This window comes from Longimycelium tulufanense (genome assembly GCF_014645795.1).
Lineage (GTDB): Bacteria > Actinomycetota > Actinomycetes > Mycobacteriales > Pseudonocardiaceae > Longimycelium > Longimycelium tulufanense.
The window spans coordinates 1-57,671 of sequence record NZ_BMMK01000029.1; the positions used below are offsets into that span (position 1 = coordinate 1).

A 57,671-nucleotide genomic window follows, 5' to 3' on the forward strand; every position below is an offset into this window, starting at 1 on the left:
TCTGAGGCCGGGTGGCCACCACGAGCGCACCACGCCCACCGATCAACTCACTGAGAAAACCTCATTGGGTTGGGTTTCGTATGGCGACTCGTACCTGGGTACCAAGACCGCCGGGGTGATTCCCAGCACGCCAAGGGGCATGGTAGCCGTCGCGTAGTACTATCGGCCGGGGCTGGAACCGCTCCGCCCGGTAGGAAGCTCCATGGTGCGGGTCTTCGTCCGGACCCTTCCTAGGCTGCTCACCTGCTGTTTCTCACCCGCCCAGCCTTGTGGGGTGTAGCGCTGTTCCGTGCCTGTTCCGCAGGATCCAGTCCCGTGATCCTGTGACAAGTACTCGAGCACTGGAACCCCTTCTCACCTGAGCTTGCCCTGGACCTGTCCTGCTCCCCTCCCTCACCTCGTACGAAGCCAAATCCCAGGTCGGGGCGGCGCGGTGAAGGGTGGCGCTTGCGCCATCGCGCAGCGACGGTCATCGGTGGGGCTAGGGGTCCCCGCCGATGTTCGCCCTTCGCCGCGACGAACCGACCTCGGACAATCGGCTGCGAGGAGAGGCAATAACCGAGCCCTGTCCGACACCGGATCGAGTCGGGCACGGCTTATTCGGTGGCAAGCCTGTGGGCAGCTCAAGCCGTCAAGGCGCCGAGCTGTCCACAGGCGCGGCAGCGCTTCTCCCCCGGTGCCCAGCCCGGCCGGGCCGCGGGTTGCTCGCGTCCTTCCTCTGCGGCCCGATGCGGCGGGACGCCGGCCGGTCCTTCCCCGGGTCCCGCGGCGCCGAGCCGATGCCTTCGCCGGCGGCCCGGCGGCCGGAGGCCGGCTGGGGCCGCCGGCACAACTCTGCGGCCGGCGACTGCGGGGCCCGGGTCCCAGCGTGCCCGGCCGAGCGGCCCGCCGCAGGCGGGCCGCCTTGATGAGGAAAAGAAAGTTTGAACGCGCCTGCCGTACCGGGCCGGTCGGGGTGGCAGACTGGGGGTGAAGGGCTGGTGGTCGCTGTGACGTCAAGTGATGCGGGCTTCATGCCGCACGGGGAACTGAGGGGTCATGCGCTGGCCGAAGCGCTGGCCGCGAGCAAGGGTGCTCGGCCGATCGAGTCGGCGGAGGATCTGGCCGTGGAAGGCGTGTTTGAGTCGGATGCAGAGCTGGATGAGTTCCTGACCTGGGTGAGGAAGGAGCGGCGAGCGCACCTGGCCTGATCGATGGATCTCGTGGTCTTGGACACCGACGTCGCTTCGCTGGCGTTCAAACAGAAGCTGCCGCCGAACCTGCTGCGTCACCTGGTGGGTCGGACGCCGTGTCTGACCTTCGTCACCTTGGCGGAGCTCACCAAGTGGTCCACCCAGCGTTCCTGGGGGTCACGTCGCAAGGAACAGCTTGCTCGCTGGCTGCACGGCATGGCTGTTCTCCCTGGCACTGAGGACGTGGCCCGAGTGTGGGGTGAGATCTCCGCGTTCGCTGCGCGTCGCGGTCGTCCTCGCCCGCAGAATGATACGTGGATCGCTGCCTGTTGTCTGGTCTATGAGGTTCCGCTGGCTACGCTGAACCTGCAAGATTTCGCCGACTTCGTCGAACATGAAGGGCTAGCGATAATTAACGGCTAAGAGTAGCTTCAAGGCTGAAATACAACAACTGTCTTATCGTCGTGCATCTTCGCTCGAGGAAGCAAAATTCCCATTGGGTCTTCAACTGACTCCCAGCGATACAACTCCTCGAGCTGGTTAGCCAGCTCCTCGCTTGTCATTGCTGCGATACGGCTCCAAGGTATGCCTAGGTGGTCAATAACCCGCTGGGCGCCGTCTGTCGCTAGTACACACCACTTGACGTCGTTGATTGGCATCGTGTAACTAAGCGCTTTGTCGGCAGCAGAAGGATCGGCTTCCGCGATCCAGTAGCCACCTGGCGTATTTCGCGCAGAAATTTGTTTTTCTTGGAGTTCTTTCAAGAGCTGGCGGTGAACGCTGTCGTAGCCATAGCCAGCCCGAAGGCGGCTTCGATATGTTTCACGTTTATCGGAGGCAATAGATGCAAGGCGGTCGTCCGTGAGGCGGCGTTCCTTTCTGTCAGTTGTTCCGATAATGGCAGTGCTATCGCCGAGCACAAGGAGTTCAAGCTCGCTGGGAGACTGGCGGAGGAGAATGATAGTCGATGACGGAGAGTTGCCCGGGGTAAGATCAAGAAGCATGGAGCTTGACCTAATGGCTTGCTTTAGAGCAGAACGGAGAGGAATGGCCGGTTTGGCTAGCGCATCGGAAAGATCCGCTACCAGTGTGTCAACAAAACGCTCTGCATTGACTGCTGCGGGCGTGAAGCTGGACGCGCCGTCAAGGACGAAGGCGCAATTTTCGAAGACAGCCCAACGGTCTTGACCTGGTCCTCCTTTAGCAGGGAAACAGGCTGCGCGAAAAGAACTCATGACCACTTCCGTGCCGGTACCAATACCCGTGTTTCGATGGCTTCTTGTCCATCAAACGCGGAAGCACATCGCTGCCCTCCGTGATTCTGGTTCACGTCGAGATTGGCGTATTTTTGATGTCTGTTCCTCACCTACTCGATGACTAAACACGTGCCGCGCTTGCTACGCGGATCCAAGCTTGTATGCGGTCGGCATCGAGACCTAGTTTCTTGCCCAACAAGACGGCAATCTTATTGGCTTCATGGCGTTCATGGGCAGCGAGTTTGAGGGCGAGCGTGGCCACATCGTAGCTCACTTCACCACTCATACCGCGCGGGTCGATCAGCCACAACCGACCTTCCTCATCAGCGATGATGTTGCTGGGTGTGACGTCTCCATGGCACAGCCCGTCAATTCGTCCTGTTGAGAGCTGGTCGAGGATCTTAACGGCTTGGCGGCGTTGAGCTTCTGGTGCTTGCTGCTGACCGGGTGGGAGATCGGTGAGCATGTTGTCATTCAAGCGGTAGAACAACCACTCATGTATGGACGGCATGTTTGTGATGGGCGCAGGTTTTCCCCGCATAGCCTGAAGCGGAGCAAGAAAATCGTCCAAAGGAGCGTGAGAGGCGCTGACGCTACGTAGAGGGGTTCCTGGAAGGACCCTGTTCATAACGATCCATAGACTTGTGTCAGTGGTCACGATTTCATGAATACGTGGTGCAATGCCGAGCCTTGATAGTGCATCCGACACGCGAGCCTGCGCTGGTGCCGCGGGGTCCGGACTTGACCGCAGGATCAATGAGTGGCTGGGAGTGTCTGCAGCAACCACAAAGCTATACCGGGCGGGCAACACTTGTATGGGTCTCGCCTTGTAGCGTGAGCAGAGTTCCTGAAGTTCGCCAGTCACCCGAAGAGACCAAACGTAGCCAGCGGGTCCCCAGCGTCTATGCACTGCGTCAACTACGTTTGGCGGAACATCAGGTATTTCGGTCATTTTTCCTCATCAGACCGGGCAGGAGGTCGCTCATGTTGCTGATGATCGTGTCGGCTCCTGCTTCAGCGAGTGTTGGTCCTCGATCTTCACGCTTCGCGTAACCGATTGTGCGTACACCAGCCGCCTGCCCTGCATGGATGTCTGTGGCAGTGTCACCAACGAAGACACATGCGTTTGGCGCTGTATTAGTAGCCTTCGTTGCAGAGATCACACTGTCCGGGTTCGGTTTCATCCGATGCGGCTCGGCGTACGCTCGACCAATAACCCGCGAGACATGGTTATTTAGCTTATGCATAGCAAGGTACTTCATAATTGCTGCCGCCGAGTTGTTGCTAACTATCGCGACCTGACGGCCACTTTGATCTGCGAGTCGGATAACTTCATGTCCATACGGGGTTGGCGTAGCACTTAGCACTGCCGTTGCTTCCTCTGCACACAGGATATCTTCCACCAAGACAACGAGAGTTGGATGGTGCGACCCAACCCAGCGAAGCAAGAGCATCGGATCACTCGTGCCCATAACGGAGGGCGACACCGGAACCTCTTGAGACGCAAGGAAGTTACGTATCTTATCTGCAACAATGTTGGCCGGATGGCCAGCGAAGACACTGCACACAGGTCCGTCGAAGTCAAGAAGGAGCGCTTCAGCACTCTCGATCAGCTCGCTCACCTCCATTATCCCGAATACTCCCGTGCTACTGTGTTCCACAGCGAATCGAACCACATGCGCGCTTGTTGTACGTACTGCGGACCGGTCGAGGTGTCGTCACCGTCCCTAATGGAATAATGAAACAGAATTGCATCTTTACCCATAGGGTCGTATATCGCGACTGGTTCACCGTCAACCTTTACCGTGTGCTCAAGAACTGGATAGAAGCCAAAGAACACTTCTTCATCGTTGAGGATGTAGAGCTTGAAAAGTGGCGAAGCACTGTGAACGCGCACTTCTGCAGTGGCTGACTTGACCAAGCCAAGGTCTTCGAGTTCCTGTACTTCCTCAACGATCCCTTCCACTGCTCTCCGGGTGATCCGGTCAGAACGTTTCCGAACTGCTGGATCGTCGGCGGAAGTGTCTGCGCGACATGGGAGAGCCATGGGCACGGTCATGTCCGACAACATCAGGCGCACGCTGATGGCATCTGGCGTAAGTCGCCCGGCACGTATCTTGTCGAGAACCTCAGTTAGCGCGTTGCGGAGGGTTTCGCCTGAGAAACCGGCGAAGTCAATGGAGACGTGCGCTCGATCGAAAGCTGCTTCGACGTGAGGACGAAGTCCCACCGGCCGCTCTGTCTGGGCACGGACGTAGACGCCGCTCCCCTGCCTGCTGACGAGCAAGCGCTCGTCGTAGAGCGGTTCGAGCGCCCGCTTCACCGTCTCGCGGGCAACGCCGTACCGCTTGGCCAGCTCGGGCTGTGACGGAAGCTTGTCACTGGGTTGCAGCTTGCCAGTCTTGATCGCCGCACGGAGCTTGTTAGCGATCTGCTGAGACTGCGGACGGGGGTCGTCCGGGTCCAGCTCGAAGAGGCTGTTGTCGGTCGGTGCCACGTCCGCAGTCTACCGCACCTGACTAGCCATGCTGGGTCAATCTCAAACAGGGGCTTGACATGGCTAGCCAGGTTAGCCATGCTGGGTGCATCGAGGTCATGACTAGCCAAGCTGGTCATCCTCACAAGGTTTGGACAGACTGCAAGGGCATCTCGGAGGTAGGACATGCAGGACATCCCGGTGGTGTTGAACGGTTACAACCTGATGGTGGTTGAGGCTCCGGTGGTGAAGACGAAGGAGCTGGAGTCCGGTGAGCTGGTGTCGGTGACGAACCGGGATGGCGTGGAGCAGTACGTGGTGTCGCTGTTCGCGAAGCCGGTTCCTCGGCCTGGTGAGCGTGGCCGCAAGGGTGAGGAGATCAAGGTGAACCTGCCAGGGGATCCGGGCGAGGGGTTCGAGGAGGGTTCCTATGTGGAGTTGGTGAACCCGGTGTTGAACACGTACGAGATGCGGGGTGAGGGGAACCAGATCACGGCTGCGGGGATTTGGTGGAAGGCCGATGGTTTGAAGCCTGCGGCCCGTCGGAATGGTCTCGTGAGTGCGGCGTGAGCCGCTGAAAATGAGGTAGCCCTGCCCCAGGTTGGTGGGTGGCCCGTTCGAGTCGGGCCGGGGCGCGGGGAACCCACGGGAAGGCGTCGCCTTTCTCGTGGTCCAGGCCCTCGGCGGCGTTCCTAGCTGTTCTTTGAGAATTACAGAGTGGGTTGAGCCATGCCTGAAACCGGCGCTATTCGTGCGTCGGGAGATTCGGGGTGCCCCGGGCTTGCGTTTGTGGGTCCGGGGTGCTCCGTGGCTTCCGTAGGCGCGAAGGAGGTACGGTGACCGATATTCGAGACGTGATCGATGCTGTGACGTGTGCTTTTCGCCGCGATTTTTCTCCGGATCATCCTCGGACCGCAATAGAGAACGGTGTGGTTCGGGCGACGGCTGAGTTTGTTGGGCGGTTGAGCGCACTGGAATGGTTGGCGGAGAACGCGTCCCCGCATGTCCGTGTGCGGGAGTGTGGTTCGGATGCTGAGCTGAAGTGCTGCCCGGCATGTCTTGGGGAGGACGATACTCACGTGTGGGGTCGCGGGGTCTGTGACGCGGAAGATCGAGGTGTGACGGATTACGTGAGGTGGGAGAGGCGGGTGTGTAGTGGACTATCGGGATGAGTTGTTGCGTGCGGATGCGTATGTGTTGGGTTTTCTTCGTTCGAAGGTGAATTCTGCGTTGGAGCGGTGTCGTCAGGAGCCGTTGGGTGATGCTGACCGGGAGTTTGTTGCGAAACAATTGGCTGCGGCGGCGGAGGTGTTGGCGCTGCCGTTGGAGGAGCATCCGGCTTGGGTGAAGGCGCGTCGGGCCGCGGTGAAGGCGCTGCGGACACGGTCGGTGAGGTGAGGCTGCCGTGCCTGATGAGGTGGACTTATTTGGGAATCCGGTGGAGTCGGGGTCTGAGTCGCAGGCTGCGGAGCGGGCCGCCCGGAAGGCGATCAACAACATCGATGTGGTGTTGGAGGTGGTGAAGGCTGCGACGTCGGATCTTGGTTATGTGTTGGGTCCGCGGGGGCGTCAGGTGTTTCGGAAGGATGGCAGCGAGGAGATTCGTCGGGTGTCGTGGCAGGAGGGCAACGCGGTTCACCAGTTGCTGGATCAGGGCTGGTTGACGGTGGGCGGTCAGCACTCGTATCGGCTGCTTGGTGGCCGGGAGTTCGTGTGGGCACGGTCGATTTTGGTGCCGAAGGCGACGCGGCAACGGTTGCATCACTGGTTGTCGTTGCGGCGGCCGGAGTCCTGGTCGCAGGGTGCGCACCGGTCACAGTCGGGCACGGAAGGGAGGGCGTAGATGCAGGTTCAGGTGGTCAACGAGCACGCGCGGCAGCGGTATGGGGCGTTTGTGGGTGCGTTGGATGTGGCGACGGAGTCGCTGCAAGCCTCGGCGAAGGTGATCGCGCGGATGCGGGAGTCCAAGCAGCAGGTTCCGGGGAATTGGCGTGCGTGCACGCCGGATGAGTTACGGCAGATGTTGAACAAGGCGTTTCGTGAGTTGGAGAAGTTGAAGAGTCACGCCAAGTTGTATGAGGCGGAACTGGTGTCACGGGCATGGAGGGTGTAGCGGCATGTCTCATCAGGTGGATGTGCTGACCGAGGAGATTGACAAGGCGATGCGGCAGCTTCGGTTGGCGACGAAGGGGATTCCGGTGCGGCGGGAGAAGTTCAAGGGCTTGCATGAGAACTTTGCTCGCTCGGTGGCGGCGTTTCTGGTGGAGTTGTCCTACGCGCGGGGGAACCTCCGTCGCCGTTAGATCACGCTGTGCCACAACTGAATACGTGCGGGTGTGACGGTGGTGGCCGGCTCGTGGCAGGGATTCCCGTGGGGTCTCTGCCAGGGGGCCGGTCACCAGTCTTTCTGAGGCGACATCAAACCATTTTACGTGGAAGGGGTGTGAGTGTGGTGGGGAGCAAGGCACAGGCCACGAAACGGATTATGGGTGCGGAGTTTCGGACGGCGTTGTGGATGGTGCGGCATCCGGGTGCGGCGGTGGTGCCGGCGACGGTGTCGGCGGGTGTGGCCGAGCTGGGTCCGTGGATGACGGGCGGGATCGCCGGTGCGGTGGCGGCGGGCACGCTGGGCTGGTACCGGGCGCATCCGGAAACGTTTGATGCGTATGCGGCGCCGGCGTTGCGGTCGTGGCGGCGCCGCTGGCTGGGTCCCTACACCGGAGTGCGGTGGCGGGATCTGATGGATGCCTGCGATTTGGCGCGCGAGCATCGCCGTACCGGGCGGCGGCTGTATCCGCGGGTGCTGCGGGTGCGGGCGTTCTCCCCGTTCATCGATGTGGTGCGGGTGAAGTTGGCTCAGGGCCAGTCCCTGAAGTGGTTCACCACCCGGGCGGAGGAGTTGGCCTCGTCGTTGAAGGTGGAGCGGGTGGCGGTGGAACCGGTGCGGCCCGGTGTGGTCGCGTTGGTGGTGCAACGCCGTGAACCGTTCACCCAGGTCATTCCCGCACCGGAGATGCCGGAGGAGGTCGGGGATGTGGATCTGCGGGCGGTCTATCTGGGTGAGACCGAGTTCGGTGAGGACTGGAGGATGCCGCTGACCGGTGGGCATCGGCTCACCGCGGGCGCCACCGGGGCCGGTAAGAACTCCATCCCCTTCGCCACCGCGCGCTCCATCGCGCCGCTGATCCGGGATGGGCTGGTGCGGCCGTGGGTCTGTGACCCCAAGCTGTTGGAGTTCGGCTTGTTGAAGCCGCTGGTGGGCTACCGCTACGCGGATGACTCCGACTCCTGTCTGGAGCTGGTTCACGAGTTCGTGGCGGACATGCAGCGCACCCAGCAACGGATGCAGCGGGCGGGGCTCCGGGAGGTTCCGGTGTCGCCGGAGTGGCCGGTGAACTGGCTCATCCTCGATGAACTGGGGTTCCTGGTGGCCTACGACAGCAGCAACGCCCGGGCGATCACCGCCGAGTTGGCCAAGGTGGCCTCGATGGGCCGCAAGACCCATCACGTGCTGGATGCCTACGTGCAGGAACCCAGCAAGGACGTGGTAGAGATCCGGGATCTGTTCCCACGGCGGATCTGCCTGCGGGTCACCTCGGATACGCACCCGGACATGGTGCTGGGTGAGGGAATGCGGGCACGCGGCGCGATCGCCGACCAGATCCCCGACCTGCCCGACACTGCGGGGATCGGCTTCTACAAGCAGCCCCGCCGTGGCACGCCGGTCCGGGTGCGGGCCGCCTACACCCACGATGACGACATCACCGAACTGGTCAACTTCGTCCAGTCCGGCCAGAACCCGAACCGGCTACGGGCAGTGTCCTAAGAGGACCTCCGCAGATCGATGACGTGTGGACATTGGTAGTGACGCTGGCTGCCGCGCTTCTGTTGTCTCTGGTGGTCAAGGCAGCCCGGTGTCCTGATCACGGTGCTGCCGGTGTGAGTACCGGCAAGCGCTGTTCTTTGCTCATTTTCTTTCTCGGAGGTACTAGCAATGGTGTCGTGTGTGCGTCGTGCGGCCGGGTCGGTGCCGCCGCGGGGGTTGGATCGCTTGTTGCGTGGGGTGCGCGCACACCTGCGGGTGTGGCGGTTGCCGCGTCCGGATCGTCTGGTGATCTACACGGCCAGTCGCAGTGTGACCGCGGAGATCACGCAGGGGCGGCCACCGGACCGGTTAGCCGCGCTGCTGGCGTGGGCGTGGTCGTTGCAGGGTGTGACCGCGACGTGGGGACACGGCCCGGCCGAGACGGTCACGGTGCTGGTGTCGGGCCGCACGTGCTCCGGGATCGGGGTCCATGTCTCGGCAGCGGTCCGCCTGGCGGAGCTGGGCGACCAAGTGCGTCCCGGGCCGGGGGGTGCACGGCTGGCCTGCTGGGCGACTGGATCCGCGCGGCTGCCAGTGGGCGCGGCGGAGGCGGTCACCTGTGACGAGCTGGCCGCGGTGGTGGCGCACCTGCGGGCCGCTGAGCGGCGGGAGGTGCGGGCGGCATGAGTGTGCGGCCGGAGATCGCGTATCGCTACCTGATGTCGGTGTTGTTTGGTCCCTCGGGTCGTCCGCCGGAGTGGCGGCGGCACGCGGCGTGCCGGGGCATGGATCCGGCGTTGTTCGCCGATGAGAACCGGATCGCGGCGGCGAAGACGGTGTGCCGTTCCTGCCCGGTCCAGCAGCCGTGCCGGGCCGATCAGCTCGAGTGGGAAAGCCGCCTGGATGCTCGGCGCCGCTACGCGGTGGGTGTGGTGGGAGGGTTGGCCGCACATGAACGACGGCACCGCCCCAACGTGGAGCGGAAGGTGTCGTGATGCGCCCGATCCTGTTGATCCCGCTCACGTGGCGCAGCCTGCGCCGTGTGGCCGGTCTCATCGCCGGTGTCCTGGCGGCGCTGGCCGGAACGTATTGGCTGTTCGGGCTCGGGCTGGCACTGGCCGTGGCCGCACTGGTGGCGCTGGTGGTGAGTGTCGTGGTGTGGGTGTTCCGCGCCTAGCTCAGGGAAGGGAGGTGACACGATGGGACGGAGGAGCCGACAGCGGGAAGACAACGACGGGAGCGTCGCGGCCGAGGCGGGTGTGACTCCGCGGGTACGGCGGCTGCGCGGCCGGCTCGCCGAGTCACGCCAACTGAAGAGCTTGTTGGACGATCCCTATTTGCGGGTGGTCCAGATCGAGCGGCTTCGGGTGTCGGTGACCCGGGGCCTGTGGTTCTTCCTGGTGTTGGGCCTGGGCTACACCACCCCTGGGGTTCAGGAGTTCCTGGCCGGTGACCGCACTCCGGCTGACCCGGTGTGGTGGGGCGCCTGGCTGGCGGAACCGGCCTTCGCCGGCATTCTGATCCACCTGTTGCGTTGGGAAGCGGCGATGCTGTCCGCTGGGGTGGAGATCGACAGTCGCGCTGTACAACGCCTGAAGCGGCTGTTGTTGGCGGCGACCTCGTTCATGAACGTCTACCCCACGCTGCGACCGCAGGATCACGAGATCCGTATCGGATCGGTGGTGGCGCACTTGGTGGTTCCCGTCGTGGTCTACCTCCTGGCGGAGGTGATGCCGGTGGTCCAGCAACGCTGCTTCGAGGCCAAGCTGGCGGTGTCCCCCGTCGCGCCGTATTCCGGCTCGGGGAACCCTGCCGCTGATGTGACGGCATCGCCCAGCCCAGCACCCGCATCGGACACGGCCGTGGGGACTCGGCTGCGGCTTCCGGGCCACCTGCTTCAGGCCGTGCAGGCCAAGGCACGGGAGGTGGCCGACCAGGGCCGACCGCTGACCGCCGCCGACGTACAGGCCACGATCAAGGTCGGTGGTGACCTGGCCGCACGCATCGCGGCGGAGTTGAGCACCACCAACGGTCATCGTCTTCCGACCTAGATAACAGAGTCTCTTTCAGACAGTCCTGTGTGGGCGGGGCACGACACCTCGGGTGGTGTCCCGCCCACTGCTGTGTCCACGCCTTGCGACGACGGGAGAACACAGCGGGGCGCTGTCGTCCCCTTGTCCCCTGCTGCTGGGAGGTTGTCACTGCATGTTCTATTCCCATGTTGGCACCACGGTGGATGACCGCATTGCCGAACGGGTGCGGGCCGCGGACTTCACCACCTGGCGGCAGAAGGTTATTGCGGCCGGTGGCTGCGCCCATCCCATTCACCTGTCGGGCCAGTGGAGCGTCACCGACAACGCCACCGGCCAGACCCTTGCCCGCCGCTCCGGTCACATCCTGGTGCCGTGCGGCACCCGTCGGGCCGCGGTGTGCCGTCCGTGCGCTGACCGTTATGCCGCCGACGCCTTCCACCTGGTCCGGGCCGGCTTGGTGGGCGGTAAAGGGGTGCCGGAGACGGTCACGCACACGCCCCGCTACTTCGTCACCCTCACCGCCCCCTCGTTCGGCCCGGTCCACCAGGCGCGCACCAGCCGTAACGGTAAGTCGATCCCGTGCGGCTGCGGGGGCTACCACCACCCGCAGGACTCCCGCATCGGCACTCCCCTTGACCCGGAGAGCTACGACTACGGCGCGGCGGTGCTCTGGCAGGCGCATGCCACCCAGCTGTGGCACCGGTTTGTCGGCCGTCTCCGACGCACGCTTGCCCGGCTGCTGGGTATCCCGGAATCTCACTTTCCCCGCCACGCTCGCCTGTCGTATGCGAAAGTCGCCGAATACCAGCGACGCGGCATGGTCCACTTCCACGCCGTCATCCGGGTCGACGGCCCGACCGGTCCCACCGACCCGACGCCGGCCGGCATCAACACCGAATCCTTAGCCCAGGCGATCCGCCAGGCCGCAGACACCACCCGCGTCGACACCTGTCGCCCGGACGGAGTCGTACTCGGCCTCACCTGGGGACGCCAACTGGATCTGCGCCCGATCCGCGCGGAGGCGGCCGGCGACTTCGAGGACGGCGACGGCGAGATCAGTGAGGCACGCCTGGCAGGCTATGTGGCCAAGTACGCCACGAAATCCAGCGGCGCCACCGACCACGGCGACCGGCGCGTGCACTCCCAACGCCACATCGACCAGCTTCGGATCTCCGACCACCACCGCGCCATGATCCAAACCGCGTGGGATCTCGGCGGCCTGGCGATGTATGCCCGGCTGAACCTGCGCCGCTGGGCACACATGCTCGGCTTCGGCGGGCACTTCCTCACCAAATCCCGCGCCTACTCCACCACCTTCACCGACATCCGCCGCACCCAAGCCAACTACCGCACGGCCGAAGCGCTGGCTGAGCTGGGTGTCACCGAGGACCAGGTCACCGTGGTCAACCACTGGGACTTCACCGGCATCGGCTACCGCGACGACGCCGAACGCGAACTCGCCTCGGCAATCGCGGAACGACTCCAGCATCATTCGAAACCACGAGGGGATCATGATGGACAAGCCATGGGGCATTGAGGATTTGGCCAACTTTCTCGGCGTACCGAAGAACACTATTTACCAGTGGCGAAGCAAGGGATACGGGCCGCCAAGCCGCAAGGTTGGACGCTACGTGAAGTATCTTCCCGACGAAGTGAGAAGGTGGCTACACAGCCTGCCGAAGGAGGTGGGGTGATGCCACGTCCTCCGCTTCCGATTGGGACTCACGGGAAGATCAAGGTGAGTCCGAAGCCATCTGGCGGCTACGTGGCGCGGACCAAGTACCGCGACTACGACGGGGTGACCCGTCTCGTGGAGCGGTCCGGCAAGTCCGAGACTGCTGCCCGGAATAACCTGCTGGAAGCCCTCCGGGACCGGTCGGCATCGCAGGGTAACGCCGCCATCACCCCTGAGACCAAGTTCAGGGTGGCAGCTTCGATTTGGCTCGCGGAGATGCGTGAGGCGGCCGATGCGGGCGACTTGTCGCCCAATTCGATTGAGCTGTATGAGCGGCAGCTTCGCAATTACGCCTATCCGGCGTTGGGAGAGCTGCGCCTCTGCGAGGTGACCACTCCTCGGGTGGACGCTGTTCTGCGCGAGATCCGCAAGCGACGGGGGGCTTCTACCGCGAAGACTGTTCGGAGCGTCATCTCCGGGGTTATGCGCCTGGCTGCCCGTCACGGTGCGGTGAAGATCAACCCGACTCGTGAGGTCGGGAGGATCAAGGGTGATCCGAAGCGGCCTCCTCGGGCCTTGACGCCGGGGGAGCGTCGGCAGTGGATTGAGCAACTCGAAGCCGATGAGCGAGCGGTCCGCAAGGATCTTCCGGACTTGACTCGGTGGATGCTTGCGACCGGGGTACGGATCGGTGAAGCGCTCGCGGTGTCCTGGGATGAGATCGACCTGGATTCGGCCACTGTGGACATTGAGTGGAAGCTGATTCGGGTCAAGGGCAAGGGATTGCAGCGGGTTCCTCGACTGAAGTCGGACAGTGGGGAGCGAACCTTGCCGCTGCCGCCGTTCGCGGTGGCCATGCTCCGGCGGCGTCGTCAGACTCGGGGCGATGCCTACCCGATCTTTCCCGACGCTCACGGCGGTTGGCGCGATCCGAGCAACACTCGGCGGGATCTCCGCCATGCCCGCGGCACCGACGGCTTCGCCTGGGTGACCTCGCACGTGTTCCGCAAGACGTGCGCCACGATCCTTGACGAGGCCAAGTTCACGCCGCGGGAGATCGCGGATCAGCTCGGCCACGCTCGTCCATCGTTGACCCAGGACGTCTACCTCGGGCGCAAGATCGTCAACCGGGCGGTGGCTGACGCCTTGGAAGCACTCGGAGATACGTAGTCGCCGCTGTATCGGTTGGGTTTCGTATGGCAGTGATCTACAAAGCGAAACCCCCGGCCGCCTGACCAGGGGTAGTGGTGCGCCGCCAGGGACTCGAACCCCGAACCCGCTGATTAAGAGTCAGCTGCTCTGCCAGTTGAGCTAGCGGCGCTGGGCTGTCGCTCCTTGCCGGTCCCTTTCGCGGTCCCGCCCGGCGCGACGGGGAAAAGTTAGCACATGGCTCGTGGAGACAACGAATCGGCTGGTCGGGAGAGGTGTGGTGGGGTAGTCAGGTGACCTTGGTGGTGATCTCGGCGAGCCTGGCGAACCGTGCGGGTGCACGGTGGCCGCCCGGCGGAGTGGCGAACGTCATAGGGGTCGAAAGGGTGTGGAAAACCCGGCGTTGCGAGCACGCATTCTGTGGCTCAAGGGAAGGGTGTTGGCCGCGTGCCGAGCACCCGACCATGCTGCCGGACCTGTGATCGGCACACATGGTTCAGAGCAGCCGGCCACGGCATCGCTCGGTACGGCCGCGGGGGCGTTCCAGGGTTTGGACCTGGCTGCAAACAGAGAAAGGGCCCCAAGACGGGGCCCTTTCTCGAGTGGGGTGAGTGACGGGACTTGAACCCGCGACACCTGGGACCACAACCCAGTGCTCTACCGGCTGAGCTACACCCACCATGCGCTCCGCGGCCTGGCCGCAGCAGCCGGCATATCGTAGCGCGCCCGCCGGTCGGAGCAGAAATCAGGGGGTGGCCGTTGTCTCCCCGGTCGGGGCGCCGGACCCGGCGTCCGGCTCCTGCTGATCACGGTCGACCAGCTCGGCGGCGACGGCCTGGGCCTCCTCGGTGCTCGGCCCCGGCGGCGCGACGAACGCGGTGCGCCGGTAGTAGGCCAGCTCCCGGATCGACTCCCGGATGTCGGCCAGCGCGCGGTGCGCCAACCCCTTCTCCGGCTGCGCGAAGTAGATCCGCGGGAACCATCGCCGGCACAGTTCCTTGATCGACGACACGTCCACCATGCGGTAGTGCAGGTGGGCGTCCAGCGCGGGCATGTCCCGGGCGATGAACCCCCGGTCCGTCGCGATCGAGTTGCCCGCCAACGGCGCGGTGCGCGGCTCCGGGACGTAGCGCCGGATGTACTCCAGCACCAGCCGCTCGGCCTCGGCCAAGGTCACGGTGGACCGTCGCACCTCCTGGGTGAGCCCGGAGCGCTCGTGCATGTCCCGTACCACGTCCGGCATGGCGGCCAGCACCGCGTCGTCGGCGTGGACGACCACGTCCACCCCCTCGCCGAGCACGTTGAGGTCGGCATCGGTCACCAGCGCCGCGATCTCGATGAGGGCGTCCCGGCTCAGGTCGAGCCCGGTCATCTCGCAGTCGATCCACACCAGACGGTCGTTCACCTGGCGGAGCCTAGCCCGCCACCCCGGCGGCCTTCATGGCCGCGTTGCAGCGCGCTGTGAGGTTGCTCACGATGGGGGAGACCGGGGCCGGGGTGAGGGAGGGTCAGGTGGCCGAACAGCGGGACCAGGGCGCGACACAACAGATCGCCGCGGGCTACACCACCGAGGGTGCCGCGGTCGAGCTCGGCACGGTGGTGGTTGCCGACGAGGTCGATCCGGCGGCCCGGGTGCGGGTCCCGCTGTCGATGATGAACCGGCACGGGCTGGTCGCCGGCGCGACCGGCACCGGCAAGACCAAGACCCTCCAACTGCTGGCCGAGCAGCTCTCCGCCGCCGGGGTTCCGGTGCTGATGGCGGACATGAAGGGTGACCTCGCCGGCATGTGCCGGCCGGGCGAGGACGGCGACCGGATCCGCGCCCGGGCCCGCGACACCGGTGAGGACTGGCGGGCCGAGCCCTTCCCCGTGCAGTTCCTGTCCCTGGGCACCGACGGCGTGGGCGTTCCGGTCCGGGCCACGGTCACCAGCTTCGGCCCGGTCCTGCTGGCCAAGGTGCTGGGCCTGAACGAGACCCAGGAGTCCACCCTCGGCCTGATCTTCCACTGGGCCGACAGCCGCGGTCTGCCCCTGCTCGACCTCAAGGACCTGCGCTCGGTCATTCAGCACCTCACCAGCGAGGCCGGCAGGGCCGACCTGGTGGGACTGGGCGGGGTCTCCCCGGCCACCGCGGGTGTCATCCTGCGCTCCCTGGCCAACCTGGAGGCCCAGGGCGGCGAGACCTTCTTCGGCGAGCCCGAGCTGGACGTGGCCGACCTGATGCGGCAGGAGGACGGCCGGGGCGTGGTCAGCCTGGTCGAGATCGGCGCCCTGCGGTCCCGCCCGGCGTTGTTCTCCACCTTCCTGATGTGGCTGCTCGCCGAGCTCTTCCACGAGCTCCCCGAGGAAGGCGACGTCGACAGGCCCAAGCTGGTCTTCTTCTTCGACGAGGCGCACCTGCTGTTCGCCGACGCGTCCAAGGCGTTCCTCGCTCAGATCGAGCAGACCGTGAAGCTGATCCGGTCGAAGGGCGTCGGAGTCTTCTTCTGCACCCAACTTCCCACGGACGTACCGAACGCGGTGCTTTCGCAGCTGGGCGCGCGTGTGCAGCACGCCCTGCGCGCCTTCACCCCGGAGGACCAGAAAGCGTTGTCCCGCACGGTGAAAACCTACCCCACGACCCAGCACTACGACCTTGCCAAGGCACTGACATCCCTGGGTACCGGTGAAGCGATCGTCACTGTCCCGTCCGAGACGGGTGCACCCACCCCGGTTGCGTGGACCCGTCTTCGCGCCCCACACTCCCTGATGGACGCGATCGGCGACGACGCGATCCGGCAGGCCGCGCGGGAAAGCAGCGTTTTCGGCAAGTACGCCGAAACCGTGGATCGCGAGTCGGCGTACGAGATGCTGGCTGGCCGCGTGGCGTCGGAGAAGGAAGCACCAGCGGCCGAGCAGCCAGAGCGAACCGACACACAGCAGCCGGAGGAGGGTTTCTTCGAGAAGGTGCTCGACAACCCGGCGGTAAAGTCCTTTCTCCGATCCGCAGGAACCGTCCTCGGTAGGGAGATCACCCGTAGCGTCTTCGGCACCGCCCGCAAGCAGCGTCGCCGCCGCTGAGTCACCACGTCACGAGCAGCTCACGCACGCTGTAGAACGGTGTCTCGAAGTGGAACGGGATTTCTTCCAGCGGCAGCACCGTTTTGAGCGCGGGAAGGTGCTGGACGAGTGCGCGTAGCGCGACCTGCATCTCCACCCGCGCAAGATGCTGACCGATGCATTGGTGCGTGCCCCAGCCGAAGGTCAGATGACCGTGCGCGTTCCGGCACACGTCCAACCGGTCCGGATCGGCGAACCGGTCCGCGTCCCGGTTCGCCGAGGACAACGACACGACCACGCCTTCCCCTGCTCTGATGGTCCGCCCGCCGAACTCGACGTCCTCGGCCACCGCCCGCACCAGGCCGTGTTGGGTCAGCCCGAGGTACCGCAGAAGCTCATCCACGGCACCGTCGACCAGATCGGGCTGGGCGACCAACGCCTCCCACTGCTCGCGGTGTTCCAGCAATGCCAGCACCGACAACGTGATGGCGTTCGTCGTCGTCTCGTAACCGCCGACGAGAAGCAGCACGGCCATCCCGACCAGCTCGTCCTGCTCGAGTTCACCGGTGCGCACGTACCGATCCGCCAGCCGGCTCAGCAGGTCCTTGCCCGGAGCGCGCAGCTTTTCGCTGATCAGCCCGTCGAGGTAGTCCTCCAGCTCCGTCAGGGCGGCCTGCACCTGGTCGGCGGGCAGCGAGCGGTCGAGGTGGGCACGGCTACGGCTGGTGAAGAACTCGTGATCCTCGTAGGGCACCCCCAGCAGCACGCCGGTCACCTGGGTCGGGATCGGCATCGCGAACTCGGTCAGCAGGTCCGCCGGTTGGGGCGCGGTGCGCAGCCGGTCCAGGCTTCCGGCCACGATACGTTCGATCTCGGGCCGCAGACCCGCGATGCGGCCCGCCGCGAAGTCGTGGGCGAGCAGCCGGCGGTAGCGGGTGTGCAGCGGCGGATCGGTAACCAGGAAGCTCCCGGGCCGCGCCTGCTCGTCCCGCACGGGCCGGAGCTGGGGGTAGCCCGGGCGGCTCGGGTCGGAGCTGAAACGGGCCGGGTCGCTCAACGCGCGCCGTACGTCGGCGTAGCGGGTGACGAGCCAGACCCGCTGCCCGTGCCGCAGCCGGACCTCGCGCACCGGGCACTCGGCGCGGAACCGGGAGTACTCCGCCGGCGGGTCGAAGCCCGGCCGGCGTGCCATCGGGAAGCGGGGTAAGTCGTCCCGTTCCGGCATGGGGCCTCCCGGTGGTCGGCGGTCAACCCGGCTCCGGGGTCTCCAGGAACGGGGCCAGCAGGTCGGGGACGGCAGCATCGGCCAACGCGAGCCCGTCGCCAAGGTCGACGTCGAGCACCTCGTAGACGCCCTCACCGGCCGCCGTCACCGCTCCAATGGTGGCCAGGCCGGCGAGCCGCTGGAAGAACGACTGACGGATCCGCCAGCCAATGACACCCGTACGTTGCAATGCCACCGTGGTCCGCAGCAGCGATCCCCCGCGGCTGACGACGTAGCGGGACGTGAGTGCATGGCCGAGGTTGCGGTAGCGGTCCAGCCCCAGCCACGCGAAGAACGGGACCGCGACAACCGCCACCAACCACGGCCAGTGCGGCAACCACCCGATCCACGCCCCTGCGGCCAAGACCACGGCGACCACGAGGGAGGGGACGAGCGCGCGGATCAGGCGGCGTTGGCGCGCCGCCGCCGGGTGCCGGCGAAGGGACGTGGTCGTCGGTGGCGGATCGCAGCGCAAAACCTCGCCGGCCACCCGGTGTGCCTCCGACAGCGGCGCGGGCGGCAGGAGCAGCTCGCTGCCCTCGCCGGTCCCGAGACCGGTGCCAACGGCGCCGCAACGGGCGCCGCCCCCGGCCCGCAGCAGCAGTGGCTCGGACAGCGAGACACCGCGCAACCGCTGCTCCTCGATCGACACCGACCGGGTCGTCAGTAGCCCGCGACGTACCCGCAGGGTGCCGTCGTCCTCCCGGGTCAGCCGGAAGTGCCAGTACTGCACGACGTAGATCACGAAGGCGCCGCCGATGACCAACGCGAGCAACACGAGCACCACCGCGCCCACGACCACCGGGAGCGCGGTCTCGGCCGCCCACCGCACCGCCTCCTCCAGCGGGCCGAAGTGCCTCGGGTCGATGTCGAGCTGTTGGAGGAGCTGGAAGGCACCACCGGTCATGGCACCGACGGCGACGAGACCGGACAGGGTCAGTGGGGCGTACCGCAGCCATCTGTGGTCCAGTGCCGCCAGTGGCGGGTTCCCGCCGGCGGGCCGCTCCTCGTCCGGGGCCGTCTCCCGGGCGGGCGCCCGGCGCAGCAGGACCTGGCGCAGCCGTTCCGCCTCGGCGGCGGAGACGGCGTCGAGGGTCAGCTCGTCCTCCGATCCCGCGCCGTCGTTTCGGCCGGTCCCGACCTTGACGATGCTGAGCCCGAAGACGCGGTGGATGAGGTCGGAGGTGACGTCGACGGTGCGCAGCCGGTCCCGGGGAACCGACCGCTCCTTGCGGACCAACAGGCCGGAGTGCAGCTGAACATGGGTCTCGCTGATCCGATAACTGGTGGTGAGCCAGCGGAACAGCCCGGAGAGCACCAGGGCCGCGGCGACGGCCGCGGCGCCCCAGAGCTTCCACGGCGACAGGCCACCGACGAACATCACCAGGATGACGGGCAACAGCAGCCCGGCGGCCTCGGTGACCGGCTTGACGGCCATCATCCGGGCGTCCAGCCGGTGCCAGTCGGGTTCCGGCGGAGGTGGCGGCGCCGGCATCACGCCGTCGGCCGCGGTCACGTCGCGTCCCCCGGCGTCGCCATGGTCGTCCTGGTCAGCTCGTCCACCAGCTCCTGCGCGGTCCGCACGTCGAGCCCGGCGATCTTCACCGGCCCGGCCGCCGAGGCAGTGGTCACCGTGACCGTGGCAAGCCCGAGCAGCTGCTGCAACGCCCCACGCTCGGTGTCCACGGTCTGGATGCGCGACACCGGGGCGATCCGCCATTCCTGGTTGAACCACCCGCTACGCGCGAACACGGCCTCCCGCGTCGCCTCCCACCGGTGGACGCGGTACCGCCACTGCGGCATGACGGCGGTGTGCAACGCGCCGACCACGAGGGTGCCGATGACCGTGAGGGTGAGCCACGGCTTGGCCGACCCCCACACCAGCAGCGCCACGACCTGCGGGAGCAGCAGCACGAGCCAGCCGATCGCGGCGTCGATCGTCCACCAGGTGATGGCCCGCGGGCTGGCCCGGTGCCGCGGCGGCCGGAGTCTCGGTCCGGTGTCCCCCTTTGCCATGCCACCACTGTGCCAGCAACGCCCCGGCCGGCCCCGGCGCGACCGACTCTGTCGGATTCTGCCGCAAAAGGGGGGCAGGAGTGACAATAATGCGCACCAGTCCTGTCAACCCCTTCGCCGAAGGGCTGCCGTGGTACGCGAAGCAACTGACAAGTCGACACCTGGCCAGTCATCCACGATGACGCTGCGCGCCTCGGCGGACTTCGGGGAGAGACTGCGCGCGTTGCGACTGCGCCGGGGCCTGGCCCAGAAGGACCTGGCCGGCCCCGGGGTGTCCACCAGCTACGTCTCCCGCCTGGAGTCCGGGGAGCGCGCACCCTCGCCCCAGGTCGTCGAGCACCTGGCGGCCGCTCTCGGCGTCGCCCCCGCCGAGCTGGTGGGGCAGGCGCCGGCCGTGGAGCAACGCCAGGCGCTGCTGTGGTGCGAGGCCATCCTGGCCCACCGCGACGGCGAGGTCGGCCGCGCGGTCACCCTGCTCGACGAGCTCGGCCACGAGGTCGAGGAGCCGATGTTCAGCTGGAGCGTGCGCTGGACCAGGGCCGCCCTGCTGGCCCGGGGCGGCGACCCGGACCGGCTGATCGCGGTCACCGAGGAGCTGCTCGATTCCTGGTCACCCGGCGCGGCGGTGGACGCACTGGTCGAGGTGATGAGGGCCGCGGCGTTGCGCCAGCTCGGCCGCTCGGCCGAGGCGGTGCACGCGGTGCGCACCGCGGTCGCGCTCACCGACAACCCGCAGGACCGGCTGACCGGCGTGGCCCACCTGCGCTGCCTGGTGGCGCTGTCCAGCGAGCTGGCGCGGGCCGGCCGGCTGGCCGAGGCGGAGGAGGCCGTCGGCCAGCTGGGTGCCGCACTGGTCGACACCGAGCCGGACCGGGTCACGGTGGCGGGGTGGTGGGTCAAGGCGCAGGTGGAGGACCGGTTGGGCCGGCGTGCCGAGGCCGGCCGGTCGATCGCCACCGCGCAACACCTGCTGGACCACGTCGACGTCGACCCGCACTTCCGGCAGCGGGTGAGCCTGGCGGCGGTGGCGATCGGGCTGCGTGCGGAGGACCCGGATGCCGGGCAGCTCTCGGCGGTGCTGGACGGCATCGCGTCCTCGGTGGCCCCGCACTCGCAGGTGGCCGCCCAGGTTGAGGCGTTGCGTGGCGAGCTGGCCCTGTTGTCGGGCAACGGCCAGCACGCCTGGCGCGTGGCCGAGCGGGCACTGGCCATGGAGACGCTGGACAGCGAGGACGAGCTGCGTTGTCGGGTCTTGCTGGTGCGGGCCGCGGCCGAGATGGGCGACGCCGAGCGGTTACGGGAGGCGCGCTCGGGTCTGGCCGATCTCCTGGAGCGGCTGGGTTCGGTGAGCATCGACCCGGCGTTGTGGCGCAACGTCGCCCAACTCGCGTTGCGCACCGCCCTACGGGACCGTTGACGGACTTTCCGGCGCCCGCCGTGGGACACCACCCCTGTGCCACCACGGCCACAGAGATCCGCTGAGGCTGCTTTCCTGTTGGTGACCGAAAATCGGGCAACGAGTGCACTCGTGTCGGCCCGGCGACGGGCAACCGTCCGCGCATCATCTACTGAGGACAGTTCCCGGCTGGTGGGCGGCGAGCACCACGCCCGGCGCTGCTACAGGGCGTCTGACCGGTGGGCCCGGCTGTTCACCTGTGCTGCTCGTGGTGACGCGGTGCGCGAAGTCGCGGTGCCTTCGGATGAGACGAGCAACATCCCGGACCGGCGCGTCGCCAGCACCGGATGTCCATGCACGGCGGAACACGCACAGGGTGGCCCTACGCAGAAACGAACGCCCTCGCCGGAACCAACCGGCGAGGGCGTGTGGAAGCGAAGGCGACGGGCCGGGTTACGGGTCCGGCCATTCGATACCACGGTTGACCTGCTGCCCACTGTCGGGCCACTCGATACCACGGTTGAGCTGCGGACTGCTGTCCGGCCACTCGATACCACGGAGTTGCGGGCCGCTGTCGGGCCACTCGATACCGCGAAGCTGCTGCCCACTGTCGGGCCACTCGATACCACGGCTCAACGCGCTGGCGGCGTCCTCAGCCGGTCTCACCGCCGCGATGGCGGGTGCCGCGACGGAGAGGATGCCCAGCGCGAGCGCGGCGACCGCCAACAGGCGGGCGGCAGGGTGTCGGCGCATCTCGGGCTCCGTTTCGAATCGGGGGAGTTCGGGTGGGATGGGTGACGTTCCGGTGGCCCGGTGACCTTCTCCTGCGCTCGGGCGACGCCGCCCGATTGTGTCATGACAGGAAGTTGCCCCGTGCGTGACAGAAGAACCTCGGCACCGGGGTGGTCCGCCACCGGTCCGACGTCCTGCACTGTCCGCCCCCAAAGGTCACGAGCCGCCGTTACGCGCATGCAGAAGGTAGTTGAACCATGCGGTGCTGCCAAGCCATCGAGTGGGGTGTCATACCCGCTGGTGGAAACGCGATTACCGAACGCACGTACCGCCCTCCGGAACCCGCGACTTGACCAACGACGGAGAACCCGCCAGGTTGTCAACCTTTTGTCAATTCTTCGGCCGCTCCGGAGAGCCCCGCCCCGACCAGCCAGAAGGCGGCATTTCTGCAGCTCTAGGGCGTCCTCACCAGGGTGTTCGGCGGTGTTAGCTGGCAAACACTTGTCAAGTCTTGTTGTCCCGGTATGCCAGGTGCTAGCTTTTCATCGGCAAGGTTGGTCAAGGGCATGACAACCTTCCGTCGACGGAGCTTCCGATCGGGTGGCCGGCCGAGCCGGTTCGCCGCCCGGACGGACCAAGACCCTGCTCCGGTGGCGCTGCCGCTGGCGGCGGCCGGCAGCGCCACCGGAGTGGGCCCGACGGCTGACGTCTGTCCGTCGTTGGTGGTCTTCATGGCCCCAGGGCCACCAACGACGGTGCCGAGCGCCCGGGTGGGGGCCTGCCCCTCCCAACCTCCCGCTCCCACCCGGCGCTCTCTCCGGTGTCTTGCCGGCATGCCGCCTTCGCGCCCCGTGCGGCGGCATGCCGGCAAGACGCCCGTCGAGAGATCTTCATCCCTCCGGAGCAGTCCCGGCTCCTTCCTCCCGGTCCACGTGCGGGTTCAGGCCGATTTCTTCGGGCAGCGTCCAACTGTGCGCATATTGACCACGAACTCGTGTCACACCGCCATGGGCGGCAGGGAAAAGCATCCTCGGCCGACGAGACCGCGAGCACTACCCGATCCCGGTAACCGCAAACGCGGCAACGCGCCGAGCTCATCGCCGGCATCCGGGTGTGGCCAGCCACGAACCTTTCCCGGCCCGAACGCAAGAACCGTTCATCGCGACCGAAAATCGGTCGCGATGAACGGTCTTCGGGCTCAGCTGTGTTCGCGAAGTTCCCGCTTGAGCACCTTCCCCGTGGCGTTGCGGGGCAAGGCGTCGAGGAAGAAGACGTCGCGTGGAACGGAGAAGCGGGCCAGCCGTTCCCGGACGTACGCGCGAATGTCATCGCCGACGAGTGGCGACCCGGGCTTGGTCACCACATAGGCCGCGAACCGTTGCCCGAACTCCTCGTCCGGTACCCCGACCACCGCGGTCTCCAGCACGTCGGGCAGGGCCGCGATCACATCCTCCACCGCGTGCGGATACACGTTCTCGCCACCGGAGATGATCATCTCGTCGTCGCGGCCCACCACGTGCAGCAGGCCCGACTGGTCGAGATAGCCGAGGTCACCGGTGGACATCAACCCACTGCACACCTCCTTGCCGGCGCCGTTGGTGTAGCCGTCGAACAACATCTCGTTCGCCACGAAGATCCGCCCGGTCTCGCCGGCCGGCAGCGGGTTGCCGTCCAGGTCGAGGATCGCCAGGCGGGTGCCGCGCGGTGGCCGGCCCGCCGTGCCCGGGGACACCGAAAGCTCCCTGGGCGTCGCGATGCTCGCCCAGGACACCTCCGTCGACCCGTACAGGTTGTACAGGACTTCCCCGTACTCGTCCTGGAACCGGCTGGCCAACGGGCCGGGCAGGGCCGAACCGCTGGAGGCCACCACGCGCAGCGACGAGGTGTCGAACTTCTGCCGTTCCTCGGCCGGTGCCTCCAGGAGCCGTTGCAGCATCACGGGAACCACGAACCACTCCTTGCAACCGTGCTCCTGCACGGCCCGAAGTGCCGCCAGCGGCTCGTACTTGCGTTGCAGGACCACCGTGGAACCGAGTACCCAGGCGAACTGGAGGGCGGCCAGGCCCCAGGTGTGGAACAGCGGCGCGGACACCAGCATCGGCTGCTTCGCGCGCAGCGGGATCCGGGAGAACACCGCGGCTGCGGGGGCCAGGCTCGGGGGCTCGGGCCGCCGGGCGCCCTTCGGAGTCCCGGTTGTGCCCGAGGTCAGCACGATGATCTTGCCCTTGAGGTCGGGCCGCGGCGGGACGTCCGCCGGTGCCTTGTCGATGAGCTGGTCCAGGGTGACGCCGCGGGCGGGCCCGTCGGTCCAGGCCGTGACCACGGGCACCCCGACGGTGTTGCCGAGCAACTGGTCGAACTCGGCGTCGGCGATCACCATCCGCACCTGCTGGTAGTCCAGGACGGCCGCGGTCTGGGCCGCGGACAGCCCGGTGTTGAGCAGCACCACGTGCGCGCCAAGCTTCGCGCACGCCACCAGCGACTCCAGGAAGCCTCGGTGGTTACGGCACAGCAGCCCGACCCGGTCGCCGGGCTCCAGGCCCTGCTGGGCCAGCCCGTTGGCGAGCCGGGTCGTGCGCTCGTCGACCTCGCGGAAGGTCAGCGCCCCCCGCTCGTCGACGATGGCGGGTCGGTTGGGGTGCCGGGCACTACCGACCGCGTAGCCGCCCGGCGGGGTGAGGCCCCAGTGCAGCAGGCCCTTCCCCACACCGAGCAGACGGTGCGGCAGCATCGGTGCGACGACCCCGCACCTGGTCAACGTGAGCACGGCTCTGGCCTGCGCGGCCAGCTCCGCCTGCCAGGTCCTGCGCCATGTGGTGCGGGTGTCCCCGCCGTCCTGCAGGCGCACCGGCGCTCACCTCACTCTCGCTTCGGCCGACCAGTTGGCCGGGCGCTCTCCGGAAGTGCTCGGAATGCCAGGTACAGCACGAAATCCATCAATCTGGGTGCGACGGCGTAGGCGGCCTGGGCGAGGCGGCCGGTGAGCAGGCGCACCCGCTTCGGCCGCTTGACCAGGCCACGTACCACGAGCTCCGCGGCTTCCTCGGGGGTGTGGGCCGGGAACGCGTCGTAGATCCGGGTTGGCGCGCTCATCGGGGTGCGCACCAACGGCATGTGCACGTTGGTGAAGGTCACCCCGTTGCCCAGCAGCTCCGCGGCGGCCACGCGGGCGAACATCTCCAGCGCCGCCTTCGAAGCCAGGTAGGCGGTGAACCGGGGCGAGCCCACCTCGGTGCCCTGGGTGGTGACGTTGACGACGTGCCCGAAACGCCGCCGCGCCATGTGCGGCATCAGGGCGAGCGTCAGCCGCACCGGGGCGAAGTAGTTGATCGCCATGGTGCGTTCGAAGTCGTGGAAGCGGTCCCTGGACAGCTTCAGCGAACGCCGGATCGACCGCCCGGCGTTGTTGACCAGCATGTCGATGCCGTCGTGCTCGGCAAGCAGCCGCTTGACCAGGGCGTCGACCGACTCGCCGTCGGTGAGGTCGCAGGGGTAGGTGTAGGCCACCCCGCCCTCGGCCTCGATCTCGGCGCGCACCTGGTCGAGCTGCTCGGTACGGCGGGCCACCAGCAGCGGGATGGCGCCCTCGCGGGCCACGGCCAGCGCCGTTGCCTTCCCGATGCCCGACGAGGCGCCGGTGATGACGACGCGCCGCCCGACCAGCGGCCCGTCCGGGTGCTGGCGGCGGAAGCGGTTCGGGTTCAGGTTCTGGGCCCAGTACCGCCACAGCACGCCCACGTACTCGTCGAATGGCGGCACCCGCAGGCCGGTGCCGGCGAGGGCGGACCGGGCGGCGGTGTCGTCGAAGGTCGAGGCGAAACCCAGGTGCGGCAGGACCTCCACCGGGATGCCCATCCCGGTCAGCACCCCGCGCCGGGCCCGGGGCCCGAGCGGGAACCGGCGGTCGACGAGCCTGGTGACCGCGCGGACGGGCCGGGCCAGGGCGCGGGCAATACCCGTTGCTGCGCGGCTGATCCAGCGCGGGGTGGGGCGGACCCGGGGCGCACCGGCGGCGCGGGCCATCGCGTCGTAGACCTCGGTCAGCGGCTGCGGCTCCGGGTTGACCAGGTGGAACGTGCTCCCACTGGGGTGCTCGGCGTGGATGAGGTGCTCCATCGCCTCGACCACGTAGTCGACGGGCACTATGTTCGTGGCACCGATCTCGGGGAACACCAGGGGAAGCCGGTTGGTGAGGCGGGGGATCGGGCCCAGCCTGGCGAGCTGGGCGACGATCGGGAAGAAGTAGTAGGGGCCGTCGATCTTGTCCATCTCGCCGGTGCGCGAGTCGCCGACCACGGCCGACGGCCGGTACACCCGCCACGGGACGCCGCCGCGCTCGCGCACGATGCGCTCGGCGGCGAACTTGGTGGCGTGGTACGGCGAGGGCAGGTGCTGGCCCAGGTCGAAGTCGCGCTCGGTGAACCGGCCGGGGTGGTCACCGGCCACGGCCACCGAGGAGACGTGGTGCAGGCACCCCGCGCGCACCGTCGTGGCCAGGTCGACGACGTGCCGCGTGCCGTCGACGTTGACCCGGCTGTTGACGTCCTGACCGGTGGTCAGGTCGTAGAGCGCGCCGAGGTGCACGACGTGGTCCACGCCACTCAGGGTGTCGCGCTGTTCTGGCGTCAGGCCGAGCCCGGGCTCGGTGAGGTCTCCGACGACCTCGGTGTAGGCATCGGTCGGCCAGTCCCGGGCGAGCCGGGCCAGCCGGCCCCTGGACCCGGGCCGGACCAGCACGTACACCCGTTCGCACTCGGGGCGTGCGAGCAGTCGGGCGACCAGGCGGCGGCCGAGGAACCCGGTCGCGCCGGTCACGAAGTAGGTCGTCACCGTTGCCTCCTCTCCCGGATACTGCCCTTTCCTACTCTGGAGTAGCAAGGGGCTGGGAGACATTGTTCCTACTTTTCAGTAGGTTGAGACTGTGGCGTTGACCTCGAATGACAACCGGGGCGCTTCACTCCATGTCGGACGCGGCCGCCACGACCGCGTCCCGCAGCACCGCGCGTAACCGGCCCACCTCCAGCGGCACCAGCACGGCGGTCTCCCCGGGCGGCGCCACCAGCACCACGTGCCCGCGACGCACGTAGACCGTCACATCCCGTCGCCGGCCCGCGGCGTCACGGCAGCTCACCAGCCACTCCCTGCGGGAGCCGGAATCCCCCGTCACGTCCCCCTAACCTCCTGACGCGGTCGATTGTGTCCCCCCGGGACCTGCTGCGGGGTGACGCTGGCCACTGATCGTCGTGACGCGGGTCGGTCGGGATGGCGTCGAGCGGGGGATGGCGGGTGGGTCTAGCGTCGCGGGTGGGCAGTCGATCCCGTGCGGGAGGACGCATGTCCGAGCCAGGTCGCGTCGTCATCGTCGGAGCCGGAATGGCTGGCGCCACCGCTGCCGGTGCCCTGCGCGAGCAGGGATTCGCCGGTGAGGTGGTGTTGATAGGCCAGGAGATCCATCGTCCCTACCAGCTCCCGCCGCTGTCCAAGGGGCTGTTGCAGGGGACCACGGATGAACCGGACTGGGTCCATGGGCCCGGCTTCCACGAGGAGAAACGGATCGAGTTCCGGCGCGGGTCGACCGTGGTCCGGATCGATCCCCGGGATCACGTGGTGGAGACCGACGACGGGGAGCGGTTGCGCTACGACCAGCTGCTGCTCGCCACCGGTTCCGAGCCCCGACCCCTCGATCTCCCCGGCGGCGAGCTGGCCGGGCTGCGCACCCTGCGCACGGTGGACGACTCGCTCGCGTTGCGGGAGGCGCTTGCCGAGCAGCCGAGGGTCGTCATCATCGGTGCCGGCTGGATTGGCTGCGAGGTGGCTGCCGCGGCTCGCCACCACGGCGCCCAGGTCACCGTCGTGGCGCCCGAACCGTTGCCGCTCGTGCGTGTGCTCGGGGCGCGGATGGGCGCGGTTTTCCGCGACCTGCACGCCGCACACGGGGTCGCGTGGCGACTGGGCAACAACGTCACCGGTTTCATCGGCGAGGCCCGGGTGCATGCCGTGCAGTGCGACGACGGGAGCGAGCTCCCGGCCGACCTCGTCGTCATCGGTGTCGGCGCGGCGCCGCGGCTGGCACTGGCGGAGGACGCGGGGCTCGCCCTGGCCGATGACGTTCCCGGCCGGGGTGTGGCGGTCGACTCCCGGCTCCGCAGCTCGGTGCCCGACATCTACGCCGCCGGGGACGTCGCCGCCCACGACCACCCGCGCTACGGGCGCCTGCGCGTTGAGCACTGGGCCAACGCCAAGGACCAGGGCGCCCATGCCGCCGCCACCATGCTCGGCTCCCCGAACCCCTATAACGCCACGCCCTACTTCTTCACCGACCAGTACGACCTCGGGATGGAGTACCGGGGGTTGGCGGATCCCGATGACCAGGTCGTCGTGCGCGGGGATCTTGGCGCGCTCGAGTTCATCGCGTTCTGGCTGCGTGATGGGCGGGTGCGTGCGGCGATGAACGTGAACATGTGGGACGACGGCGACGCACTCCAAGCCCTCGTCGACAACCAGGCGCCGGTGACGGTCGAGGACCTCCGCGAGGAAGACCTGTCCAGCCTCATTCCCTAGGTGGGATTTGCTGGGTGCCGGTGGTGGACGATCCCGCACAGCTGCCGTTTGGCGACGTTGGACGACCGGGACGGATGCGCCGCCGTCCCTGACGCCGAGTCGAAGGTTGCACTGCGAGCGGCGAGCAGGGTGTCCTCCGTGAGCGGTACGCCTCGTATCGACAGCCGGCCGACCTTCCCATCACATTGTCCGACAATGAAATCCCCGGTCCCGAGGTGGGAGTTACGACGCCGCTGTTGGGTGGGACTCGGCATCGTCGTCTTGGTGGTTGGTGGGCGGCCAGACAACACCGGCTGCGATGAGCGCGGCGTGGGCGGCATAGCGCAGCTCGGTGACCGAGGGCGTACTGGAGGAACTGGTGACGGCCGACAGCAGGACGCCGTCGATGAACGCGGTCAGGACCCAGGCGGCCCGCTTCGCGTCCGTGGCTCCGGCCGAGGCGGCTGCCTGGGTGGCGAGATCGCGCACCAGCCGTCGCCCCTCGTCGACGTGCCGTTGCAGCCGAGGATTGCGGGCCGCCTCCAGGAAGAGCGCGTAGCGCGCGGTGGTGCGGCTGCGGGCCGGCCCGAGCCAGTGCGCCAGCAGATCCGCCACCGCATCCTCCGGCGGCAGGGTCCGCGACCGCCCGAGCAGCTTCCGCAGGTCCGTCGCCTCCCGCTCGGTGAGCTGGGCGAGCATCCCGGCCAGCAGGGCGTCCCGGTTCCGGAAATGGTTGGAGGTCGTGCCCGCCGGAACCCGGGCCGCCCGGTCCACCGCCCGATGCGTCAACGCGCGTACCCCGCGCTCGCCGACCAACCGCAACGCTGCCGTCAGAACCTGTTCACGGCGCATGGAACCCCTCCAACATCCGCGCCACGACCAACGCCCGAACCCGATCCGGCACCACACCGAGCGCCCGGTCCCGCACCGCGGCCCGTCGCGTGCCGGCCACCTGGGAGAGCCGGCTGGACGAGCGGGAACGCAGCGCGATCCGGGTTGCCCGCGGGTGGCGTTCCGCGTCATACCACGCCAATGCCTCGTCCACAGTGGAGTGCCGGCGGAATGCGGCGGCGAGCACGGCGGCGTCCTCCAGCGCCTGGCACGCACCCTGCCCCAGCGAGGGCGACATGGCATGCGCGGCATCGCCCAGCAACGCCATCCCGTCGTGGACGAACCGGCGGGGCAGCGGGTCCAGGATCTCCCCCGGATGGCACAGCGCCGGGTACGCCGCAGCCGCATCGAGAATGGCCGGCACCGGCTCGGGCCAGGAGGCGTAGCGTCGGCGAAGATCGTCGAAGTCTGGAACCTCCCGCGCCCCGTTGCCAGAGGAAGGCGCGACATGTGAGGCGTACCAGTAGAAGCCGCCGTCCACGAGGGGGCTGATCCCGAAGATCTCGCCCACGCCCCATACCTCCCCGGCCCAGCCGTCCGCGCGACACGGGTCGGCGTGCGGCGGTAGCGGAACCACGCCGGGTGGCACGATGCCGCGCCAGGACACCTGCCCGGTGTCCCGGGGTTGTGGGTGTCCGTCCACAAAGGATCGAAGGGTGCTGCGGATGCCGTCGGCGGCCACCACCAGCTCCGCGGTGTGTTCGCTGCCGTCCGCGCACCGGAGCGCGAACCGTCCCGACGGCCGCCGCCCCATCGCGACCACCCGCGAGGAGAGCCGGACCTGCGCCGCACCCACCGCGTCGAGCAACAAGGAGTGCAGTTCGCTGCGTCGAACCACCACCGGCGCCAGCCCGTGCCGGGAGAGGCCGCGCAGTCCCGCGAGCAACCGGCCCCGACGGTCGAACACCCCGGACCGCGCCGGCCACCGGGTGGCGGGTATCCGCCGTCCCAGGCCGGGGCGCAAAGCGTCCATCGCGCGGAGCGCGTTGGGCCACAGGGAGATCCCCGCGCCGACCTCCGCCAGCTTCCCCGCCCGTTCCAGGATGGCGACGTCCAGGCCGGCCGCACGCAGCCCCGTCGCGACACCCAACCCGCCAATACCTGCTCCGACCACGATCGCGTCCACACAACAAACGTGGTGACCGAGCACGCTCCGTGGTGGCCTCCTCGCCCATTCGTCCGATGGTGACCTTCGTCACCATTGTGTAAACCTGCGTGCCACCCGTCACTAGTGAGCACCAACACGCAGGAAGGGTGAAAAATGAGTGATCGAGAGGCGGTTGGCACCGGGTTGTCCCGACGCTCGCTGCTGCAGACCGGGGCGATGGCCACCGCGGCCACGGCGGCGCTCGGCCTCGGTGCGACCGACGCGCTCGCCGCGGCGAGCGAGGAGGAACAGTCCTGGCCCCGGCCGCGGGGTCGCTCCATGATCGGCGTCCCGTTCGAGCCGCACCGGGAGGTGCGGGTGGGCGTGATCGGTCTGGGCAACCGCGGGCTCAGCATGGTTCCGCTGTTCCTGGCCGTACCCGGAACCCACATCACGGCCCTGTGCGACACCCGCCGGGAGATGGCCGAACGCGCCACGAAGATGGTGCGCGACGCCGGCCAACCCAGCCCCGCGTTACACACCGGCCACGAGCGTGCGTTCGAAGCGCTGTGCCGACGGGAGGACGTCGACTTCGTGTACGTGGCCACGCCGTGGGAATGGCACGTGCCGATGGCCGTTTCCGCGATGCGGTTCGGCAAGCATGTGGGAGTTGAGTGCCCGCTGGCCATGACCCTGCGCGAGCTCTGGGAACTCGTCGACACCTCCGAGCTGACCCGCAGACACTGCATCCAGCTCGAGAACTGCTGCTACGGCCGTAACGAGCTGCGCGTGCTGCGCATGGCCCACGACGGGATGTTCGGCGAACTGCTGCACGGTGCCGGCGCCTACCTCCACGACCTGCGGGACCTGCTGTTCTCCGACACCTACTACGCCGACGAGTGGCGGCGGGCCTGGCACACCAAGCTCAACGCCGACCTCTACCCGACCCACGGCCTCGGCCCCGTTGCCGGCTACCTGGACGTCAACCGGGGCGACCGCCTGGTGCGCATGACCGCGATGAGTACACCCGCCCTCGGCCTGGCCGACCACCGACACAAGCACGAGGAACCCGGCGACTCCTCGTGGCGTGAGCGGTACGTCAAGGGCGACACCACGATGAGCCTCATCCAGACCGCCCGCGGCCGCGTCATCCGCCTACAGCACAACGTCTCCAACCCCTACCCCTACAGCCGACTCAACCAGCTCGCCGGCACGCGTGGGGTCTTCGAGGACTACCCGCCGCGCATCTACCTGGAGCCCGACCACTCCGGGCACCGCTGGGGCTCGTTCGACGACTACGTCCACTACGACCACTGGCTGTGGACCGACGTGGGTCCCGGCCCCGGCGGTCACGGCGGGATGGACTACATCATGCTTTACCGGACCATCCAGACCATGCGGCTGGGGCTCGTCCCCGACATCGACGTCTACGACTCGGCGACCTGGAGTGCCCCGGTGGCGATGAGTGCGGAGTCCATCCGGCGCGGCGGTACCCCGATGCCCTTCCCCGACTTCACGCGGGGTCGGTGGCGGGAACCCCGGCCCGGCCTGGACTCGCGGAAACCGCAACGGCAAGCGGCCTGACGGCAACGGCGAGCCGCCGGAGGAGCCCCGATTTCCGCTGCATGCCGCGATCTGCCGAACCCACCCCAGCGTTTCACCCGCCGGCACGCACCCCGGAGCTGGGAGACTGGCCCGGTGGCCGGGATCGACGGGGTGCTGCTCCGGGCCGCCGAGCTGACGGCGGCCGGACGGCAGGCCGAGGCTGTCCGGCTGCTCCGGCCACTGGTCCGCGCACACCCCGACAACCCCACAGCGTGGTGCCATCTTGCCGCGGCCCTGCTGGACGGCGAGCGGCACGAGCCCGCCCTGAGCGCGGCCCGCCGGGCTGCGGTGCTCGACGCGGACCGCGACTGGCCGCACCGGCTGGCCAGCATCGCCCTGGTCGAGCTGGGCCGTCCCGCCGAGGCGGTGTTGTCGGCGCGGGAGTCGGTGCGGCTCGCGCCGGGGGAGTGGCGCTCCCACGTGGCGCTGGCCGAGGCACTGGTGGCCGATGCCCCCAACGGTGGGGAGGAGGCGGCCGCGGCCGCCCGGCGGGCGGTGGCCCTGGCACCGCACGAGGCCCGGACCCACGAGGTGCTCGGCGACGTGGAGCTGACCGCGCACCGGCTCGACGAGGCCGAGGCCGCCTACCGTGCCGCCCGTCGGATCGACCCGCGCAGCGAGCACGCCAGGGCGAACCTCGCGCTGATCGCGCGGCTGCGCGCGGGTGAACCCAGCCCCGCGTTCGAGCCTGCCGCGCACCGCACCGTCACCCGCCTCGCGTTGGTCCAAGGTGCCGGTGCGCTGGTCCTCCTCTACGCCGGCTATCCGGTGCCCCATCGTGGGCTCGCCTCGATCGGGCTGCTGCTGTGCCTTGCGGTGGCTGCCGGAATTGCGGTGTTCACCCGAAAGATCCCACTCGCCGCGTGGCCGGGCATCTCGAGGTTGCTGGCGCGACGGGCGGTGCTGGGGCTTGCGGTGCTTTTCCTCGTGACCGGCTTCGGTTTCCTGCTCGCCTGGTCGTTGACGCTGGTCATGGGGCCGGCTACCGTCCAGCCGGTGGCATTGGCCTGGCTGGCCACGATGCTGGCGCTGGGGCTCACGTTCCTGGTGCGGGGCAGCCGGAATCGGGGCGGACGAGCCGCACCGTAGGCTTGGCGCCGGGCCGGTGAACGCGGCGACGGTCGCCGGCCCGGAGTGGTCTCGGTCACGAACATCCCGGCTGACCGGGCTTTGATCCGGCGTCTGGCAGCCTGGAGGCAACATCTCCGCCGCCGCGGCGACCGACGGGTGCGGGCGTTGGCTTGTCGGACGAGTGTCGCCGCGAGCCACGGGTGTGTCACGGGCGGAGTCCATCGATCCGGCCCATGGGCGTGGAAGGGGATGCGCGGACGGTGCGTGTCGCACGTGCGACGGGATTGGCGAAGCTGCTGGGTCTGTGCGTGGCCATGGGGGTGCTCGTGGCCGCCGTGCTGTTCCCCGTCTTCGGCGGCCTCGGGGTGATGTCCAACCAGGCCGTCGACACCATCGACAAGGTCTCCTACAGCGTGGCCAACGTCGACCCGCCCGGCCTGACCACGATCACCGACAAGAACGGTGACCCCATTGCCTACCTGTACAGCCAGGACCGGGTCATGCTGCGCTCGGACCAGATCAGCAAGACCATGAAGGCCGCCATCGTCGCGATCGAGGACCACCGGTTCTTCGAGCACCACGGCGTCGACTGGCAGGGCATCATGCGCGCCGCGGTGAAGAACGCAGGCAGCGGCTCGGTGCAGGGCGGCGGCTCGACCATCACCCAGCAGTACGTGAAGAACTACCTGGCCTTCGCCGTGACCGACGACGTGCAGGAGGGTTACAAGAAGGCCATCGAGCAGTCCGCGGCACGCAAGCTCAAGGAGATCCGGATCGCGCTGGACCTGGAGCGCAACCTCGCCCAGCAGGGCAAGGATCCGATGGAGGTCAAGGACGAGATCCTGACCCGCTACCTGAACATCGTGCCGTTCCTCTACGACATCTACGGGGTCGCCGAGGCCGCACGCGCCTACTTCGGCACCACCGCCGACAACCTGACAGTCCCGCAGGCGGCCCTGTTCGCGGCGATGGTCAACCAGCCGGGTGCGTTGAACCCCTACACCAACCCGGAGGGCGCGAAGAAACGCCGGGACGTGGTCATCGACAAGATGGCCGAGAACCAAATGCTCGAGCCCAACGACCCGGTCGAGAACAAGCGGCTGGCCGAGCAGTACAAGAACGAGCCGCTGGGCATCCTTCCGGGCAGCACGCCCGACCTGCGGCCCAACGGCTGCATCAACGCCGGCCCGGTCGACGGGTTCTTCTGCGAGTACGTGCTGAACTACCTGCAGCGGGCCGGCATCGACCAGCGCACCCTCAAGCGCGGCGGCTACACCATCAAGACCACACTGGACCCCAAGGCCAGCGAGGAGGCCAAGCGCGCGGCGGAGAGCACGGTGCCGCAGAACGCCAGGGGCGTGGCGAACGCGGTGTCCATCGTGGAGCCTGGCAAGGACCGGCACCGGGTGCGGGCCCTGGTCGCCAACCGCGACTACGGCATCCACGCCGAACGTGGCCAGCGTGCGTTCGCGCTGCCGACCACGATGACCGGCTTCGGCGCCGGCTCGATCTTCAAGATCTTCACCACCGCCGCCTACCTGCAGGAGAAGGGTGGCCGGATCAGCCAGTACGTGTCCGTGCCCCCGAGCTACACCTCCCGGGTCTTCAAGGCCGACAACGGGCCGTGGACCGTGGGCAACGCGGGTCGGTACAACTCGTCGATGACGCTGACCGACGCGCTCGCCCAGTCGCCCAACACCACGTTCGTCGAGCTGGAGGAGAAGGCCGGCCTGCGCAACGTGGTCGACATGGCCTACAAGCTCGGCCTGCGGGACAGCCTGAAGGGCGTCGACGAGAACGGCCGACCGCTGAAACCGGGTGACAAGTCGGTGTACGACAAGGTGCTGGACAGCAACATGGGCGCCTTCACCCTCGGAGTGACACCGGTGAACGCCCTGGAACTGTCCAACGTCGCCGCGACGCTGATGAGCGGTGGCAAGTGGTGCCCGCCGAGCCCGATCGAGGAGATCACCGACCGCCACGACAAGAAGGTGCCGATCAAGGAGGCGCCCTGCGAGCAGGTCATCGACGAGGGTCTGGCGAACTCGCTGGTGCAGGCGCTGAGCAAGGATGACCAGGAGGGCGGCACCTCGGCCCGTGCGGCGCGCGCCGAGGACTGGGGCGACCGGCCGATCATCGGTAAGACCGGCACCACCGAGTACTTCAAGTCCTCCGGTTTCCTGGCGGCCACCCCGCAGTACGCGGGCGCCGTGCTCGTCTTCAACGACGACAGCAACCCGCAGTCGATCTGCGCCAACCCGGGCCGGCAGTGCGGTCTGCGCACCGAAGGCGGCGCCTTCGGCGGCAACATCGCGGCGCCGACGTGGTTCCGCGCGATGAAGCCGTTGCACGACGGCTCGCCGGTGAAGGAGCTCCCACAGGCAGATCCGAGGTACCGGTAAGCGGTTCGCACGAATCCGGAACAACCGACGCAGATCCGCCTCGTCGCCTCGCAGCGACGGGGCAGACTGTTGTGCCGATGTGACGATCTCGACGCAGTCCTCACGGTATGGAGCGCGATGCGCGCACACAGATCGCGCCTGGCGTCAGGTCACGTTGCGCCGCACCAGCTCACCACGGTTTCCGCCGGGCTCCGTCGTGGTCGGGCTTGCCGGTCACTGGCTGGCTCGTGCCTGGTCCAGCAGGGAGAGCACTTCCTCGTCCGTGGTTTGCCGGAAGTCGCGGTACCAGCGACCCACCGCGCGGAAGTCGATCGGCTCGGCCACGCACACCACCAGATCGGCATCGGCCTGCAACGCCTCGGCGGAGTCGGGTGCGCACACCGGCGCGGCGAAGACCAACCGCCGCGGCTCGGCCCGGCGCAGCGCGTGCATCGTGGCCCGGGCGGTGACCCCGGTGGCCAACCCGTCGTCCACCACGATGACGTCCCGCCCCGCCAGGGAGATCCCGGGCCGCCCCGCCCGGTACAGCTCCAGCCGGCGCCGCGCCTCGGCCTGCTCCCGGTCGCAGACGTCCTGCAGGTCCTCCGGGGTGAGCCGGAGCATGGCCAGGCTGCGGTGGTCGTAGATGGGTGGCCCGTCGGCGGTCACCGCGCCCACGCCGAACTCCGGCTGGAACGGCGCGCCGATCTTGCGGGTCACGGCCACGTCCAGCGGTGCGTGCAGGACGCGGGCGACCTCGAAGGCCACCGGCACCCCGCCTCGGGCCAGGCCGAGCACGACCGGGTCGGTCCATTCCTGTCCGGCCAGCCGGGCGGCCAGCTGGCGGCCACCCTCCTGCCGGTCGGCGTACCGCTGGTCGGTGAGCTGTCCCCAGCGCATGGCTTGCCTCCTCAACGGTGGCGTCGGCGGCGGCGCGGGGCGTCGCGGGTCCAGTGTTGCACTGCTCGGTTCCGGGCTTCGCTGTGCGCCTTGTCGCTGGGTGGTGATGCCGGCTTGGCCCATCACCTCACTGTGTCCGATTGCTCGGTTCCGGGCTTCGCTGTGCGCCTTGTCGCTGCGTGGCGATGCTCGCTTCGCCCGTCCCTCGCAGTGTCCCGCCGCGGCTGCTCTCTCGCCTAGAGCAGGTGCTCCCGGAACCAGTGGGTGGCCAGCTCGGCGACCCGCTCGAGGGCGCCCGGCTCGCTGAACAGGTGGCCGGCCCCCGGCACGACGGTGATCTGGTGCGGTGCGGTCAGCTGTGCCGCGGCATGCCGGTTGAGCTGGAGCACCTGGTGATCGTTCGCGCCCACGATCAGCAGCGTGGGTGCCCGCACGTCGACCAGGGCGCCACCGGCCAGGTCGGGGCGGCCACCGCGGGAGACCACGGCACTGACCCGATCCGCGCGTCGGGCGGCCGCAACCAGCGCGGCGGCAGCACCGGTGCTGGCGCCGAACAGGCCCAGCGGTAGGTGCTTGGTGCCCGGGGACTCGGTGACCCGCTCGATGGCCGTGACAAGGCGGTCCGCGAGCAGGGTGATATCGAAGCGCAGCTCGGTGGTCCGGGCGTCGACCTCCTCCTCGTCGGTGGTGAGCAGGTCCAGCAACAGCGTCGCGATGTTGGCGTCCTGCAGCACCTGGGCGACCGCGCGGTTGCGCGGGCTGTGCCGGGAGCTTCCGGAACCATGTGCGAACAAGACGATCCCGGTCGCGTTGTCCGGCACCGCGAGGTCACCGGTGAGCTGTCCCCGACCGAGTGGGCCCTCGGTCTCGATGTTGAGCGCCATCAGTTGGCTCACGGCACACGTCACCTCCCCATCTACCCCCTGGCCACGGGTACCCGCGGCACTCTTCCCCACACCGCCCATCCGGCCACCTTTGACATGGACATTGTCTAAACTAGGGGTCGTCCGGGTTGGACGAGTACGGGAGCCGCCATGTACAGCCACCAGCGCACCGCCGCCGCGCAACGTCGTCAAGGTCGCCGTCCGGGGCCGCCTCGGGCCGGCCACGGCCAGCCCCCTTCCCGTGCGGCCGAGGGTCACGACGCGCGGCCCGAGCTGCTCGTCGGACACCTCGCGGAGCTGCGTGCCCTGACTCGCGGCCTGGCCGCCGCCACGGGTGCGGAACCGGCTGATCCGCTCCTCGCCGAACAGGTTGACGAGCTGACGGGCGCCGAGCGCGACATCGCCGGTGAGATCCGCCGGCTCCGCGACCGCTACCGGGTCGCCGACCCCGGCGAGCGCCCCGCACCCGGAGCCGTGGGCAACGGCCGCTTCCTCCGGGACCGCCTCGCCGAGATCCACGTCCGTGCCGTGCGCACCGCCCAGCGCGCGTTGCTCATCGCCGCCGCGCTCGGCGAGGCCAACACCGCCGTCCTGCTGGGCATGCGGATGCTGGCCCACCAGCGCCACGCCGGCCGGCTCAGCTCGCCTCCGGGCGACGTGCCGCAGGTCACCGCGGCCCGCCCGGCATGATGCTGCGGCGAGCACGACGCCCGGAGGCGGGGGAATCGAGGTGATGGGCCGTGGGGACCAGTGACGCGGGGTTGGTCGAGCGCATCCAGGCCGCCGGGATGCGGGCCACCGGTCCCCGGCTCGCCGTGGCCGCCGCGCTCGAGGAGATGGGCGGGCACCGCACCGCGGACGAGGTGCACGCGCACCTGGTACGCGCCGGGACCCGGATCCCGCGCGCCAGCGTCTACAACGCGTTGGCGGCCCTGACCGGTGCCGGCATCTGCGCCGTCGCCGACGTCGGTCACGGGCCAGCGGTCTACGAGGTCAACCGGGGTTGGCATCACCACTTCGTGTGCCGCATCTGCCGGCGGGTCAGCGACGTCGACTGCGAGGTCGGTACCAGCCCCTGCCTCACCCCGGACGGCGCGGTCGGTCTGGTCGAACAGGCTCAGGTGATCTTCCGCGGGATCTGCCCGGAATGCCTGGCGGGGGCACCGGACCGAACCGACGCCGCCGCAGCCGGAAACATCACCCCGGAGGGGTCCACCCGCGAGCAGCTCCGGACGCGGACGGCCCGCACTAGCACGGATCGGGTGCGGGCGCGCCGCACCGACGAGGAGGATGCGTGAGCTTCGACGCGTTGATGGTGTTGTCGTTCGGCGGGCCGGAGGGGCCGGACGACGTGCGGCCGTTCCTGGAGAACGTGACGCGCGGGCGGGGCGTGCCGCCGGAGCGCCTGGACGAGGTGGCCGAGCACTACCTGCACTTCGGTGGCGTCTCGCCGCTGAACCGGCTCAATCAGGACATCATCGCCGCGGTCGAGGCGGAACTGAAGCGCTGGGGCATCGACATGCCGGTGTACTTCGGCAACCGCAACTGGCACCCGCTGGTCGAGGACACCGTGGCGCGGATGGCCGCCGACGGCGTGCACCGCGCGCTCGTCCTCGCCACCAGCGCGTACGGCGGCTACTCGGCCTGTCGCCAGTACGACGAGGACATCGTGCGCGCCCGCACCGCGTTCGGCGACGGCGCGCCGGACCTGGTCAAGCTCCGCCAGTTCTTCGACCACCCGCTGTTCGTCGAGGCCGCCGCCGACGCGGTGCGGGGCGCATACGACGAGCTGCCCCCCAACACGCGGGACGCGGCCCGGCTGGTGTTCACCGCGCACTCCATCCCGACCGCCGCCGACGCGGCCGCCGGCCCGGCAGAGGGAGACGGCCACCGCTACTCGCGGCAGGTGGCGGAGGCATCCCGGCTCGTGGCCGAGGCCGTCGGTGTACCCGAGTTCGACGTGGTGTGGCAGTCCCGATCCGGGCCGCCGCAGGTGCCCTGGCTGGAGCCGGACATCGTGGACCACCTCGAGACGGTGCGTGCCGGCGGCGCCCGCGCCGTGGTCGTTTGCCCGATCGGGTTCGTCTCCGATCACCTCGAGGTGATCTGGGACCTGGACACCGAGGCCCGGCAGCGCGCCGGGGAGCTGGGCATGGCGTTCACCCGAACCGCCACCGTCGGTCCCGATCCGCGCTTCGCCGAGCTGGTCGTCGAGCTGGTCCGGGAGCACACCGAGGGGCTGCCCGCGCGGAAGTGCTCGTCCCTGCCGGCCGCGGGCTGCACGGTCAACGGCGAGCCGTGCGCGACCGGCTGCTGCGCACCGGTCCGCCCCCGCAGCTCCTAGCCGTTTGCGCACGTCGTGGGCCCGGACGGGGCAGGAACCGGGCCCACGACGTGGTCGAACGCGTGGTGGGCGAACCCCCAGGTACCGTCCACCACGCCGCGGCGGAATCCCCCAGTCGATCCGCCTCGTCCGAACGGCCGGACAACTGATATGAAGTGGGTGTGGGACCCTGAGGCCCTGTGGTTTCACATCAGTTGTGACCGGCGAGCGCGATGTAACCAGTCGGACCCGCGGAGTGTCAACTCCCGTGGCTCTGGGGTGGTAGTACGGTTCACCTCAGTTGAGACTTCGGGCTGGGGTCCGTGTCGGTTTTCGGAGGGATCACATGGCCGCGAGCGAGCGCCCGCTGTGGACGTTGGCCGACAAGCTGAACCATCTCTTCGAGACGGTGCATCCGGCCGGGCGCGGCCCCTACAGCAACGAGGAGGTCGCCGCGGGCATCCGTGACTCCGGCGGCGCCACCATCTCCGCGACCTACATCTGGTTGCTCCGCAAGGGCCAGCGGGACAACCCCACCATGCGGCACCTGGAGGCGCTGGCCGCCTTCTTCGGCGTGCCGCCCGCCTACTTCTTCGACGACGAGACGGCCGAGGACGTCCGGGCCGAGCTCGAACTGCTGCACGCGCTGCGCGACACCGGGGTGCAGAAGGTGGCGCTGCGGGCGGCCGGTCTCTCGCCGCGCAGCCTCGACTCGATCGTCGAGATGATCAAGCGGGTACGCGAGTTGGAGGGCCTGCCCCGCGAGACCAGTGGGGAGAACAGCTGACGGGCCGTTCATCGGTGTTTCCGGGCTGTTGGTCGAACAGACCGGCGTTGCGCACCGGTGCTCGGCCGCTCCTGGGAGAACTTCCATAACCGCGGTGCGGTGCGGCGCAAGGTCGCCGGGGCGCACCTGTGGATTGCCCACCCCCGCCGAATTCGTTGCCCAGGACCACCACGCTGGCGAGAACCAGGCCCGTGATCGCGATGGAGACTCCAGGACCTGTGGCGATCCGTCTTGCGGACACATCGACCAAGAACCGGTCCTTGTCGATCAGGTGGAGCCGCTTTGCCCGACAGGGTATCGGCTGATGGAGCAGGAAGTAGACCAGGGAAACAGTCGCTGAGATCCATGCAACGAGGGATCAGACGCCCCGACGGTCGCGTCCCCTGCCCGGGACCGGGTGTGATGTGCTGTTGCCGGTCGTGCCGAGGGGACGCGGTAACCGCTGTGACGGGGAACAGGGAAGGGTGCTGTGAGGGCCGACGAGCTGTCGATGCCGTTCGACGAGGAGTTCCTCGCCGACCCGCATGCCGGCTACGCCAAACTCCGCGCGGAGGCGCCGGTACACCGCATCCGCGCCCCTGACGGTTCCCCGGTCTGGCTGGTCACCCGCTACGCCGACGTCAAGGCGTGCCTCGCCGATCCCCGTCTCTCGGTGGACAAGACCAACTCGCGTGGCCACGGTTACAAGGGGTTCGAGCTGCCGCCGGCGTTGGATCGCAATCTTATGAACATGGACGCGCCGGACCACACTCGGCTACGCAAGTTGGTGTCCAAGGCGTTCACGCCTAGGTATCTGGCGGAAATGCATGAGCGCGTCCAGCTGGTGGCGGATGCCCTCATCGACGCGATAGTCCCGCGTGGCCAGGCGGATCTCGTTCGGTCCTACGCACTGCCTCTTCCCGCGATGGTGGTGTGCGACATGCTGGGCGTCCCCGATCACGATCGGGAAGAATTTCGGGGATGGGTGCTCGACCTGTTCGCCCCTGATTCCAGCGAGCCCGTGCGCGCAAAGGAGAAGCTACGGTCGGCCGTGGGGAAGATGCAGCAGTTCTTCGTCCGGCTCGTGGCAGCCAAGCGCAAGAAGCCGGGCCCGGACCTGTTGTCGCAGTGGGTTCTGCTTCGTGACGAAGGGGACGGCCTTTCCGAGGATGAGCTGACCTCGTTGGCCTTCCTCACCGTGATCGCGGGGTACGAGAACCCGGTGAACACCATCTCCATTGGGGTCTGGACCCTGCTCCAGCGTCCAGACCTCGCCGCGGACCTGCGCGACGAGCCTGGTCAGCTCGCGTCAGTCGTGGACGAACTGCTCCGCCACGACGGCCCGCTTCCGCTTGCGGTTCGCCGCTTCCCCTTGGCGGACATCGAGATCGGCGGCGTACGGATCCCCACCGGTGAGACCGTGATGCTCGGCATCATGTCCGCGAACCGCGACCCCGCGCAGTTCAGCGAACCGGACTTGTTCGACGTCCAACGGACGGACAACCGGCACCTGAGCTTCGGGCACGGCATCCACTACTGCCTCGGCGCCGCGCTCGCCCGGATCACCGCTCAGGTCGCCCTCGGTACGGTCCTGCGCCGGTTCCCGGACCTCCGGCTCGCCGATCCGGCCGCCGCGCCGCGGTGGCGGCAGTCGTTCCGTAGCCGTGGCCTGGCCGAGCTGCCGGTCCGCTTCTCGCCGGCCTCGCTCAAGTGATCGTCGCCCGACCGGGCGAACATCGTTATCGGTGTGGCCCAGCTCCGACGGGACCGTCCACACTGGACGCCATTGGTCACCTGTCGGAGAGGGGCGATCCCCATGACGACGGCCGAGGGTGGCGCGCCCACCGGCGGTGAGCCGGACCGCGCCGGCGAATACCCGTTGCGTTTCCACGTGGACTACCCCGACCGCCCGCTGAACCGGCTGACGACGCTGCTGCGGCTCATCGTCGTCATTCCCGTTGGCATCGTGTTGGCCACCGTCAACGGCGGTGGCCTGACCTGGGTCTGGGACCGTGGCTGGGTCACCGGCGGCTGGCTGTGGCACCAGGTCTGGGGTACCGACAGCTGGGTGGTGTACCGGGACTGGCAGGTCGAGTCCCCGGTGTGGACCGCCTACTGGGACGGCACCGTCGTGCCGGGGCCGGACTGGCCCGGCTACTGGGTCCTGGCCGGCGCGGGTGGACTGCTGTTCTTCGGGCCGCTGCTGATGATCCTGTTCCGGCAGAAGTACCCGCGGTGGTGGTTCGACTGGAACCTGAACCTGTTCCGGTTCCAGAACCGGGTGTCGGTCTACCTGGCGCTGCTCCGGGACGAGTACCCCTCCACCGACGAGGAGCAGGCGGTCCACCTCGACATCGACTACCCCGACGTGCCGCGGGACCTCAACCGCTGGCTGCCGCTGGTGAAGTGGTTGCTGGCCATCCCGCACTACATCCTGCTGTTCTTCCTCAACATCGCGCTGGTGATCGCCGCGATCATCGCGTGGTTCGCCATCCTGTTCACCGGCCGCTACCCGAGTGGACTGTTCGGCTTCGTGGTCGGGGTGTTGCGGTGGAACAACCGGGTCACCGCCTACGCCTTCCTGCTCTTCACCGACCGCTACCCGCCGTTCCGGCTGAGCTGAGCGGCACCATGTCCTCCGGGCCCCGGCCGGTCGCCGGGGCCCGGTGTCGTGTCGGCCGCGTGGGTCGCGGGGCGTGGGTGACACCCTCCCGGTCACCAGCGGAACCTGGCCATGGCCGAGCGGATGCGGTGGGGCTCGGTGCAGGCGCCGGTGGGATCGCCACGGAACTGGTCATGGGCGAGGTGTTCGTGCTCGGGCTGTGCCGGTACGACGTCGCGGAGCCGCTGCCGGCCGCCCGGCGTTCCCGGTTGTCCCTGGTGAGTCCGGCGGTGTCGAACATGTGATCGAGAAATTGTCGGTGACCGCTGCCATGCTCCGTCCCGTTGGGGCATGGCCTCCGCCACGCCCCGGCCGTTGTCGCTACCGACCAACACGGAGGGCTCTGTGCTCACGACCAACTACGTGCCCGGTGTCCCGGCCTGGCTCGACTTCGGAGCCGAGGACATCGAGGCGGCGAAGGAGTTCTACGGGTCCCTGTTCGGGTGGGGATTCTGGTCCGCCGGCCCGGAGGCCGGCGGGTACGGCATGTTCCACCTGGACGAGAAGATCGTGGCCGCTGTCGGGCCGCTCGTGGAGGAGGGCGCCCGGCCGAGCTGGACGCTGTACTTCCACACCACCGACGCCGACGCCGCCGCGAAGGCAGTCGAGCAGGCGGGCGGCACGGTCCGGGTGAGCCCGTTCGACATCTTCGACCAGGGGCGGATGGCCGCCTTCACCGATCCCGAGGGTGCCCAGTTCGCGGTCTGGCAGCCGTACCAGCGCCCGGGCCTGGATACGGTGTCGGCGCAGAACTCGCTCTGCTGGACGGAGCTGTACACCCCGGATGTCGCCGCGAGCAAGGACTTCTACCGGACGGTCTTCTCTTGGGACTACCAGGACAACACCATGTCCGATGGGTTCACCTACACCATCGTCCTCCCCGCCGGCGGTGGAAAGGAGACCAGCCAGAGCGGGATTATTGGGATCAGCGAGGAGATGCGAAAGGGAGGTCTGGAACCGCACTGGCAGCCGTGGTTCGAGGTGGCCGACTGCGACGCCGCGGTGTCCGCAGCGACCTCGCGCGGAGGCAGGGGGCTCATGGGGCCCGAGGACGTGGAAGGTGTTGGCCGGATCGCCGTGGTCGCCGACCCCTTCGACGCCGTGTTCGGGGTGATGACGAGCGCAACGCCCGAAGGCTGATCCAGCGCGGGGTGATGGTTCGGGGCGGCGGGAAGGAACTACGCCGTTCCGAACCGTCGCGCTCCTGATGCCGGTTCACCACGTGAGGAAGTGCGGCGAAGCGCCGCCGCTGGTGATCCAGGCGGCCTATTTCTGGTGGGGCCCGGCCGGGGGAGTGAAGGACGAGACTGGCCGAGTGATTTCGCGCGCCGCGTCCGGCAGGATCGGGCCCATGGCGACGTGGGTGCGTGGGTCCGGTGTCAAGCTGTCCGAGCTGGGTGACGGGTTCCGGGCCTTCTGGCAGGAGTACCGCTTCTCCACCCTGACCACCCTGCGGCCCGACAACACACCCCACGTCGTGCCGGTCGGTGTCACCGTCGACCTCGATACCGCGACCGCGCGGGTGACCTGCTCGCGGAGTTCTCGCAAGGCCCGCAACGTGCTCGGGGCCGGGCCGGAGGGTGCACTCGTCGCACTCTGCCAGGTCGATGGTCCGCGCTGGTCGACCCTGGAGGGTCGCGCCGTGCTCCGGGACGAGCCCGAGGCCGTGGCCGACGCCGTGCGCCGCTACACCGAGCGCTACAAGCCGCCCCGGGTGAACCCGGAGCGTGTCGTCATCGAGATCTCCATCACCCGGGTCCTCGGCAACGCCTGATCCACCCCAATGACCAGCGAACACTTCGCCGACCCGGCCACCGCCACGGGCGGGGCACTGCCGTCGGCTACCGTCTCCGCCCGTGGTCACGGTTGTGGGGATCGGTGCGGATGGCTGGGCGGGCCTGTCACCCGCGGCACAGGAAGCCGTGCGCTCCGCAGAGGTGCTCATGGGCAGCACACGGCAACTCGACCTCATCCCAGCCACCCCCGCCGACCGCGTCACCTGGCCCTCGCCCCTGCTCCCGGCCCTGGCCGGGCTGCTGGACGAACACCGCGACCGCGACCTCTGCGTGCTGGCCAGCGGCGACCCCATGTTCTTCGGCATCGGCATCACGCTCGTCCGGTTGCTGGGACCGCAACAGGTCCGCGTCGTACCGCATCCCTCGTCGGTGTCCCTGGCCTGCGCGCGCCTGGGCTGGCCCCTGCAGCACACCGAGGTGATCACCCTCGTCGGCCGCCCGGTCGAAACCCTGCATCCCGCGATCCAGCCCGCGAACCGGATGCTGGTCCTCAGCGCGGACGGCAGCACCCCGGCCAAGGTCGCGAAGCTGCTGACCGACCGGGGCTACGGCGCCAGCACCCTCGCCGTGCTCGAACAGCTCGGTGGCCCAGGGGAACGGCACGTCACCGGCGCCGCAGCCACCTGGGCCCACCGCGAGGTGAACGCGCTCAACGTCGTTGCCGTCGAGTGCCATGCCGACCCGGCGGCTCCCCTGCTGCCCCGCGTCCCCGGCCTGCCCGACGACGCCTTCGACCACGACGGCCAGCTCACCAAACGAGAGGTTCGGGCCGTCACACTCTCCCGTCTCGCCCCGGTTCCCGGCGAACTCCTGTGGGACGTGGGCGGCGGCGCGGGCAGCATCGCGATCGAGTGGATGCGCACCCACCCGACGTGCCGTGCGATCGCCATCGAGCAGCACCCCGAGCGGGCAGAGCGGATGGGACGCAACGCTGCCGCCCTCGGCGTCCCGGGACTCCAGGTGGTCACCGGTAAGGCGCCGGATGCACTGGCCGGCCTGGAACAACCCGCAGCCGTGTTCGTAGGCGGCGGTGTCACGGCACCCGGTGTCCTGGAGACGTGTTGGGAGGCCCTACGGTCGGGCGGACGGCTGGTCGCCAACGCCGTGACGATGGAGTCCGAGGTCGTTGTCGCCGACTGGCAGCACCACCTCGGAGGTGACCTGGTCCGGCTCGCCGTCCACCGCGCATCCCCGGTCGGCGGTTTCACCGGGTGGCGACCGATGATGCCGGTGACGGTGTGGGCGGTGACCAAGCGGTGAACCGGAGCATCGACCGAACACGGTGGTCCCGCACAGCACCACAGGCCACCACGGGCGAAGCCGGGTCGCGTGGGCCTGTGGTTGCCCGCCAAATGCGGCTGTTCCCCGACACCCAGGAGGCGCAGGCATGACCGTGCACTTCATCGGCGCCGGCCCCGGTGCGGCCGACCTCATCACGGTGCGCGGTCAGTCGTTGATCGCCTCCTCGCCGGTGTGCCTCTACGCGGGCTCCCTCGTGCCACCGGAGCTGCTGAGCCACTGCCCCCCCGGCGTGCGACTGGTCGACACCGCCAACCTGACCCTGGACGAGATCGTCGACGAGATGCTCGACGCCCACACCCAGGGCCTCGACGTCGCGCGCCTGCACTCCGGCGACCCGTCGGTGTTCAGCGCGATGGCCGAGCAGATGCGTCGGCTGGACGCGGCAGGGATCCCATACGACGTGACGCCTGGTGTCCCGGCGTTCGCCGCGGCCGCCGCCACGTTGACCCGGGAGCTGACCGTGCCCGGCGTCGGGCAGACCGTCATTCTCACCCGCACCTCGGCCCGGGCCACCCCGATGCCGCCCGGCGAGGACCTGGCCACCCTCGGGCGGAGCCGGGCCACGATGGTCCTGCACCTGGCGGTGCAACGCATCGAACAGCTCGTCGAGGAGCTGACGCCACACTATGGCGCGGACTGCCCGGTCGCCGTGGTGACCCGGGCGAGCCGTGCGGACGAGGTTGTCCTGCGCGGCACCCTCGCCGACATCGCCGACCAGGTCCGTGCCGCCGGAATCGTCCGCACCGCGGTCGTAGTGGTCGGGCAGGTGCTCACCGCCGCGCAGTTCCCCGACAGCCACCTGTACTCGCCCGACCGGTGCCGATCCCTCACGAACCAGCATCCCGGCCGGGAGTAAAACCCCGAGCACAACGAAATTCACCATTTGTTGTGCGCTGTGACCCTTGTTGCCCGTGTTTCATCGCTGGCAGAAATGTGCGCTGGGTCCGTTGCCACACTTGACAGATTTGTGTATGAAGTAACTACTCTCAGGATGGGGATGGGGTCGCATCACCTGCGGCCCGTCGGGGTAAGGGGGTAGGGAAATGTTGCTGCTTCAGCGCATCCGGGAAGCCGTCGAGGAAGCCGCCCGAACGGGTAACTACCGGCCGTTGTCGGACCAGTTCGCCCCGGATGGCCGGGTCTACTCGTTGATGCGGGCCCATCCGCACGAGGGAAGGTTGTCGATCCTGAAATTTTTCGGGCTGGTCGGCACCATGACCGAGGAAATGCGGATCGTTGGCCTCCTCTCCGATATCGGCGGTGACGGGAACCGGCCCGGGGGAACGCACGGCCTACTGTTCGAGTCCACGATCAACGGGCAGCCCCTCGACGGTATTTGCGTCATCGAACTCGACGACCAGGGCCAGGTCACCACGATGCGCGTGATGTCCGGCGTGCCGCAGGCACTTCGCGCATTCGGTACCTCGTCGGTCACCGCGGCCTGAACACCTCGCCGTTCCGGCAAGGAACGACACCTCGGGGCGCCAACCTGGCCGGTGCGTTCCAAGCGCGGCACAGCCGCGCCGCTGTGATCTCGGATACCGAAGGTGTCCAATCATGGCGGTGCCGAGGGCTCGCGTTCTATCGTCCCGCCTGAAAATGGGAGAAGGCGGGGGAAGATAGGTGAATAGCGAACGGTCCGGTGTCCGTGCGGCCCGCATGTTCGACGGCGAGGTACTGCACGAGGGGCCGGTGTTACTCGTGCTGGAGGCGGGCCGGATCCGGGACGTCGACCTGACCGGCGCTCCGCCGCCGCGCGGCGTCGAGCTCGTCGAGTTCGCCGACTCGACGTTGCTGCCCGGCTTGGTCGACGCACACAGCCATCTCGCCTGGGATCCGGACCAGCCGGCCGAGAAAATCGCCACCGAGGACGAGGCGAGCTTGCTGGCGCGGACACGCCGGCACGCCGAAAAGGCCCTGCGTGCCGGGGTCACCACGGTACGCGACCTCGGTGATCGTGCTTTCGTCTCGCTGAAAGCACGCAACGAATACCGTGCCGGGCAGGCAATCGGTCCCGAGTTGCTGGTTGCTGGACCACCGATCACTCGGACCGGCGGCCACTGTTGGTATCTCGGTGGGGAGGCCGATGCTCGCGACGAGGTCGTTGCTGCTGTCGTGGAACGGGCTCGGCTCGGGGTCGACCTGGTTAAGGTGATGGCTACCGGGGGATTCACCTCGAAGAACTCGAATCCGTTCCAGCCGGCGTACTCCCTCGAGCAGTTGACAGCACTGGTTCGTGCCGCACACGAACACAAACTCCGCGTCACCGCGCACGCACATGCCACGGCAGGAATCGCAACCGCGATCGAAGCCGGCGTGGATGGTGTCGAGCACTGCACCTTCGTCAGCGAGAATGGTGTGGCGCTCGATCCCGAACTCGTCGAAACCATGGCGGCCAAAGGGATCTGGGTGGGCACAACCATCGGTAGGGAACGCCCCGGCCGCCCACCCGAGGCGGCCAGGCTCATCAAGCAGCTTCTTCCGAATGCCCTGGAACTCCGCCGACGTGGGGTGCCGTTGGTGTTGTGCACGGATGCCGGCATCAACGAGACCAGGCCCCACGACGTGTTGCCGTCCGACCTCGTCTATGCCGCCCACCGCGGATTCACCAATCAGGACGTGTTGACCATCGCGACCTCCGATGCCGCCGCCTCGTGCAACGTCGGCGACCGAAAAGGCCGTATCGCGCCGGGCTACGACGCCGACCTCATCGCGGTACCGGGCAATCCGCTGCACCGCATCGAGAACCTCCTCGACGTCCAGGCGGTGTTCCGCGGCGGCCACCGCGTACGTTGAGCGCCAGCAACGCGACAGACGGAGGCGCGGTGACGGCACGGGTGCTGGTGCTCGGTGGCACCGGGGAGGCGCGGCGTCTCGCCGCGGCACTCGCCGACCGCCCCGGGTTGCACGTGGTGTCGTCGCTGGCCGGCCGCATCGCCGATCCGCTGCTGCCCGAGGGCGAGGTACGGGTCGGTGGCTTCGGCGGGCCGGACGGCTTGGCGGCGTGGCTGCGCCGCGAACAGGTCGACATGGTCGTGGACGCAACCCATCCGTTCGCCCACCGCATGACGACCTCCGCAGCGCGGGCCACCGCTGAGATCGGGGTGCCGTTCCTGGTGCTGCGCCGACCCGGGTGGCAGGCCGGCCCCGGCGACAACTGGCACTGGGCCGAGTCCGTCCCTGCGGCCGCCAGCCTCCTCGCCGACCTCGGGGAACGGGTGTTCTCCACGATCGGTCGCCAGGAACTCGCGGCCTTTGCTGACCTGGACGCGCACTGGTTCCTCGCCCGTTGCGTCGACCAGCCCGAGCCCCCACTGCCGCGCCGACTGGAGATCATCCTCGACCGCGGGCCCTTCACCGTCGACGGCGAGCGACGACTGCTGCGCCAACACCGCATCGACGTGCTGGTCACCAAGGACAGCGGTGGCGACATGACCGCGGCCAAGCTCGTCGCGGCCCGCCAACTCGGCCTGCCCGTCGTGGTCGTGTGCCGCCCACCCGCGCCCGACGTCCCCGTGGTGGAAACCGTCGAGGAGGCGGTGGCCTGGCTGGAAACCCTTGTCGCGACGCGACCTCACGCCGGATAGCGGCGAGGCGTGAACACGGCGGTACCGTCCCCCCGCCGAACCACGCGGGTGGTCGACGACCCGACAACGAGCAGGCACCGCATGTCCACCTCAGCCGGATCCAGCTCGCCCAGCGTGGTGACCCGCACCCGCTCCTCCGGGCCGCCGACATCGCGGCCGATCACCACCGGGGTCTGCGCGGCCCGGTGCTCCAACAACGCGTCACGGGCCGCCTCCACCTGCCAGGTTCGGCTGCGCGAGGCCGGGTTGTAGATCGCGAGCACCAGATCGGCCCTGGCCGCCGCGGTGAGCCGCTCGACGATGACCTCCCACGGCTTGAGCCGGTCGGACAGCGACAGCACGCAGAAGTCGTGACCCAACGGTGCCCCCACCCGGCTCGCCACCGCCTGCGCCGCGGTCAGCCCGGGCAGCACCCGCACCGGCACGTCGGCGAACCGCGGCTCGCAGGCCACCTCCAGCACGGCGCTGGCCATCGCGAACACCCCCGGATCGCCCGAGGACACGACGACCACCCGTGAGCCGGCCCTGGCCAGCTCCAACGCGTGCGCGGCGCGGTCGGCCTCCACCCGGTTGTCCGAGGCGTGCCGGCGCTGCCGCGGGTTGACCGGCACCCGGTCCAGGTACGGGCCGTAGCCGACGAGGTCATCGGCGCTGGCCAGCGCGTCCTGCACCTCGGGGGTCAACCACGGGCGGCCGGCCGGTCCCAGACCCACCACGACCACCTCGCCCCGGCCCGCCGCCACCGTGTCCCCGGCCGCGGCGGCCTCCTGCGGGACCTCCGCGTTGACGGGGCTGGGCACCAGCGCCAGCGAGAAGTAGGGAACGGTCTCGGAGTCCACGTCCGTCAGCGGCACCACCCGCTGCCGCCCGGTCGTGGCGCGCTCGACATACCAGGCATTCTCCAGGCGCCCGGACTTCTCCAGCGCCGCCCGTACCTTCCCGAAGGTGCGGCCCAGCTTCAGCACGGCGGCGGAGTCGGTGTTCGCCAACCGCTCGGCCAGCGCATCCGGCTCCAGCGTGCCGGGCAGCACCGTGAGCACCTCGTCCCGCTCCACCAGCGGCCGCCCCAGCACCGCCGACGCCCCGCTGACCGAGGTCACACCAGGCACGACCTCGGTGGGGTAGCGGTGCGCGAGCCGCTTGTGCATGTGCATGTAGGAGCCATAGAAGAACGGGTCACCCGCGGCCAGCACCACGACGTCCCGTCCGGCGTCCAGATGGGCGGCGAGCCGTGCCGCGCAGTCGGCGTAGAACTCGTCGATCGCACCCTGGTAGCCGCCCGGGTGGTCGGTGCTCTCCGTGGTGACCGGGTAGATCAGGGACTCCTCGATCTGGTCACCACGCAGGTACGGCTCGGCCAGCGCCCGCGCGATGCTGCGCCCGTGGCGGGCGCTGTGGTAGGCGATGACGTCCGCCGCACCGATCAGGCGGGCCGCCTTGACCGTCACCAACTCCGGGTCGCCGGGACCCAACCCGACACCCCACAGCCGCCCGACCTGCCCTGTGCTGCTCACTCGTCCTCACTCGCGATCGCGTTGATGGCCGCCACCGTCATGGCACTGCCGCCCCGCCGGCCGTGCACGACCAGGTACTGCAACCCCAGGGCGTTCCCCGCCAACGCCTCCTTCGACTCCGCCGCGCCGATGAAGCCCACCGGAATCCCCAGCACCGCGGCGGGTTTCGCGGCGCCCGCGGCGACCATCTCCAGCAGCCGGAACAGCGCTGTGGGGGCGTTGCCGACGGCCACCACCGCGCCGTCGAGCCGGTCCCGCCACAGCTCCAGCGCAGCCGCGCTGCGCGTGGTGCCCAACTCCGCCGCCAGCTCCGGCACCCGCGGGTCACCCAGCGTGCAGACGACCGGGTTGTCAGCGGGCAGGCGACGCCGCGTGACCCCCGCGGCCACCATGGCCGCGTCGCACAGGATCGGTGCCCCGGCACGCAACGCCGCCCGCGCGTCGGCGACCACGTTCGCCGACCACGCCAGGTCCGCCACCAGGTCAACCATGCCGCACGCGTGGATCATGCGCACCGCCACCCCGGCAAGGTCCCCCGGCAATGTGCTCAGGTCCGCCTCCGCGCGGATCGTGGCGAAGGACTGGCGGTAGATCTCCGCACCGTCGCGGATGTAGTCGATCACTGGTCCCTCCGCGCCGCGGCGACCGCCGCGGCCGTTTCCTTGATGTCGCTGGCCCGGGCCACCACGATGCCGTCCCGGACCACCTGGTAACCGTCCCCGGCGGCAACCACCTCGACGACCCGCCCCCGGGGACGCCCGCACCGCCGGGCACAGCCCGCCCAGTGCACCGGTGACGCCACGTCGCGGACACCTGTGGCCACCCGGAGCGTGCGGATGGCGTCGGTGCGCACGTCGGCGAGAGCCTTGGCACAGCCGGGCCGCCCGGTGCACGCGCTGACGCCCACCCAGGGCGATGCCGGGTCGGCGACCAGACCATGCTCGTCCATTGTGGACGACCAATGTTCGGCGCGTGCCGGGGGTAGGTCGCACACCACCACCCCGCGCCACGGTGTGATCCGCAGCCCGCCACCACCATCATCGGCAGCCCGGGCAAGGATTTCCGCTTGCCGGGCCGACAATCGGCCAAGTGGGGCTGCCACCGCCAAGGCGACCGAGCCGTCCCGCTGCTCGATCAAGCCCACCGGACCGTGCTCGCGCGGCAACAACACGTGTTGCGGCACAAGCGCATCACGGGGGGAGGGACCAACGCCGGAACGTAGCCGGCCGGTAACCCGTGCAACGCCATCGTTCAGCTCGGCAAGCCGCCAGGCGGTCGACCCCTGGGCGGCTCGCTCCGCCAGGAACGCTCGTGCTGCCGCGAGCACTGTCCGGACGGCCTCGACCGGCGACACCCGAAGCCCGCTGTCTTCCCCGGCCAGCAGCAGCGCGACCTCGGTTCGACTCAGCGCCAGGACACCGACATCGCCCTCGAGCCCGGCCACATCGCCGCGGCCGTCGTCGAGCGTGAACAGGAAGCGGCCGGGTAGCTCCGCCAACTCCATCCGCGCGCACAGCGCCCGATCGAGATCTGTCACCAGCGGTCGGACGTCCAGTGCCCCGAGGCCGTCCCGCCCGCTCAACGGCGAGGCCAGGATGTTACGCACCCGCTCGTGGGACGCGGAGGGCAGCAGGCCGATCATGTGCAGCAGTTGTGCCAGCCGCGCCTCATCGCCGGCACACAAGCCTCTGAGCTGCACGTTCCCCCGGGAGGTCAGCTCGAGGTGGCCGTCGGAGAACGTGACCGCGCCGTTTCCGAGCGCCCGCAGCTGCTCGGCCGTCAACGCCCCGCCGGGAACGCGCACGCGTGCGAGCCCGCCATCCGCGGCCTGATGCACCTGCAACGCGCCCGGGCACGCATCCGGCCGGGACCGATCCCCACTGACACGCGACGCCGTCCGCAGGTGGTCGGCATCGGCGCGCGACCCGGCAAGCAGGTCTTCGGTGCTCTCGATGCGCGACCCCGTAGGCAGGTCGTCGGCGGGGGAGACGTGGGACACGCCGGGGATGCTACTTGCGGTGTTGCCGCTTCCAGGGCCCCTGTCGGTAGGGTCACCGCCGGCGGCAAGGGAGGAAGCCGGTGCAAGTCCGGCGCGGTCCCGCCACTGTCACCGGGGAGCGGACCCCACCCACGGCCACGGCCCGCACGGGCTGGAAGGCCGGGGCGAGCGTCGATCCGGAAGCCAGGACACTTCCGCCGCCGCACCCCCGACGACTTGGGGCGAGGACCCCCGAGGGAGGACTGGACCGATGCTCGACCCGGCAAGCAGGTCTTCGGTATTGATGCTCGACCCGGCAAGCAGGTCTTCGGTACCGATGCTCGATCCGGCACGCGGGTCGCGGGCCGGCCGAGACCTGCCGCCGTGCCACCCGCTGCCGCTCGGCACCCGGACCGGGGAGCGTGCCGCGTGATCCTGCTGTTGTCGACCTCCGACACCGACCTGCTCAGCGCCCGCGCCAGCAACGCCGACTACCGTCTGGGCAACCCCGCCCGGCTCACCGTCGACGATCTGCCCGGACTCGTGGACGGCACAGACCTGGTCGTCGTCCGCCTGCTCGGTGGGCGACGCGCCTGGGAAGAGGGCTTGGACGCGCTGCTCGCCGGCCCGCGCCCGGTCGTCGTCCTCGGTGGCGAACAGGCCCCGGACGCCGAGCTGATGGAGCTGTCCACCGTGCCCGCCGGGGTATGCGCGGAAGCACACGCCTACCTCGCCCACGGCGGTCCGGCCAACCTCGGCGAGCTGTACCGGTTCCTGTCCGACACCGTGCTGCTGACCGGTCACGGGTTCGCGCCACCCACGCCGACACCCACCTGGGGGGTGCTGGACCGGGCGGCACGCCGCACCGAGGACAAGCTTGCGGGGTCGAGCGTCGGTACCGAGGGACCGGTCGTCGGGGTGCTCTACTACCGGGCCCACCACATGGCCGGGAACACCGCGTTCGTCGAGACCCTGTGCGACGCCATCGAGGACGCCGGCGGCCAGGCGCTTCCCCTGTTCTGCGCCTCGCTGCGCACCGCGGAACCGGAGTTGCTGGAGACCCTCTCCCGGGCGGACGCCCTCGTGGTCACCGTGCTCGCCGCGGGCGGCACCCGACCCGCGACCGCCTCCGCGGGTGAGGACGACGAGAACTGGGACGTGGGCGCGTTGGCGGCCCTGGACATCCCGATCCTGCAGGGGCTGTGCCTCACCACCTCGCGTGCGGACTGGGCGGACAACGACGACGGTCTCTCCCCACTGGACGCCGCGTCGCAGGTGGCGATCCCCGAGTTCGACGGGCGCATCATCACGGTTCCGTTCTCCTTCAAGGAGATCGACGAGGACGGCCTCACCGTCTACGTCCCCGACGGCGAGCGCGCCGCCCGGGTGGCCGGGATCGCCGTCCGGCACGCCCGGCTCCGGCACGTCCCCGTCGCCCAGCGACGCATCGCGTTGATGCTGTCGGCCTACCCGACGAAGCACTCCCGCATCGGCAACGCGGTCGGTCTCGACACGCCCGCCAGCGTCGTGCGGCTCCTCGCTGCGATGCGGGAGCGCGGCTACGACATCGGTCCCGAGGACGGGACCGACGCGTTTCCCGGGGTGTCCACACAGGATGGTGACGCGCTCGTCCACGCGCTCATCGCCGCCGGTGGGCAGGACCAGGACTGGCTCACCGAGGAACAGCTGTCCGGGAACCCGGTCCGCATCCCGGCCAACCGCTACCGCACCTGGTACGCCACCCTCCCCGAGGACCTGCGCGAGGACATCGAGCGGCACTGGGGGCCGCCGCCTGGCGAGCTGTTCGTCGACCGCTCCCGGGACGACGACGGCGAGATCGTGCTGGCCGCGCTGCGCGCCGGAAACGTCGTCGTCATGGTGCAGCCACCGCGCGGCTTCGGCGAGAACCCGATCGCGATCTACCACGACCCGGAGCTTCCGCCCAGCCACCACTACCTCGCCGCCTACCGCTGGCTGGCCGACGAGTTCGGCGCCGACGCCGTGGTGCACGTGGGCAAGCACGGCAACCTGGAGTGGCTGCCCGGCAAGGCCGCGGGCATGTCGGCCTCCTGCGGCACCGATGCTGCCCTGGGCGACCTACCGCTGATCTACCCGTTCCTGGTCAACGACCCCGGCGAGGGCACCCAGGCCAAGCGTCGGGCACACGCCACCCTCGTCGACCACCTCGTGCCGCCGATGGCGCGCGCCGACAGCTACGGCGACATCGCGCGGTTGGAACAGTTGCTCGACGAGCACGCCAACATCGCCGCGATGGACCCGGCCAAGCTGCCGGCCATCCGCGCCCAGATCTGGACCCTCGTCCAGGCCGCGCGCCTGGACCACGACCTCGGTGTCGCCGACCGGCCGCACGACGCCGAGTTCGACGACTTCCTGCTGCACGTCGACGGCTGGCTGTGCGAGGTCAAGGACGTCCAGATCCGCGACGGCCTGCACGTCCTCGGCCACGCCCCCACCGGTGAGGACCGCGTCAACCTGGTGTTGGCGATGCTGCGGGCACGCACGATGTGGGCCGGGCAGGCCGGCGCGCTGCCCGGGCTGCGCGAGGCCTTGGGTATGGCCGAGGACGGCAGCACGGGCCGCACCGACACCGACGCGACCGAAGAACGGGCCCGGTCCCTGGTCCGGGCAATGGAGGAGCGCGGATGGGATCCGGCGGCGGCCGACGAGGCCTGCCGGTCGGTGCTGGACCGGTCCGACGACCTGGTTGCCAGGATCCTCCGTTTCGCCGCCGACGAGATCGTGCCGCGGCTCGACCGCACCAGCGACGAGCTGGACGCCGTTCTCCACGCACTGGACGGCGGCTACGTGCCAGCTGGGCCGAGCGGCTCCCCGTTGCGCGGCCTGATCAACGTCCTGCCGACGGGACGCAACTTCTACTCGGTGGACCCGAAGGCGGTGCCCAGCCGGCTCGCCTGGGAAACCGGGCAGGCCATGGCGGAGTCGCTGCTGGAGCGGTACCGCGCCGACAACGGGGACTGGCCACGTTCGGTCGGGCTGTCGGTGTGGGGCACCAGCGCGATGCGGACCGCCGGTGACGACGCCGCCGAAGTCCTTGCGCTGCTCGGTGCTCGACCGGTCTGGGACGAGCAGTCGCGCCGGGTCACCGGCCTGGAGCCGATCCCGCTGGCGGAGCTGGGCCGGCCCCGCGTCGACGTGACGGTCCGGATCAGTGGCTTCTTCCGGGACGCGTTCCCGCACGTGGTCGCCCTGATCGACGACGCGGTAAGGCTCGTCGCCGAGCTCGACGAGCCGGAGGAGCAGAACTTCGTGCGCGCGCACGTTCGGGCCGACCGGCAGCGCCACGGTGACGACCGGCGGGCCACCATGCGTATCTTCGGTTCCCGCCCCGGCGCCTATGGGGCCGGCATCCTGCCGCTGATCGACAGCCAGAACTGGCGGGACGACGCTGACCTGGCGGAGGTGTACGCGGTGTGGGGCGGCTACGCCTACGGCCGCAACCTTGACGGAGTACCCGCGCGGGAGGACATGGAGACCACCTACCGGCGCATCGCGGTGGCCGCCAAGAACGTCGACACCCGAGAGCACGACATTCTCGACTCCGACGACTACTACCAGTACCACGGCGGCATGGTCGCCACGATCCGCGCGCTCACCGGCAAGGAACCGGCCGCCTACATCGGCGACAGCACCCGCCCCGACTCCGTGCGGACCCGCTCGCTCACCGAGGAAACCTCCCGGATCTTCCGGGCACGCGTGGTGAACCCGCGGTGGCTGGCGGCCATGCGGCGCCACGGCTACAAGGGCGCGTTCGAGCTCGCGGCCACAGTGGACTACCTGTTCGGCTACGACGCCACGACCGGTGTGGTGGCCGACTGGATGTACGAGAAGGTCGCCGAGAACTACGTCCTCGACGAGGAGAACCAGCAATTCCTCACCGAGTCGAACCCGTGGGCCCTGCACGGCATCGCCGAGCGGCTGCTGGAGGCGGCCGAGCGGAAGATGTGGGAGAACCCCGAACAGGCCACCCTCGACGCGCTGCGCGAGGTGTACCTGCGCGCCGAGGGCGACCTCGAGGGCGACGCGGACTAGACGCGACCAGAAGGACCGGACATGACCGTGGTGTTGGGCATCGAGACCTCCTGCGACGAGACCGGCGTCGGGCTCGTCCGCGGCGGCGTGCTGCTGGGTGACGCCCTGTCGTCCAGCATGTCCGAGCACGCGCGCTTCGGCGGCGTCGTCCCGGAGATCGCCGCCCGCGCCCACGTGTCAGCCCTGGTGCCCTGCGTGCGTGCCGCCCTGGACGACGCGGGGCTGACGTTGCACGACGTGGAGGCGGTGGCGGTCACGGCCGGGCCGGGACTGGCCACCGCACTCCACGTCGGGGTGGCC

Annotated in this window: 55 protein-coding genes, 2 tRNA genes and 1 riboswitch (1 of these 58 running past the window's edge); of the genes, 36 read left to right on the top strand and 21 right to left on the bottom strand. The window is 69.0% G+C overall.

All coding sequences use genetic code 11. The annotated features are described in order from the left end of the window. Nucleotides 1-980: 980 nt before the first annotated feature. A complete protein-coding gene (locus IEY55_RS23805) occupies nt 981-1,190 on the top strand; it encodes a hypothetical protein (RefSeq protein WP_189060843.1) in 210 nt (69 codons plus the stop codon). A gap of 18 nt (nt 1,191-1,208) precedes the next feature. Beyond that, a complete protein-coding gene (locus IEY55_RS23810; protein WP_229686690.1) occupies nt 1,209-1,595 on the top strand; it encodes a type II toxin-antitoxin system VapC family toxin in 387 nt (128 codons plus the stop codon). Between the two features lie 8 nt (nt 1,596-1,603). Here the strand turns inward: IEY55_RS23810 and IEY55_RS23815 are convergent, their stop codons facing one another. The 4 genes from IEY55_RS23815 to IEY55_RS23830 form a co-directional block, all read right to left on the bottom strand. Beyond that, complete coding sequence (locus IEY55_RS23815) at nt 1,604-2,407, bottom strand: protein phosphatase 2C domain-containing protein (RefSeq protein ID WP_189060775.1); 804 nt, start codon at nt 2,405-2,407, stop codon at nt 1,604-1,606. Nucleotides 2,408-2,549: 142 nt separating this feature from the next. Next, the gene (locus IEY55_RS23820) at nt 2,550-3,380 is read right to left on the bottom strand and encodes an aminoglycoside phosphotransferase family protein (protein WP_229686691.1); all 831 of its coding nucleotides are present in this window, start codon (nt 3,378-3,380) and stop codon (nt 2,550-2,552) included. Beyond that, entirely contained in the window at nt 3,364-4,050 is a 687-nt protein-coding gene (locus IEY55_RS23825) for an HAD family hydrolase (RefSeq protein ID WP_229686692.1), read from the bottom strand. The genes IEY55_RS23820 and IEY55_RS23825 overlap by 17 nt, the downstream gene beginning before the upstream one ends. A gap of 5 nt (nt 4,051-4,055) precedes the next feature. Continuing rightward, complete coding sequence (locus IEY55_RS23830; protein ID WP_189060778.1) at nt 4,056-4,925, bottom strand: GntR family transcriptional regulator; 870 nt, start codon at nt 4,923-4,925, stop codon at nt 4,056-4,058. 165 nt (nt 4,926-5,090) lie between these two features. Between IEY55_RS23830 and IEY55_RS23835 the strand changes: the two genes are divergently transcribed. The 12 genes from IEY55_RS23835 to IEY55_RS23890 all read left to right on the top strand — a co-directional run bounded on the left by IEY55_RS23835 (nt 5,091) and on the right by IEY55_RS23890 (nt 13,587). Then, a complete protein-coding gene (locus IEY55_RS23835) occupies nt 5,091-5,474 on the top strand; it encodes a hypothetical protein (RefSeq protein ID WP_189060779.1) in 384 nt (127 codons plus the stop codon). A gap of 835 nt (nt 5,475-6,309) precedes the next feature. Then, nucleotides 6,310-6,747, top strand: a complete 438-nt coding sequence (locus IEY55_RS23840; RefSeq protein ID WP_189060780.1) for a hypothetical protein — start codon at nt 6,310-6,312, stop codon at nt 6,745-6,747. Next, nucleotides 6,748-7,017, top strand: a complete 270-nt coding sequence (locus IEY55_RS23845; RefSeq protein WP_189060781.1) for a hypothetical protein — start codon at nt 6,748-6,750, stop codon at nt 7,015-7,017. It abuts the gene before it with no gap. Nucleotides 7,018-7,021: 4 nt separating this feature from the next. After that, on the top strand, nt 7,022-7,207 hold the full coding sequence (locus IEY55_RS23850; protein WP_189060782.1) for a hypothetical protein: 186 nt from the start codon (nt 7,022-7,024) through the stop codon (nt 7,205-7,207). A 140-nt stretch (nt 7,208-7,347) separates the two neighbouring features. Beyond that, nucleotides 7,348-8,730, top strand: a complete 1,383-nt coding sequence (locus tag IEY55_RS23855; RefSeq protein ID WP_308424781.1) for a cell division protein FtsK — start codon at nt 7,348-7,350, stop codon at nt 8,728-8,730. A 180-nt stretch (nt 8,731-8,910) separates the two neighbouring features. Further along, nucleotides 8,911-9,396: a hypothetical protein gene (locus IEY55_RS23860; protein ID WP_189060783.1), complete on the top strand. Its 486-nt coding sequence runs from the start codon at nt 8,911-8,913 to the stop codon at nt 9,394-9,396. Then, nucleotides 9,393-9,704 (top strand): WhiB family transcriptional regulator, encoded by a 312-nt coding sequence (locus tag IEY55_RS23865; protein WP_229686693.1) that lies wholly within the window; start codon nt 9,393-9,395, stop codon nt 9,702-9,704. Before IEY55_RS23860 ends, IEY55_RS23865 begins: the two co-directional genes overlap by 4 nt. Beyond that, nucleotides 9,704-9,886, top strand: a complete 183-nt coding sequence (locus IEY55_RS23870) for a hypothetical protein (protein ID WP_189060784.1) — start codon at nt 9,704-9,706, stop codon at nt 9,884-9,886. The genes IEY55_RS23865 and IEY55_RS23870 overlap by 1 nt, the downstream gene beginning before the upstream one ends. Before the next feature lie 22 nt (nt 9,887-9,908). Then, entirely contained in the window at nt 9,909-10,760 is an 852-nt protein-coding gene (locus IEY55_RS23875; protein WP_229686694.1) for a hypothetical protein, read from the top strand. Between the two features lie 154 nt (nt 10,761-10,914). After that, nucleotides 10,915-12,279 (top strand): replication initiator, encoded by a 1,365-nt coding sequence (locus IEY55_RS23880; protein ID WP_189060785.1) that lies wholly within the window; start codon nt 10,915-10,917, stop codon nt 12,277-12,279. Continuing rightward, nucleotides 12,257-12,436 (top strand): helix-turn-helix transcriptional regulator, encoded by a 180-nt coding sequence (locus IEY55_RS23885; RefSeq protein ID WP_308424784.1) that lies wholly within the window; start codon nt 12,257-12,259, stop codon nt 12,434-12,436. The genes IEY55_RS23880 and IEY55_RS23885 overlap by 23 nt, the downstream gene beginning before the upstream one ends. Nucleotides 12,437-12,480: 44 nt before the next feature. Continuing rightward, complete coding sequence (locus IEY55_RS23890) at nt 12,481-13,587, top strand: tyrosine-type recombinase/integrase (protein WP_229686695.1); 1,107 nt, start codon at nt 12,481-12,483, stop codon at nt 13,585-13,587. A 75-nt stretch (nt 13,588-13,662) separates the two neighbouring features. Here IEY55_RS23890 and IEY55_RS23895 read toward each other — a convergent pair. The 3 genes from IEY55_RS23895 to orn all read right to left on the bottom strand — a co-directional run bounded on the left by IEY55_RS23895 (nt 13,663) and on the right by orn (nt 14,971). Then, nucleotides 13,663-13,738, bottom strand: a tRNA-Lys gene (locus tag IEY55_RS23895). 431 nt (nt 13,739-14,169) lie between these two features. After that, a tRNA-His gene (locus IEY55_RS23900) sits at nt 14,170-14,245 on the bottom strand. 66 nt (nt 14,246-14,311) lie between these two features. Further along, a complete protein-coding gene (gene orn, locus IEY55_RS23905) occupies nt 14,312-14,971 on the bottom strand; it encodes an oligoribonuclease (RefSeq protein ID WP_189060787.1) in 660 nt (219 codons plus the stop codon). A gap of 107 nt (nt 14,972-15,078) precedes the next feature. Between orn and IEY55_RS23910 the strand changes: the two genes are divergently transcribed. Then, a complete protein-coding gene (locus tag IEY55_RS23910; protein WP_229686696.1) occupies nt 15,079-16,626 on the top strand; it encodes a helicase HerA-like domain-containing protein in 1,548 nt (515 codons plus the stop codon). 1 nt (nt 16,627) lies between these two features. Here the strand turns inward: IEY55_RS23910 and IEY55_RS23915 are convergent, their stop codons facing one another. Genes IEY55_RS23915 through IEY55_RS23925 form a run of 3 tightly spaced genes read right to left on the bottom strand, consistent with a single transcriptional unit; the run spans nt 16,628 to nt 19,885 of the window. Next, nucleotides 16,628-17,830, bottom strand: a complete 1,203-nt coding sequence (locus IEY55_RS23915) for a cytochrome P450 (RefSeq protein ID WP_189060789.1) — start codon at nt 17,828-17,830, stop codon at nt 16,628-16,630. Between the two features lie 22 nt (nt 17,831-17,852). After that, entirely contained in the window at nt 17,853-19,385 is a 1,533-nt protein-coding gene (locus IEY55_RS23920; RefSeq protein ID WP_308424782.1) for a PH domain-containing protein, read from the bottom strand. Next, nucleotides 19,382-19,885 (bottom strand): PH domain-containing protein, encoded by a 504-nt coding sequence (locus IEY55_RS23925; RefSeq protein ID WP_189060790.1) that lies wholly within the window; start codon nt 19,883-19,885, stop codon nt 19,382-19,384. The genes IEY55_RS23920 and IEY55_RS23925 overlap by 4 nt, the downstream gene beginning before the upstream one ends. A 178-nt stretch (nt 19,886-20,063) precedes the next feature. Here IEY55_RS23925 and IEY55_RS23930 point away from each other — a divergent pair, with 178 nt between their 5' ends. Further along, entirely contained in the window at nt 20,064-21,302 is a 1,239-nt protein-coding gene (locus IEY55_RS23930) for a helix-turn-helix domain-containing protein (protein ID WP_189060791.1), read from the top strand. 432 nt (nt 21,303-21,734) lie between these two features. Here the strand turns inward: IEY55_RS23930 and IEY55_RS23935 are convergent, their stop codons facing one another. The 4 genes from IEY55_RS23935 to IEY55_RS23950 all read right to left on the bottom strand — a co-directional run bounded on the left by IEY55_RS23935 (nt 21,735) and on the right by IEY55_RS23950 (nt 27,180). Next, the gene (locus IEY55_RS23935) at nt 21,735-22,034 is read right to left on the bottom strand and encodes a hypothetical protein (RefSeq protein WP_189060792.1); all 300 of its coding nucleotides are present in this window, start codon (nt 22,032-22,034) and stop codon (nt 21,735-21,737) included. Nucleotides 22,035-23,211: 1,177 nt separating this feature from the next. Further along, nucleotides 23,212-24,861 carry an AMP-binding protein gene (locus IEY55_RS23940; RefSeq protein ID WP_229686697.1) on the bottom strand — a complete coding sequence of 550 codons (1,650 nt, stop codon included), beginning with the start codon at nt 24,859-24,861 and terminating at the stop codon, nt 23,212-23,214. Nucleotides 24,862-24,872: 11 nt separating this feature from the next. Continuing rightward, complete coding sequence (locus tag IEY55_RS23945; protein WP_189060793.1) at nt 24,873-26,843, bottom strand: SDR family oxidoreductase; 1,971 nt, start codon at nt 26,841-26,843, stop codon at nt 24,873-24,875. Between the two features lie 124 nt (nt 26,844-26,967). Continuing rightward, nucleotides 26,968-27,180, bottom strand: a complete 213-nt coding sequence (locus IEY55_RS23950; protein ID WP_189060794.1) for a hypothetical protein — start codon at nt 27,178-27,180, stop codon at nt 26,968-26,970. Nucleotides 27,181-27,347: 167 nt separating this feature from the next. On the opposite strand from IEY55_RS23950, the gene IEY55_RS23955 reads away from it, so the two are divergent. Continuing rightward, complete coding sequence (locus tag IEY55_RS23955) at nt 27,348-28,574, top strand: NAD(P)/FAD-dependent oxidoreductase (RefSeq protein ID WP_189060795.1); 1,227 nt, start codon at nt 27,348-27,350, stop codon at nt 28,572-28,574. A gap of 222 nt (nt 28,575-28,796) precedes the next feature. Here IEY55_RS23955 and IEY55_RS23960 read toward each other — a convergent pair whose 3' ends face one another. Together IEY55_RS23960 and IEY55_RS23965 are read right to left on the bottom strand one after the other, a co-directional pair. After that, nucleotides 28,797-29,405: a TetR/AcrR family transcriptional regulator gene (locus tag IEY55_RS23960; protein WP_189060796.1), complete on the bottom strand. Its 609-nt coding sequence runs from the start codon at nt 29,403-29,405 to the stop codon at nt 28,797-28,799. Beyond that, nucleotides 29,395-30,570, bottom strand: a complete 1,176-nt coding sequence (locus tag IEY55_RS23965) for an FAD-dependent monooxygenase (protein ID WP_189060797.1) — start codon at nt 30,568-30,570, stop codon at nt 29,395-29,397. The genes IEY55_RS23960 and IEY55_RS23965 overlap by 11 nt, the downstream gene beginning before the upstream one ends. 135 nt (nt 30,571-30,705) lie before the next feature. On the opposite strand from IEY55_RS23965, the gene IEY55_RS23970 reads away from it, so the two are divergent. From IEY55_RS23970 to IEY55_RS23980, 3 genes are all read left to right on the top strand, one after another. Beyond that, a complete protein-coding gene (locus IEY55_RS23970; RefSeq protein WP_189060798.1) occupies nt 30,706-32,115 on the top strand; it encodes a Gfo/Idh/MocA family protein in 1,410 nt (469 codons plus the stop codon). A 114-nt stretch (nt 32,116-32,229) separates the two neighbouring features. Beyond that, entirely contained in the window at nt 32,230-33,225 is a 996-nt protein-coding gene (locus IEY55_RS23975; RefSeq protein ID WP_189060799.1) for a tetratricopeptide repeat protein, read from the top strand. A 242-nt stretch (nt 33,226-33,467) separates the two neighbouring features. After that, a complete protein-coding gene (locus IEY55_RS23980; protein ID WP_229686698.1) occupies nt 33,468-35,609 on the top strand; it encodes a transglycosylase domain-containing protein in 2,142 nt (713 codons plus the stop codon). A 213-nt stretch (nt 35,610-35,822) separates the two neighbouring features. Here the strand turns inward: IEY55_RS23980 and IEY55_RS23985 are convergent, their stop codons facing one another. Together IEY55_RS23985 and IEY55_RS23990 are read right to left on the bottom strand one after the other, a co-directional pair. Next, the gene (locus IEY55_RS23985; protein ID WP_189060801.1) at nt 35,823-36,488 is read right to left on the bottom strand and encodes a phosphoribosyltransferase; all 666 of its coding nucleotides are present in this window, start codon (nt 36,486-36,488) and stop codon (nt 35,823-35,825) included. Nucleotides 36,489-36,724: 236 nt separating this feature from the next. Then, nucleotides 36,725-37,372: a dienelactone hydrolase family protein gene (locus IEY55_RS23990; protein WP_189060832.1), complete on the bottom strand. Its 648-nt coding sequence runs from the start codon at nt 37,370-37,372 to the stop codon at nt 36,725-36,727. A gap of 150 nt (nt 37,373-37,522) precedes the next feature. On the opposite strand from IEY55_RS23990, the gene IEY55_RS23995 reads away from it, so the two are divergent. The 14 genes from IEY55_RS23995 (at nt 37,523) to IEY55_RS24060 (ending at nt 49,808) form a co-directional block, all read left to right on the top strand. Then, on the top strand, nt 37,523-38,062 hold the full coding sequence (locus tag IEY55_RS23995) for a hypothetical protein (RefSeq protein WP_189060802.1): 540 nt from the start codon (nt 37,523-37,525) through the stop codon (nt 38,060-38,062). Nucleotides 38,063-38,112: 50 nt separating this feature from the next. Next, entirely contained in the window at nt 38,113-38,670 is a 558-nt protein-coding gene (locus IEY55_RS24000) for a Fur family transcriptional regulator (protein ID WP_229686699.1), read from the top strand. After that, nucleotides 38,667-39,716 carry a ferrochelatase gene (locus IEY55_RS24005; RefSeq protein ID WP_189060803.1) on the top strand — a complete coding sequence of 350 codons (1,050 nt, stop codon included), beginning with the start codon at nt 38,667-38,669 and terminating at the stop codon, nt 39,714-39,716. The genes IEY55_RS24000 and IEY55_RS24005 overlap by 4 nt, the downstream gene beginning before the upstream one ends. Before the next feature lie 325 nt (nt 39,717-40,041). After that, complete coding sequence (locus IEY55_RS24010) at nt 40,042-40,482, top strand: helix-turn-helix domain-containing protein (RefSeq protein ID WP_189060804.1); 441 nt, start codon at nt 40,042-40,044, stop codon at nt 40,480-40,482. Nucleotides 40,483-40,951: 469 nt separating this feature from the next. Then, on the top strand, nt 40,952-42,175 hold the full coding sequence (locus tag IEY55_RS24015; protein ID WP_229686700.1) for a cytochrome P450 family protein: 1,224 nt from the start codon (nt 40,952-40,954) through the stop codon (nt 42,173-42,175). Between the two features lie 102 nt (nt 42,176-42,277). Then, a complete protein-coding gene (locus IEY55_RS32205; RefSeq protein WP_229686701.1) occupies nt 42,278-43,084 on the top strand; it encodes a DUF4389 domain-containing protein in 807 nt (268 codons plus the stop codon). A 128-nt stretch (nt 43,085-43,212) separates the two neighbouring features. Beyond that, nucleotides 43,213-43,368, top strand: a complete 156-nt coding sequence (locus IEY55_RS24025; protein WP_189060805.1) for a hypothetical protein — start codon at nt 43,213-43,215, stop codon at nt 43,366-43,368. A gap of 100 nt (nt 43,369-43,468) precedes the next feature. Continuing rightward, entirely contained in the window at nt 43,469-44,263 is a 795-nt protein-coding gene (locus IEY55_RS24030; RefSeq protein WP_189060806.1) for a VOC family protein, read from the top strand. Between the two features lie 211 nt (nt 44,264-44,474). Continuing rightward, on the top strand, nt 44,475-44,897 hold the full coding sequence (locus IEY55_RS24035; protein WP_189060807.1) for a TIGR03618 family F420-dependent PPOX class oxidoreductase: 423 nt from the start codon (nt 44,475-44,477) through the stop codon (nt 44,895-44,897). 82 nt (nt 44,898-44,979) lie between these two features. Further along, nucleotides 44,980-46,179, top strand: coding sequence for a precorrin-6y C5,15-methyltransferase (decarboxylating) subunit CbiE (gene cbiE / locus IEY55_RS24040; protein WP_189060808.1), 1,200 nt, complete (start codon nt 44,980-44,982; stop codon nt 46,177-46,179). A gap of 127 nt (nt 46,180-46,306) precedes the next feature. Further along, nucleotides 46,307-47,077, top strand: coding sequence for a precorrin-4 C(11)-methyltransferase (gene cobM, locus IEY55_RS24045; protein ID WP_189060809.1), 771 nt, complete (start codon nt 46,307-46,309; stop codon nt 47,075-47,077). A 187-nt stretch (nt 47,078-47,264) separates the two neighbouring features. Then, the gene (locus IEY55_RS24050; protein WP_189060810.1) at nt 47,265-47,666 is read left to right on the top strand and encodes a nuclear transport factor 2 family protein; all 402 of its coding nucleotides are present in this window, start codon (nt 47,265-47,267) and stop codon (nt 47,664-47,666) included. A gap of 178 nt (nt 47,667-47,844) precedes the next feature. After that, a complete protein-coding gene (locus IEY55_RS24055) occupies nt 47,845-49,017 on the top strand; it encodes a metal-dependent hydrolase family protein (RefSeq protein WP_229686702.1) in 1,173 nt (390 codons plus the stop codon). A 29-nt stretch (nt 49,018-49,046) separates the two neighbouring features. Then, nucleotides 49,047-49,808: a cobalt-precorrin-6A reductase gene (locus IEY55_RS24060; RefSeq protein ID WP_229686703.1), complete on the top strand. Its 762-nt coding sequence runs from the start codon at nt 49,047-49,049 to the stop codon at nt 49,806-49,808. On the opposite strand, the gene IEY55_RS24065 is transcribed toward IEY55_RS24060, so the two are convergent. The 3 genes from IEY55_RS24065 to cobG are packed head-to-tail and all read right to left on the bottom strand — an operon-like array spanning nt 49,796 to nt 53,321. Beyond that, nucleotides 49,796-51,322, bottom strand: coding sequence for a precorrin-2 C(20)-methyltransferase (locus tag IEY55_RS24065; RefSeq protein ID WP_189060811.1), 1,527 nt, complete (start codon nt 51,320-51,322; stop codon nt 49,796-49,798). The two genes, IEY55_RS24060 and IEY55_RS24065, sit on opposite strands and share 13 nt — an antisense overlap. Continuing rightward, nucleotides 51,319-51,945 carry a precorrin-8X methylmutase gene (locus IEY55_RS24070; protein WP_189060812.1) on the bottom strand — a complete coding sequence of 209 codons (627 nt, stop codon included), beginning with the start codon at nt 51,943-51,945 and terminating at the stop codon, nt 51,319-51,321. Before IEY55_RS24070 ends, IEY55_RS24065 begins: the two co-directional genes overlap by 4 nt. Beyond that, nucleotides 51,942-53,321 (bottom strand): precorrin-3B synthase, encoded by a 1,380-nt coding sequence (gene cobG / locus IEY55_RS24075; protein WP_308424783.1) that lies wholly within the window; start codon nt 53,319-53,321, stop codon nt 51,942-51,944. Before cobG ends, IEY55_RS24070 begins: the two co-directional genes overlap by 4 nt. 70 nt (nt 53,322-53,391) lie before the next feature. Beyond that, nucleotides 53,392-53,515: riboswitch (cobalamin riboswitch) on the top strand. 214 nt (nt 53,516-53,729) lie between these two features. Between cobG and cobN the strand changes: the two genes are divergently transcribed. Both cobN and tsaD read left to right on the top strand, forming a co-directional pair. Continuing rightward, the gene (gene cobN / locus IEY55_RS24085) at nt 53,730-57,371 is read left to right on the top strand and encodes a cobaltochelatase subunit CobN (RefSeq protein WP_189060814.1); all 3,642 of its coding nucleotides are present in this window, start codon (nt 53,730-53,732) and stop codon (nt 57,369-57,371) included. Nucleotides 57,372-57,392: 21 nt separating this feature from the next. After that, a protein-coding gene (gene tsaD, locus IEY55_RS24090) for a tRNA (adenosine(37)-N6)-threonylcarbamoyltransferase complex transferase subunit TsaD (RefSeq protein ID WP_189060815.1) crosses the window boundary here: on the top strand, nt 57,393-57,671 show its 5' portion. The gene runs 786 nt beyond the window's last position; only the first 279 of its 1,065 coding nucleotides appear in the window; its start codon is at nt 57,393-57,395; its stop codon lies off the right edge, out of view.

Excerpts from the sequence above, each read along its gene's own strand:
- IEY55_RS23820 (WP_229686691.1), bottom strand. The coding sequence starts at position 3,380 with ATGACCGAAATACCTGATGTTCCGCCAAACGTAGTTGACGCAGTGCAT.
- IEY55_RS23885 (WP_308424784.1), top strand. The coding sequence starts at position 12,257 with ATGGACAAGCCATGGGGCATTGAGGATTTGGCCAACTTTCTCGGCGTA.
- IEY55_RS23960 (WP_189060796.1), bottom strand. The coding sequence starts at position 29,405 with ATGCGCCGTGAACAGGTTCTGACGGCAGCGTTGCGGTTGGTCGGCGAG.
- IEY55_RS23850 (WP_189060782.1), top strand. The coding sequence starts at position 7,022 with ATGTCTCATCAGGTGGATGTGCTGACCGAGGAGATTGACAAGGCGATG.
- IEY55_RS23985 (WP_189060801.1), bottom strand. The coding sequence starts at position 36,488 with ATGCGCTGGGGACAGCTCACCGACCAGCGGTACGCCGACCGGCAGGAG.
- IEY55_RS23815 (WP_189060775.1), bottom strand. The coding sequence starts at position 2,407 with ATGAGTTCTTTTCGCGCAGCCTGTTTCCCTGCTAAAGGAGGACCAGGT.
- IEY55_RS23870 (WP_189060784.1), top strand. The coding sequence starts at position 9,704 with ATGCGCCCGATCCTGTTGATCCCGCTCACGTGGCGCAGCCTGCGCCGT.
- IEY55_RS23925 (WP_189060790.1), bottom strand. The coding sequence starts at position 19,885 with ATGGCAAAGGGGGACACCGGACCGAGACTCCGGCCGCCGCGGCACCGG.
- IEY55_RS23995 (WP_189060802.1), top strand. The coding sequence starts at position 37,523 with ATGTACAGCCACCAGCGCACCGCCGCCGCGCAACGTCGTCAAGGTCGC.
- IEY55_RS23835 (WP_189060779.1), top strand. The coding sequence starts at position 5,091 with ATGCAGGACATCCCGGTGGTGTTGAACGGTTACAACCTGATGGTGGTT.
- IEY55_RS23955 (WP_189060795.1), top strand. The coding sequence starts at position 27,348 with ATGTCCGAGCCAGGTCGCGTCGTCATCGTCGGAGCCGGAATGGCTGGC.
- IEY55_RS23915 (WP_189060789.1), bottom strand. The coding sequence starts at position 17,830 with ATGCCGGAACGGGACGACTTACCCCGCTTCCCGATGGCACGCCGGCCG.
- IEY55_RS32205 (WP_229686701.1), top strand. The coding sequence starts at position 42,278 with ATGACGACGGCCGAGGGTGGCGCGCCCACCGGCGGTGAGCCGGACCGC.
- IEY55_RS23930 (WP_189060791.1), top strand. The coding sequence starts at position 20,064 with ATGACGCTGCGCGCCTCGGCGGACTTCGGGGAGAGACTGCGCGCGTTG.
- IEY55_RS23880 (WP_189060785.1), top strand. The coding sequence starts at position 10,915 with ATGTTCTATTCCCATGTTGGCACCACGGTGGATGACCGCATTGCCGAA.
- IEY55_RS23990 (WP_189060832.1), bottom strand. The coding sequence starts at position 37,372 with ATGGCGCTCAACATCGAGACCGAGGGCCCACTCGGTCGGGGACAGCTC.
- IEY55_RS24050 (WP_189060810.1), top strand. The coding sequence starts at position 47,265 with ATGTTGCTGCTTCAGCGCATCCGGGAAGCCGTCGAGGAAGCCGCCCGA.
- IEY55_RS24035 (WP_189060807.1), top strand. The coding sequence starts at position 44,475 with ATGGCGACGTGGGTGCGTGGGTCCGGTGTCAAGCTGTCCGAGCTGGGT.
- IEY55_RS24010 (WP_189060804.1), top strand. The coding sequence starts at position 40,042 with ATGGCCGCGAGCGAGCGCCCGCTGTGGACGTTGGCCGACAAGCTGAAC.
- IEY55_RS23865 (WP_229686693.1), top strand. The coding sequence starts at position 9,393 with ATGAGTGTGCGGCCGGAGATCGCGTATCGCTACCTGATGTCGGTGTTG.
- IEY55_RS23845 (WP_189060781.1), top strand. The coding sequence starts at position 6,748 with ATGCAGGTTCAGGTGGTCAACGAGCACGCGCGGCAGCGGTATGGGGCG.
- IEY55_RS23875 (WP_229686694.1), top strand. The coding sequence starts at position 9,909 with ATGGGACGGAGGAGCCGACAGCGGGAAGACAACGACGGGAGCGTCGCG.
- IEY55_RS23935 (WP_189060792.1), bottom strand. The coding sequence starts at position 22,034 with ATGCGCCGACACCCTGCCGCCCGCCTGTTGGCGGTCGCCGCGCTCGCG.
- cobM (WP_189060809.1), top strand. The coding sequence starts at position 46,307 with ATGACCGTGCACTTCATCGGCGCCGGCCCCGGTGCGGCCGACCTCATC.
- IEY55_RS23970 (WP_189060798.1), top strand. The coding sequence starts at position 30,706 with ATGAGTGATCGAGAGGCGGTTGGCACCGGGTTGTCCCGACGCTCGCTG.